This is a genomic window from Streptomyces sp. CoH27 (genome assembly GCF_020181035.1).
In the GTDB taxonomy this organism is placed as follows: domain Bacteria; phylum Actinomycetota; class Actinomycetes; order Streptomycetales; family Streptomycetaceae; genus Streptomyces; species Streptomyces camelliae.
Genome location: NZ_JAIQYY010000018.1, coordinates 145,934 through 201,471, shown reverse-complemented (window position 1 = coordinate 201,471; position 55,538 = coordinate 145,934). Strand labels below are relative to the sequence as shown.

General features: G+C 70.6%; 51 protein-coding genes, 1 pseudogene and 1 riboswitch. Of the genes and pseudogenes, 24 read left to right on the top strand and 28 right to left on the bottom strand.

Annotation, left to right across the window (positions count from 1 at the left end):
• Positions 1-50 precede the first annotated feature (50 nt).
• The 4 genes from LE548_RS29200 (at position 51) to LE548_RS29185 (ending at position 2,441) form a co-directional block, all read left to right on the top strand.
• The gene (locus LE548_RS29200) at positions 51-368 is read left to right on the top strand and encodes a cupin domain-containing protein (protein WP_225099944.1); all 318 of its coding nucleotides are present in this window, start codon (positions 51-53) and stop codon (positions 366-368) included.
• A gap of 159 nt (positions 369-527) precedes the next feature.
• Positions 528-740, top strand: coding sequence for a DUF5326 family protein (locus LE548_RS29195; RefSeq protein WP_073887226.1), 213 nt, complete (start codon positions 528-530; stop codon positions 738-740).
• Between the two features lie 438 nt (positions 741-1,178).
• Entirely contained in the window at positions 1,179-1,904 is a 726-nt protein-coding gene (locus LE548_RS29190) for an IclR family transcriptional regulator C-terminal domain-containing protein (protein ID WP_308030730.1), read from the top strand.
• Between the two features lie 99 nt (positions 1,905-2,003).
• Complete coding sequence (locus tag LE548_RS29185) at positions 2,004-2,441, top strand: SsgA family sporulation/cell division regulator (protein WP_225099943.1); 438 nt, start codon at positions 2,004-2,006, stop codon at positions 2,439-2,441.
• 152 nt (positions 2,442-2,593) lie between these two features.
• Here LE548_RS29185 and LE548_RS29180 read toward each other — a convergent pair whose 3' ends face one another.
• On the bottom strand, positions 2,594-4,066 hold the full coding sequence (locus LE548_RS29180; protein ID WP_225099976.1) for a YibE/F family protein: 1,473 nt from the start codon (positions 4,064-4,066) through the stop codon (positions 2,594-2,596).
• Between the two features lie 80 nt (positions 4,067-4,146).
• Positions 4,147-4,324, top strand: a riboswitch (TPP riboswitch).
• Here LE548_RS29180 and thiC point away from each other — a divergent pair.
• Positions 4,317-6,101 (top strand): phosphomethylpyrimidine synthase ThiC, encoded by a 1,785-nt coding sequence (thiC, locus tag LE548_RS29175; RefSeq protein ID WP_225099942.1) that lies wholly within the window; start codon positions 4,317-4,319, stop codon positions 6,099-6,101. It overlaps the preceding riboswitch by 8 nt.
• A 136-nt stretch (positions 6,102-6,237) precedes the next feature.
• Here thiC and LE548_RS29170 read toward each other — a convergent pair whose 3' ends face one another.
• Positions 6,238-7,176, bottom strand: a complete 939-nt coding sequence (locus LE548_RS29170; RefSeq protein ID WP_225099941.1) for an NADP-dependent oxidoreductase — start codon at positions 7,174-7,176, stop codon at positions 6,238-6,240.
• On the opposite strand from LE548_RS29170, the gene LE548_RS29165 reads away from it, so the two are divergent.
• From LE548_RS29165 to LE548_RS29135, 7 genes and pseudogenes are all read left to right on the top strand, one after another.
• A complete protein-coding gene (locus LE548_RS29165) occupies positions 7,163-7,705 on the top strand; it encodes a helix-turn-helix domain-containing protein (protein WP_308030722.1) in 543 nt (180 codons plus the stop codon). The two genes, LE548_RS29170 and LE548_RS29165, sit on opposite strands and share 14 nt — an antisense overlap.
• A gap of 11 nt (positions 7,706-7,716) precedes the next feature.
• Complete coding sequence (locus tag LE548_RS29160; protein WP_225099979.1) at positions 7,717-7,863, top strand: hypothetical protein; 147 nt, start codon at positions 7,717-7,719, stop codon at positions 7,861-7,863.
• Positions 7,864-7,943: 80 nt separating this feature from the next.
• Positions 7,944-8,705: a hypothetical protein gene (locus LE548_RS29155; protein WP_225099940.1), complete on the top strand. Its 762-nt coding sequence runs from the start codon at positions 7,944-7,946 to the stop codon at positions 8,703-8,705.
• A gap of 247 nt (positions 8,706-8,952) precedes the next feature.
• Positions 8,953-9,099, top strand: a pseudogene (locus LE548_RS29150) (thiamine biosynthesis protein ThiC); the annotation flags it as partial.
• A 144-nt stretch (positions 9,100-9,243) separates the two neighbouring features.
• Positions 9,244-9,903: a hypothetical protein gene (locus LE548_RS29145; RefSeq protein WP_225099938.1), complete on the top strand. Its 660-nt coding sequence runs from the start codon at positions 9,244-9,246 to the stop codon at positions 9,901-9,903.
• A gap of 89 nt (positions 9,904-9,992) precedes the next feature.
• Complete coding sequence (locus LE548_RS29140; RefSeq protein ID WP_225099937.1) at positions 9,993-11,279, top strand: DUF4241 domain-containing protein; 1,287 nt, start codon at positions 9,993-9,995, stop codon at positions 11,277-11,279.
• The gene (locus LE548_RS29135) at positions 11,279-11,929 is read left to right on the top strand and encodes a hypothetical protein (protein WP_225099936.1); all 651 of its coding nucleotides are present in this window, start codon (positions 11,279-11,281) and stop codon (positions 11,927-11,929) included. The genes LE548_RS29140 and LE548_RS29135 overlap by 1 nt, the downstream gene beginning before the upstream one ends.
• 84 nt (positions 11,930-12,013) lie before the next feature.
• Here LE548_RS29135 and LE548_RS29130 read toward each other — a convergent pair whose 3' ends face one another.
• From LE548_RS29130 to LE548_RS29120, 3 genes are all read right to left on the bottom strand, one after another.
• A complete protein-coding gene (locus LE548_RS29130; RefSeq protein ID WP_225099935.1) occupies positions 12,014-12,883 on the bottom strand; it encodes a hypothetical protein in 870 nt (289 codons plus the stop codon).
• A 180-nt stretch (positions 12,884-13,063) separates the two neighbouring features.
• Positions 13,064-14,143 carry a metallophosphoesterase gene (locus LE548_RS29125; RefSeq protein WP_225099934.1) on the bottom strand — a complete coding sequence of 360 codons (1,080 nt, stop codon included), beginning with the start codon at positions 14,141-14,143 and terminating at the stop codon, positions 13,064-13,066.
• Positions 14,144-14,418: 275 nt separating this feature from the next.
• The gene (locus LE548_RS29120; RefSeq protein ID WP_225099933.1) at positions 14,419-15,531 is read right to left on the bottom strand and encodes a LacI family DNA-binding transcriptional regulator; all 1,113 of its coding nucleotides are present in this window, start codon (positions 15,529-15,531) and stop codon (positions 14,419-14,421) included.
• Positions 15,532-15,962: 431 nt separating this feature from the next.
• Here LE548_RS29120 and hisC point away from each other — a divergent pair, with 431 nt between their 5' ends.
• Entirely contained in the window at positions 15,963-17,042 is a 1,080-nt protein-coding gene (hisC, locus tag LE548_RS29115) for a histidinol-phosphate transaminase (RefSeq protein ID WP_225099932.1), read from the top strand.
• Positions 17,043-17,055: 13 nt separating this feature from the next.
• On the opposite strand, the gene LE548_RS29110 is transcribed toward hisC, so the two are convergent.
• A complete protein-coding gene (locus LE548_RS29110; RefSeq protein ID WP_225099931.1) occupies positions 17,056-17,433 on the bottom strand; it encodes a cyclophilin-like fold protein in 378 nt (125 codons plus the stop codon).
• A gap of 208 nt (positions 17,434-17,641) precedes the next feature.
• On the opposite strand from LE548_RS29110, the gene LE548_RS29105 reads away from it, so the two are divergent.
• The 3 genes from LE548_RS29105 to cydD are packed head-to-tail and all read left to right on the top strand — an operon-like array spanning position 17,642 to position 23,772.
• A complete protein-coding gene (locus LE548_RS29105) occupies positions 17,642-19,150 on the top strand; it encodes a cytochrome ubiquinol oxidase subunit I (protein ID WP_225099930.1) in 1,509 nt (502 codons plus the stop codon).
• Between the two features lie 15 nt (positions 19,151-19,165).
• Positions 19,166-20,173 carry a cytochrome d ubiquinol oxidase subunit II gene (cydB, locus tag LE548_RS29100; protein ID WP_225099929.1) on the top strand — a complete coding sequence of 336 codons (1,008 nt, stop codon included), beginning with the start codon at positions 19,166-19,168 and terminating at the stop codon, positions 20,171-20,173.
• A gap of 59 nt (positions 20,174-20,232) precedes the next feature.
• A complete protein-coding gene (cydD, locus tag LE548_RS29095; RefSeq protein ID WP_225099928.1) occupies positions 20,233-23,772 on the top strand; it encodes a thiol reductant ABC exporter subunit CydD in 3,540 nt (1,179 codons plus the stop codon).
• A 32-nt stretch (positions 23,773-23,804) separates the two neighbouring features.
• On the opposite strand, the gene LE548_RS29090 is transcribed toward cydD, so the two are convergent.
• From LE548_RS29090 to LE548_RS29060, 7 genes are all read right to left on the bottom strand, one after another.
• Positions 23,805-24,692, bottom strand: coding sequence for a Cof-type HAD-IIB family hydrolase (locus LE548_RS29090; protein WP_225099927.1), 888 nt, complete (start codon positions 24,690-24,692; stop codon positions 23,805-23,807).
• Positions 24,693-24,767: 75 nt separating this feature from the next.
• Entirely contained in the window at positions 24,768-25,670 is a 903-nt protein-coding gene (locus LE548_RS29085) for an LLM class flavin-dependent oxidoreductase (protein ID WP_225099926.1), read from the bottom strand.
• Positions 25,671-25,712: 42 nt separating this feature from the next.
• Positions 25,713-26,183: a hypothetical protein gene (locus LE548_RS29080; protein ID WP_225099925.1), complete on the bottom strand. Its 471-nt coding sequence runs from the start codon at positions 26,181-26,183 to the stop codon at positions 25,713-25,715.
• A gap of 25 nt (positions 26,184-26,208) precedes the next feature.
• Complete coding sequence (locus LE548_RS29075) at positions 26,209-26,772, bottom strand: RNA 2'-phosphotransferase (protein ID WP_225099924.1); 564 nt, start codon at positions 26,770-26,772, stop codon at positions 26,209-26,211.
• A gap of 120 nt (positions 26,773-26,892) precedes the next feature.
• Entirely contained in the window at positions 26,893-27,840 is a 948-nt protein-coding gene (locus LE548_RS29070; RefSeq protein ID WP_225099923.1) for a MerR family transcriptional regulator, read from the bottom strand.
• Between the two features lies 1 nt (position 27,841).
• Entirely contained in the window at positions 27,842-29,596 is a 1,755-nt protein-coding gene (locus LE548_RS29065; protein ID WP_225099922.1) for an SDR family oxidoreductase, read from the bottom strand.
• On the bottom strand, positions 29,593-30,435 hold the full coding sequence (locus LE548_RS29060) for a M24 family metallopeptidase (RefSeq protein ID WP_225099921.1): 843 nt from the start codon (positions 30,433-30,435) through the stop codon (positions 29,593-29,595). Before LE548_RS29060 ends, LE548_RS29065 begins: the two co-directional genes overlap by 4 nt.
• A 247-nt stretch (positions 30,436-30,682) precedes the next feature.
• On the opposite strand from LE548_RS29060, the gene LE548_RS29055 reads away from it, so the two are divergent.
• The 5 genes from LE548_RS29055 to LE548_RS29035 all read left to right on the top strand — a co-directional run bounded on the left by LE548_RS29055 (position 30,683) and on the right by LE548_RS29035 (position 34,524).
• Positions 30,683-31,648 carry an ABC transporter ATP-binding protein gene (locus tag LE548_RS29055; RefSeq protein ID WP_308030729.1) on the top strand — a complete coding sequence of 322 codons (966 nt, stop codon included), beginning with the start codon at positions 30,683-30,685 and terminating at the stop codon, positions 31,646-31,648.
• The gene (locus LE548_RS29050; protein ID WP_225099919.1) at positions 31,638-32,546 is read left to right on the top strand and encodes an ABC transporter permease subunit; all 909 of its coding nucleotides are present in this window, start codon (positions 31,638-31,640) and stop codon (positions 32,544-32,546) included. The genes LE548_RS29055 and LE548_RS29050 overlap by 11 nt, the downstream gene beginning before the upstream one ends.
• Positions 32,543-33,454, top strand: a complete 912-nt coding sequence (locus tag LE548_RS29045; RefSeq protein ID WP_225099918.1) for an ABC transporter ATP-binding protein — start codon at positions 32,543-32,545, stop codon at positions 33,452-33,454. Before LE548_RS29050 ends, LE548_RS29045 begins: the two co-directional genes overlap by 4 nt.
• A gap of 10 nt (positions 33,455-33,464) precedes the next feature.
• On the top strand, positions 33,465-34,184 hold the full coding sequence (locus LE548_RS29040; RefSeq protein WP_225099917.1) for an ABC transporter permease: 720 nt from the start codon (positions 33,465-33,467) through the stop codon (positions 34,182-34,184).
• 79 nt (positions 34,185-34,263) lie between these two features.
• Positions 34,264-34,524, top strand: coding sequence for a hypothetical protein (locus LE548_RS29035; protein ID WP_225099916.1), 261 nt, complete (start codon positions 34,264-34,266; stop codon positions 34,522-34,524).
• 339 nt (positions 34,525-34,863) lie between these two features.
• Here the strand turns inward: LE548_RS29035 and LE548_RS29030 are convergent, their stop codons facing one another.
• The 9 genes from LE548_RS29030 to LE548_RS28990 all read right to left on the bottom strand — a co-directional run bounded on the left by LE548_RS29030 (position 34,864) and on the right by LE548_RS28990 (position 44,903).
• Positions 34,864-35,664 carry an HAD family hydrolase gene (locus LE548_RS29030; protein ID WP_225099915.1) on the bottom strand — a complete coding sequence of 267 codons (801 nt, stop codon included), beginning with the start codon at positions 35,662-35,664 and terminating at the stop codon, positions 34,864-34,866.
• Positions 35,661-36,938 (bottom strand): serine--tRNA ligase, encoded by a 1,278-nt coding sequence (gene serS / locus LE548_RS29025; RefSeq protein ID WP_225099914.1) that lies wholly within the window; start codon positions 36,936-36,938, stop codon positions 35,661-35,663. The genes LE548_RS29030 and serS overlap by 4 nt, the downstream gene beginning before the upstream one ends.
• Positions 36,939-37,500: 562 nt before the next feature.
• Positions 37,501-38,436: a prephenate dehydratase gene (gene pheA, locus LE548_RS29020; RefSeq protein WP_225099913.1), complete on the bottom strand. Its 936-nt coding sequence runs from the start codon at positions 38,434-38,436 to the stop codon at positions 37,501-37,503.
• 143 nt (positions 38,437-38,579) lie between these two features.
• Entirely contained in the window at positions 38,580-39,863 is a 1,284-nt protein-coding gene (efeB, locus tag LE548_RS29015) for an iron uptake transporter deferrochelatase/peroxidase subunit (RefSeq protein WP_225099912.1), read from the bottom strand.
• An 8-nt stretch (positions 39,864-39,871) separates the two neighbouring features.
• On the bottom strand, positions 39,872-41,833 hold the full coding sequence (locus tag LE548_RS29010) for a copper resistance protein CopC (protein WP_225099911.1): 1,962 nt from the start codon (positions 41,831-41,833) through the stop codon (positions 39,872-39,874).
• Positions 41,834-41,851: 18 nt separating this feature from the next.
• Entirely contained in the window at positions 41,852-42,325 is a 474-nt protein-coding gene (locus LE548_RS29005) for a copper chaperone PCu(A)C (RefSeq protein ID WP_374116190.1), read from the bottom strand.
• Positions 42,322-42,975, bottom strand: a complete 654-nt coding sequence (locus LE548_RS29000; protein ID WP_225099910.1) for an SCO family protein — start codon at positions 42,973-42,975, stop codon at positions 42,322-42,324. The genes LE548_RS29005 and LE548_RS29000 overlap by 4 nt, the downstream gene beginning before the upstream one ends.
• Before the next feature lie 82 nt (positions 42,976-43,057).
• A complete protein-coding gene (locus LE548_RS28995) occupies positions 43,058-43,807 on the bottom strand; it encodes a YcnI family protein (RefSeq protein WP_225099909.1) in 750 nt (249 codons plus the stop codon).
• Positions 43,808-44,003: 196 nt separating this feature from the next.
• Positions 44,004-44,903 carry a hypothetical protein gene (locus tag LE548_RS28990; protein WP_225099908.1) on the bottom strand — a complete coding sequence of 300 codons (900 nt, stop codon included), beginning with the start codon at positions 44,901-44,903 and terminating at the stop codon, positions 44,004-44,006.
• Between the two features lie 264 nt (positions 44,904-45,167).
• Here LE548_RS28990 and LE548_RS28985 point away from each other — a divergent pair, with 264 nt between their 5' ends.
• Positions 45,168-45,617 (top strand): ATP-binding protein, encoded by a 450-nt coding sequence (locus LE548_RS28985; protein WP_225099907.1) that lies wholly within the window; start codon positions 45,168-45,170, stop codon positions 45,615-45,617.
• Positions 45,618-45,625: 8 nt separating this feature from the next.
• Here LE548_RS28985 and LE548_RS28980 read toward each other — a convergent pair whose 3' ends face one another.
• From LE548_RS28980 to LE548_RS28970, 3 genes are all read right to left on the bottom strand, one after another.
• Entirely contained in the window at positions 45,626-46,999 is a 1,374-nt protein-coding gene (locus tag LE548_RS28980) for a PLP-dependent aminotransferase family protein (RefSeq protein WP_225099906.1), read from the bottom strand.
• Positions 47,000-47,065: 66 nt separating this feature from the next.
• Positions 47,066-48,526 (bottom strand): aminopeptidase P family protein, encoded by a 1,461-nt coding sequence (locus LE548_RS28975; protein ID WP_225099905.1) that lies wholly within the window; start codon positions 48,524-48,526, stop codon positions 47,066-47,068.
• A gap of 162 nt (positions 48,527-48,688) precedes the next feature.
• Positions 48,689-50,089 (bottom strand): PP2C family protein-serine/threonine phosphatase, encoded by a 1,401-nt coding sequence (locus tag LE548_RS28970; protein WP_225099904.1) that lies wholly within the window; start codon positions 50,087-50,089, stop codon positions 48,689-48,691.
• A 610-nt stretch (positions 50,090-50,699) separates the two neighbouring features.
• Between LE548_RS28970 and LE548_RS28965 the strand changes: the two genes are divergently transcribed.
• On the top strand, positions 50,700-51,386 hold the full coding sequence (locus LE548_RS28965; RefSeq protein WP_225099903.1) for a bifunctional DNA primase/polymerase: 687 nt from the start codon (positions 50,700-50,702) through the stop codon (positions 51,384-51,386).
• A 141-nt stretch (positions 51,387-51,527) separates the two neighbouring features.
• Positions 51,528-52,139, top strand: coding sequence for a hypothetical protein (locus tag LE548_RS28960; RefSeq protein WP_225099902.1), 612 nt, complete (start codon positions 51,528-51,530; stop codon positions 52,137-52,139).
• Between the two features lie 244 nt (positions 52,140-52,383).
• On the opposite strand, the gene LE548_RS28955 is transcribed toward LE548_RS28960, so the two are convergent.
• The 3 genes from LE548_RS28955 to LE548_RS28945 all read right to left on the bottom strand — a co-directional run bounded on the left by LE548_RS28955 (position 52,384) and on the right by LE548_RS28945 (position 55,153).
• The gene (locus LE548_RS28955) at positions 52,384-53,346 is read right to left on the bottom strand and encodes a DUF5926 family protein (protein WP_225099901.1); all 963 of its coding nucleotides are present in this window, start codon (positions 53,344-53,346) and stop codon (positions 52,384-52,386) included.
• Positions 53,347-53,490: 144 nt separating this feature from the next.
• Positions 53,491-54,144, bottom strand: coding sequence for an ATP-binding protein (locus LE548_RS28950; RefSeq protein WP_225099900.1), 654 nt, complete (start codon positions 54,142-54,144; stop codon positions 53,491-53,493).
• A 169-nt stretch (positions 54,145-54,313) separates the two neighbouring features.
• The gene (locus LE548_RS28945) at positions 54,314-55,153 is read right to left on the bottom strand and encodes a glycerophosphodiester phosphodiesterase (protein WP_225099899.1); all 840 of its coding nucleotides are present in this window, start codon (positions 55,151-55,153) and stop codon (positions 54,314-54,316) included.
• Positions 55,154-55,538 lie beyond the last annotated feature (385 nt).

Genomic DNA, 55,538 nt, shown 5'->3' with positions numbered 1-55,538 from the left:
TCGTGGCAGACCGGATCGGAACCGAGCAGTGAGGCGAGGGCAACAGCGCGATGAAGGCATTCCGGCTGGATGAACTGGAGGCGGAGCGCGCCGCCAACGAGGGGGCCTACCTGCAGTTCCTGCGGGAGCGGAACATGTCGGTCGGGCTGTACGCGCTGAACGCGGGCGAGCACGACCCGCAGAAGCCGCACAATCAGGACGAGGTGTACTTCGTGGTGAGCGGCCGGGCGTCGATCACCGTCGGCTCGGAGACGACCGAGGTGGCACGGGGCAGTGTCGTGTACGTGCCGGCCGGGGTCGCTCACAGGTTCCACCACATCAGCGAGGATCTGAGGGTTCTCGTCGTCTTCTCTCCGCCCGAGGCGTGAGGCCGGACCCCAGGGTTCCCTAGGGGAAGGGTCAGGGCAGGACAAGGGGCGCAAGGCCCCCGTGAGGCCCCCTCACGGCTCTAGCATCGAAGGCGGAACATCAAGGACGTACGAGAACCCGAGTCGTGCAACGACTCCGACGACGAAAAGGAAAAGGCGATGCGAGAGATCTTCGCGGGACTTCCGTGGTGGGTGAAGTGGGTCGCGGTGCCGGTCATCGCCCTGGTCGTGTTCGGCGGTCTGATAGCGACCGTCGTCGGGTTCGTCATCGGACTGCTGTTCAAGGCGCTGGTCTTCGTCGCGCTGGTCGGCGGACTGATCTACATCGTGCGCAAGTTCATGTCGAACTCCTCGTCGCGCAGCGACTGGTGACGGAACGCGGGACTGGTGAGCGAACCACGCGATCACCTGTCCCGGCCAGGGGTGACCGGTTCCCTCGGGGGAGGGAAGTTTCCCCGCGAGGCCGTCTGCGCGCGGTGGCGGGCGGTTAAAGTCCGGAACTCCCCACGGGGTCCGGCCCCGTGGGCGGCGCAGACCCCTCCGTGCTCTTCCCCGGCACGGGCTGCCCATCGCGCTTCGGAGTGACCCTTGGCCACGGTTGACACCGCACCGGCGGAATCCCACGCACCCCCCACCGCGCCGCGCTCCTGCGCGCCTCCCCCGCGGCACCCACCTTCCCCGGCCGTGGCCGTGCCCGGTCAGCCGCACTCGGCGGACGTCTCCGGCCAGCCGCACCCCCCGGCCCTGCTCGTCCAGCCGCACTCCGTGACCTCTCCCGAACCGGCGGCCGCCGCGACGCTCATCGGATCCGTGCAGCGCGCCATGCGCCTGCTGGAGACCGTCGCCGCGCATGTCTACGGCGCCCCCGCCAAGCAGCTGGCCCGCGAGACCGGCCTCGCCCTGCCGACGGCGTACCACCTGCTGCGCACCTTGGTCCACGAGGGCTATCTGCGCCGTGAGAAAGGGCTGTTCTTCCTCGGTGACGCGGCCGAGCGGCTGAGTAGCAGCGGAGCACAGCAGGAACGTCGCAGCGCGGTGGCGGACACGCTGGCGCACTGGCGCGATTCCATTGGTGTGCCGGTGTACTACGCGATGTACCGGGACGGCGAGATCGAGGTCATGTGCGTCTCCGACAGCCCGGAGGCCCCCGCGGTCGAGGAGTGGGCCGACTTCCGGGCGACCGGCCACGCGCACGCCATCGGGCAGTGCCTGCTCTCTCAGCTGGACGAGGACGCCCGCCGCGACCATCTCGCCCGCTATCCGGTGCAGCCCATCACGCCGTACACGGTCCGGGACAACGACGCCCTGCTGCGGCGGCTGGCCCGGATGCGGCGCATGGAGCCGGTGGTGGAGCGTCAGGAGTACGCGCTGGGGACGGTCTGCGCGGCGGTCCCGATCACCGTGGGCACCACCGTGGCCACGATGGCCATGTCGCTCCCGCTCCACCAGGCCGACCGGCTGCTGCCCGCGGCGCATCGGCTGCAGACGGAGATCGGGCGGCATCTGGGCACCCTCACCCTCTCTATCAGTATCTGAAAACTTACTCCTTGTGATCTCCTGTGTACGTTCAGCAAGATTTGACCACGCTTAGAGGGATCAATCCCAGCCAGTCGATGTCCTATGACGGGGTAGACGATGCGCGAGTCCGTACAGGCAGAAGTCATGATGAGCTTTCTCGTCTCGGAGGAGCTCTCCTTCCGCATTCCGGTGGAGTTGCGCTACGAGACCAGTGATCCCTATGCCGTGCGACTGACCTTTCATCTGCCCGGTGACGCCCCGGTGACCTGGGCCTTCGGGCGCGAGCTGATGATCGACGGGGTTGGCAGGCCGTGCGGGGAAGGGGATGTGCACATCGCCCCCGCCGATTCCGAGGTGCTCGGCGAAGTGCTGATCAGGCTTCAGGTGGGCACCGACCAGGCACTGTTCCGCTCGTCGGCGCCGCCGCTCGTGGCCTTCCTGGACCGTACGGACAAGCTGGTGCCGCTCGGCCAGGAAGGGGCGCTGGCCGACTTCGACGCGCATCTGGAAGAGGCGCTGGATCGCATCCTGGCCGAGGAACAGAGCGCCGGCTGAAGCGTTACGGCAGGGGGCGCAGGGTGCTCGGCGTGATGCGTGGGACTGCGCAGGAACGCTTCTGCGCAGGACGACGAGCGGAGGTCGCCGACAGCGTCCCAGCCGCACGGCTACCGGCGCCTCAGCCTCACCGCTCCCGGCGTCGCCCAGCCTCACCGCTTCCGGCGTCGCCCTCGCCCGCCCCGGCCCGGGGCGGGCGAGGTGCCGCTGCGAGCCGGGGCGTCCGGGCCGGGCCGGTCGGCCGCGACGACGAGCGCGGCGAGCGCGGTGGTGACCGGGACCGAGGCGACGAGGCCGATCGAGCCCACAAGCGTGCGCACGATCTCCTCGGCGACCAGTTCACTGTTGGCGACGGTGCTCACGCCGCTCTGCGCGATCGAGAAGAGCAGCAGCAGCGGCAGCGCGGCGCCGGCGTAGGCGAGGACGAGGGTGTTGACCACGGAGGCGATGTGGTCGCGGCCGATGCGGATGCCCGCCCGGTACAGTCCGCGCCGGCCCATCGTCGGGTTGGCCTCGTGCAGTTCCCAGACGGCCGACGTCTGGGTCACGGTCACGTCGTCCAGGACGCCGAGGGAGCCGATGATGACGCCGGCAAGCAGCAGGCCGCTCATGTCGAGCTTCGGGTAGAGGCCGTGGATCAGGCCGGTCTGGTCGTCGGTGTTGCCGGTGAGCGCGGCCCAGCCGATGAACTGTGAGCCGAGGATGCCGATCAGTGCCAGTGAGACCAGCGTGCCGAGCACGGCCACCGATGTCCGGGCGGACAGGCCGTGGCACATGTACAGGGCGATCAGCATGATGGCGCTCGATCCGACAACCGCCACCAGCAGCGGGTTGGAGCCCTGAAGGATCGCGGGCAGGATGAACTGGTTCAGCACCAGGAAGCTGACCGCCAGTGCGACGAGCGCCATGACACCGCGCAGCCGGCCCACCACCACGACGGCGAGCGCGAAGATCCCGGCCAGCAGACCCATCGGGAAGCGGCGATTGACGTCGGCGACCGAGTACTGCAGGTCCTTGGGCGCGGAGGGCTCGTAGGCGACCACGACCTTCTCGCCCTGGTGCAGTTGCCGGGGCTGGTCCGGCTGCACGATCTCGGTGAAGGTACGGCCCTTGTCCTTGCCGGTGTCGATGCGGACCGTCGCCGTGTGGCAGGTGCCGCTCGCCTCCTGCTGCGCCGAACTGCCCTCGGCGGTGGACGTGTCGCCGGTGGGGGTCTCGCCCGAGGCGTTCACCGACTTGCAGCTGACCTGAACGACCTGGGTGACCGTGGCCTGCTGGGTCTGCTGGTCGAAGCCGACGCCAGTGCGCTTGTGGGGCGGCGCCCCGCCCGGCCACAGCACCACGAGCCCCACCACGACAGCCGCCGTGAACGGGATCAGGATCGCCGCGATGACCTTACGCAGATGCCGGGAGACCGGAGCGGCAGGTCCGTGGCTGTGACTGTGCCCGTGCGAGTGACTGTGCCCGTGCGAGTGGCTGTGCCCTGGCCCGTGGCTGTGCCCCTGCCCGTGGCCGTGCCCCTGCCCGTGCCCCTGCTCGTGGATGTGGTCGTGGCTGTGCCCGACGCCTGGCGCCGAGGCGTCCTGGTGGCGCGGCTCGGGCGGCTGATACGGGTACTGCTCCATCCTGGTCACCGCCCGATCATCGCAAGAACGGACGGGGCCCACTGTTCAGCACGCCACATATGACGCTAGCGTGGAGGCACCTTTGCACACGCGGGAGCTCGGAGCACCGGGCTGAGAGGGCGCTGACCTCCGTATTCGCGATGTTTCACGTGAAACGAAGCCTGTTTCACGGGAAGCACCGACCGACGGAAACCGCTGCGTCGACCGCCGAACCTGTTACCGGGTAATGCCGGCGTAGGGAGTAGGTCTCATGACCAATAAGGACGCACGCACGCCTGTCTCCGTCCAGGGCGAGAAGTCCCAGGAGGCCGGGAAGTCCATCGGCTGGCACAAGGCGTATGTCGAGGGTTCGCGCCCCGACCTGCGTGTGCCGGTCCGCCAGGTGCACCTCACCAACGGGCAGTCGGTCACGCTGTACGACACATCGGGCCCGTACACCGATCCACTCGTCGACACCGATGTCCGCAGGGGCCTGGCCCCGCTGCGGGAGAGCTGGATCATCGCCCGCGGCGACACCGAGGAGTACGCGGGCCGTCCCGTCCGTCCCGAGGACGACGGGATCAAGCACACGTCGCCGCGCGGCGGGCTGCGCAACCTGGACGCGGTCTTCCCGGGACGCCCGCGCCTGCCGCGCCGTGGCCGCAGCGGTGAGGCGGTCACGCAGCTCGCGTACGCCCGCCGGGGCGAGATCACCCCGGAGATGGAGTACGTGGCCGTCCGGGAGAACGTTTCGCCCGAGGTGGTCCGCGAGGAGATCGCGGTGGGCCGCGCCGTGCTGCCGGCCAACGTCAACCACCCGGAGATCGAGCCGATGATCATCGGCAAGCGGTTCCTGGTGAAGGTCAACGCCAACATCGGCAACTCCGCGGTGACCTCCTCCATCGAGGAGGAGGTGGAGAAGATGACCTGGGCGACCCGCTGGGGCGCCGACACGGTCATGGACCTGTCGACCGGCCGTAACATCCACACGACCCGCGAGTGGGTGCTGCGCAACTCCCCCGTCCCCATCGGCACGGTGCCGCTCTACCAGGCCCTGGAGAAGGTCGACGGCCGGGCCGAGGAGCTGACCTGGGAGATCTACAAGGACACGGTCATCGAGCAGGCCGAGCAAGGCGTGGACTACATGACCGTCCACGCGGGCGTGCGCCTGCCGTACGTGCCGCTCACCGCCAACCGCAAGACCGGCATCGTCTCGCGCGGCGGCTCGATCATGGCCGCGTGGTGCCTGGCGCACCACAAGGAGTCGTTCCTGTACGAGAACTTCGAGGAGCTGTGCGAGATCCTCGCCGCCTACGACGTCACGTACTCGCTGGGCGACGGCCTTCGGCCGGGTTCGATCGCGGACGCCAACGACGAGGCACAGTTCGCGGAATTGCGAACTCTTGGGGAACTCAACCGGATCGCCAAGCGTTTCAATGTTCAGACCATGATCGAGGGCCCGGGACACGTCCCGATGCACAAGATCAAGGAGAACATCGACCTTCAGCAGGAGATCTGTGATGAAGCTCCGTTCTATACGCTCGGCCCGCTGACCACGGACATCGCGCCGGCGTACGACCACATCACCTCCGGCATCGGTGCCGCGATGATCGCCTGGTGGGGCACAGCGATGCTCTGCTACGTCACGCCCAAGGAGCACCTGGGTCTGCCCAACCGGGACGACGTCAAGACCGGCGTCATCACCTACAAGATCGCCGCCCACGCGGCCGATCTCGCCAAGGGGCACCCGGGCGCGCAGGAGTGGGACGACGCGCTGTCCGACGCCCGCTTCGAGTTCCGGTGGGAGGACCAGTTCAACCTCGCGCTGGACCCGGACACGGCACGGGAGTTCCACGACGAGACCCTGCCGGCCGAGCCCGCCAAGACGGCTCACTTCTGCTCCATGTGCGGGCCGAAGTTCTGCTCGATGAAGATCTCGCAGGACATCCGCCGCGAACACGGCGGCAGCCGGGCCGAGATCGAGGAGGGTATGGCCCAGAAGTCGAAGGAGTTCGCCGAGGCAGGGAACAGGGTGTATCTGCCGATCGCGGACTGAGATCCAGGTGCAAGCGGTCCGCGTTTCCGTGCCGACGTGAGGGCATCACGGAAGCGCGGACCCCGCTTGGCCACCACCATCGGGGTCGGGGATCACGAGGTGGAGCAGGGCCAGGAGCCCGAATGACTGGAGTTGGTCACGGCACGAGGACGATTTTTCCCGTGGTCCGCTTGGTCTCGATCGTGCGGTGAGCCTCGGCGGCTTCGGCCAGCGGGTAGATGTCTTGGACCATGACCCGCAGCCGACCTGCCTCGATGCGTTCGGTGACCCGCTCCAACAACTTCCCGGAGGGTTCGGCCGTGACCCACGCATAGCGCAAGCCACGGGTGGCGGCCTGCCGCTCGTCCGTCCCCGGGTCGATCGACGCCCCGATGAGCAGACCGCCCGGGCGGAGCACATCGAGGGAGCGCGGCCCATAGGAACCGCCGACCAAGTCCAGAACCACGTCCACCGGAGCCACGACGGTTCGGAAGTCGGTGGTGGTGTAGTCGATCAGTTCGTCGGCCCCCAGTCCGCGCACAAGATCATGGTTGGCCGCCCGTGCCGTACCGATGACGTGTGCCCCCAGCTCCTTGGCCAGCTGAACTGCAACATGGCCGACACCGCCTGCCGCAGCGTGGATCAGTACCCGGTCGCCGGGCCGGACCCGCGCCAGCACGGCCAGCGCCTGCCAAGCGGTGAACGCGACCAGAGGCACAGCCCCCGCGTGGACCAGGTCGAGGTTCTTGGGCACGAAGGCCAGCGCGTCGGCCGGCGCGGCAGTGAACTCGGCGTACGCCCCGCGTCGGGTGACCGCCAGCATGCCGTACACCTCGTCGCCCGGCGCGAACCGTGTCACACCCTCGCCGACCCGCTCGACGACACCGGCGACGTCGTTGCCCGGCGTCCACGGCAGGGTGACCAGCTCCGGCACGCGGCCAGACCGGAGAACCGCGTCGCCCGGGTTGACTCCGGCACCGGCGACCCGCAGCAGCACCTCCCCGGGCCCGGGTACCGGCACATCGGTCTCGGTGTAGTTCAGCACCTCAGGACCACCGAACGCGGATTGGACGATGGCATGCATGCGGGCGGACATCAGGGCTCCTCGTCAGTGGATCGCGGTGCGTTCCATGGTCGGCCCGAGCGATAACCCCGCGGAAGAAGGCACTTATCTGATATCGAGGTTCCTCATGGATACCGGCTTCGACCTGAGGAAACACGGTGGCGTGGACGTCTTCCTACGCGACTGCCCGACCCGTTCCGTGCTGGAGCTGATCGCCAGCAAGTGGACCATGCTGGTGCTGGTGGCACTTGAGGACCGTCGACCCATGCGATTCGCCGAACTGCGTCGACGGCTGGACGGCGTGACGTCGAAGGTCCTGACGCAGACCCTGCGTGCGCTGGAGCGCGACGGACTGATGACCCGCACCGTGTATCCGACCGTGCCACCCTGCGTGGAGTATCAATTGACCAAGATGGGCCAGGAGGTAGGTGGGCTGCTGCAGAGCATCACCGACTGGTCACAGGCGAACATCGCCGCTGTCCAGGCCGCACGGGAGGAATTCGACGAGCGAGCCACCCGCCAACCCCCTGGGGCTGGAACATCGTCCGCGACTCAAGGCTGATGCTGTCCTCGATGAAGATTAGCCAAAGCATCACAGAGCGGTTCGGCGGTGCGGCGGCTGAGGGGGCGTCGCCTGAGGAGGTCGCTGAGGGGATGCTCCAGAAGTCGAAGGAGTTCGCCGAGGCGGGGAACAGGGTGTATCTGCCGATCGCGGACTGAAGCATCTAGATTGGCGCTGCTCCTGGGGCCCAATGCGTCGGGAGCAGCGCCATCAGCGGTCGGTGATCAGGGGGCGGGCAATGGATCACGTGGTGTTGCAGGCGGTGTCGGCGCCGGTCCAGTCACTTGTCTGGCAGGGAGACGATCTGGTTGACCTGGTGGGAGGACGCGCCTGGAACTCCGCCGGCGTGGAGCGCCGGATCTTCATCGACCACGGCCCCGGGTTCGACAGGAGCGTTGTCTCTCCCTCCGGCCGTTACAGCGTTGTCTACGCCGAGCGCGGGACGAAGGCCCTGCTGCTGGAAGGAGCGCGTGTTGTCCGGGAACTCACGCGCAGCCCTTACCACGCCGATGACTTCGACTACCCCGTGGCGCTGGGGGCGCTGCGGAACGGCCGGGAGATCCTGGTTCACTGCCCGGAGGAGTATGCCGTCCTCCAGGTCGAGGACGTCGAATCGGGACAGCGGCTCACCGCAGGCACACGTCAAGCCAAGGATGTGTTCCATTCCCGGCTGTCGGTGAGTCGGGATGCCAGGCATCTGCTGGTGGCCGGCTGGGTGTGGCATCCGTACGGAACCGTGGAAGTGTTTGATCTGGACAGTGCGCTGGCGGACCCGGCCGTCCTGGGCGGGCCAGGGGTATTGCCCATGGAGCCGGGACTGGATGCCGAAGTGGTGTCAGCGTGCTGGCTCGACAATGATCGCCTAGCTGTGGCGACCGGTGACTACGTCCTCGATGACGAGGAGGTGCCGACTCTGGGCCCTCAGCATCTCGTGTGTGGTCCCTCTCCCAGCGCCAGTGGCTGCACCGCAACCGCGCCGATTTCGAGATCGGGACCCTGATCGCCGAGGGCAGCCGAGTCGTCTCTTTGCATGGGCACCCCAGGCTGATCGACATCGCGACCGGTTCAGTACTGGCGGAATGGCCCGAGCTGAACGTATCCAGGCGAGACGGGGCCTACGGAGTCACCCATGTCCCGACCCCGGTTGCGGCATTGCACCCTGACGGTACTCGCCTGGCAGTTGCTCAGGCCGAGAGCATCGCGCTCGTCGAACTGCTGGATCTCAACGCATGACTACGAATGACTCCGGCTCGAACTTGTCCTCGATGAAGATCTCGCAGGACATCCGCCGCGAACACGGCGGCAGCCGGGCCGAGATCGAGGAGGGTATGGCCCAGAAGTCGAAGGAGTTCGCCGAGGCGGGCAACCGGGTGTACCTGCCGATCGCGGACTGAGCCCGCGTACGGCGGTCCCTGCCACCGAACGGCCTGCGCCGGCCGTGGCATGGACGGCCCGCCCGCCGATGGGTGACGATTCCCACGCCACTTGGAGGATCGGGATCCGCTGGTCCTCCGCCTTCTGGGTCAGGAGCGATGTGCGTGGGCGGATTTCTGCGGTGCAATCTCTTCCGAGGCGTTGATCACCGGCAGGTTTACGAGGCGCTGTCCGAGTTCTGGGAGGGCGAGGGTCACCGGCTCGCGCCCGCCGATCCGAAACAGACCGACGTCTACACCCTGCACGAGGAGCACAACGGCTGGACCGTGCTCGACTGGACGCCGGGCTGGGAATGGGACCTGCGGCGCCGCGCGCAGCTCCACGTCTCCCGCGTGTACGACTGCCCTGGACTGCTGACCTTCATGTACGACGGGAACTACTGGGGGTACGAGCTCTTCCACCACGGCGGCGCGGTGGATCAATTCGTCCAGTGGACCGACGCGGAACAGCGCTTCTTTGATGACCTCCCGGTGCACGGACGTCCCGAGCTGCTGGTGGCGCAGTTTCCGGAACTGAAGCTGGACCTGGAGCATGTGCGGGGCTACCTGACCCCCTACAGCGCCGACGATCCGGCGTACGAGGACTTCTGGTGGGACGACGACGATCCCAGGAACCGTCCGGTCCGCGAGGGCGATCGCTGGGGCCGCCTGGAGGCCGAAGCGCTCTTCGACTTCTGGCGCTACCTGGGAGTGAGATCCCCGAGCGGGACCGGTCTGTATCCGCCGGACTGGCGCCGGTTCACCACCGAACCGCAGGAGAGCTGACGGCTCCCTGGGCCGCGCCCCGTTGTCAGTGGCGGGCGTTACGCTGCGTAGCGGCGGGGCAATCCATGGGGTATCGAGGGGGACTTGTGATGGCTGACGACGGACGCACCGCGCTGGTGTCGTACGCGAAGGGATGGGATCTGTCCTCGTGCAGTGCCCTGGAACCGCTCTCGCGGTCCGAGGCAGAGGCGCGGGACCGGGCGGGCGAGCCGTATGTGATGGTCCATCGGGTGCCGGGGCGCACCGTACCTGTGGAGGTGCACCTGGTGGCCTGGGGCGATCATTACGTGGGTGTGTGGGCGTACGACGAGCGGGGCCGCCGTACTCAGGAGCTGGACTGGCGGCTGCTCGAACCGGGGCGCCTGCTCCTGCGCCGCCGCGCGCAGTGGCGCTACGACTCCCTGGACCAGGCCGAGTTCGCGAAGGACGTCTGGCGCACCAGGACGGACCTCGAACCGGACGGCAGGGGGAGAACGGTATTCGAGCCGCAGGGTGCCCTGGGCCCGTCGCGGCACGGGCGCGTGGAGGTGCCGGAAGCGGACCGTCGGCGGGACCGGGCGGAGTTCGGCGCAGGCGGTGTCGGAAGCCTGCTCCTGTCCGAGCCGTCCCTGTGCGGCCGGCACGCGGACGACCCGGAGGCCACCCTGGAGGCTTCCCCTGCGGACGGCGCCGCAGCGGCTCTGTCCCCCTGGCTGCCGCCGCGCCCGGCCGCTCCGCCGCACCTGAGCGAGTTGTTCCGGCCTGGCACGCGCGTGGCGACGAAGGACCAGCCGGAGATGACCGTGCACGCCGTGCGGGAGATCGCCGTGCTGCGGGTGCCCAGCGGCAGACTCGCCGTCGCCTGCCCGCTGACGACGGACGACGGCAGGCAACGCGAGCTGCGGGAGCGCATTCCGCCGGGCGCCTACCCGCTGCAGGAGGCCATCCTCAGCTATGAGCTGGAGTACGCGGGCGAGGTGTTCCCGGTGGAGGAGGGGGCCGCCGTACGGCTCCTGATCGACGAGGAACCGGCGGCCACCTGGGAGCTGGCGCTCGCCGAGGGCGAGGACGCCAGGCTGCTGCGGGACGACGAGGCCTACGGTTTCCCCACCGATGCCGCTCTGGGCAGCTTCGCCGACTCCGCCGCGTGGTCCGTGCTCGCGGACAAGTACCGGCGCTACAGCATGGAGGGAGAGGAAGACGCCGGGGAGCCGATCGCCGACAGCAGCTATGTACGCACGTCGGACAGTGCGACCGGCGGCGACCTCATCCACTTCCCCACCGGTGGGGACGGGGTGTGGCCGGTGTGGCTGGGTCGTTCGGCCGCCGGGAAGCCGGTCGCGATCGCGGTCGCGTGCGTGTACCTCCCGGACCTCAGGATCCTCGGAGCAGTGTGATGAGCTCGCTCGGGATGTGGGTGGTCGGTGCCGTGCCCGACCGGGCCGCGGTGTCGCTGCCGGACGAGTTCGTCCATCTGGTCGCGGAGGGAGACTTCCGCAGACCGGAGGGCTTCGCGGAGACACTGGCCTGGTGGAGCGAGGGCTGTGCCGGCGAGCCCTTCTTCGCACGGGACGGGAGCGATCCGGCGGTTCTGCTGCCCACCGCTGCGGGGAGACGGTTCGCGGATTTCGTCCATGGCGCCCATCCGGAGACCGCCGCGACGGAGGCGATACGGGACGCGAGCCTGGAGCTGATGCCGGCAGAGGGATCCGCCGGGGTGTTCTGCGCGGTCGCCCGCAAGGCGAGTCCGGTTGCCGCGCTGTACTACGGTCTGGGAGCCGAGGCGGCCGGGCTTCTGCCGGGCTGGTTCGGCGACTTCCTGCTCCCCGCCGACGATGTGCGCGCCGCCCTGCCCGACGCCGAGCGGGCCCTGCGGATCGACGGTGAGCGGCGCGCGGTGGTGCTGGGCCGGATCGGCGACTGGATGACTGGGATGGGTGACGCACCCGGGTTCGCCGCGGAGGAGCTGCTGGACGGTCCGCTGGAGGTGCTGCGCCATGCGGTCGAGGCGGGTCTGGGCGTCGCGGCGTTCAGCCGGTGGTACTGAACGGCACATACCGCTGGTGAACCCGGATCCCGGGTACGGCGAACTCGCCACCCCGGGGCACCCGGGCCGCAGGCTGCCGCGCGGTCACTCCGGCTGGTGCTCAGGGCCGCCGAAGTCCGGGCTGGTGTAGTCCGGGCTGGTGAAGCTCGGGTGGCTGGAGCCGGTGCCGTCGTCGGGGCTGCTGAAGCCGGGGCGGCCGTAGCCCAGGCGGGGCATCCGGCCGGGCGGGGCGGGCGGGGTCGTGCGCAGGCGCGCGGGGGCGGGGCCGGGCTCGGCGAGCGCCTCCCGTAGAAACGGCAGGATGCCGCGCTCCAGCAGGGCGCTGCGCCAGGCCTCTCTGGACCTGTCCAGCTCCTGGTGCGCCGCGTTCAGCGCCTGGGCCTGCTCCGAGTTGCTGTTGCGCAGGGCGGTGAGAAGCAGTCCGACGGCGGCGACCAGGACCGCGGCCACGGTCACGGCGCCGAAGACCCAGCCGGCGGTGAGCATGGTCTCGGCGAAGGTCTGGCCGGGATTCAGCGTCTTCAGGATGTAGCCGATGAGCAGGAATATCGCCGCGGCCGTGCCGGACAGGACGGGAGCCAGCACGGCGACGACCGCGACGGCGCCCGCGCCGGTGTTCTCGGCCGTCGCGTCGCCGATGGTGGTGGCGAGCTCCGCCTCGGCCGGACCCGGGTCCGCGGAAGCGGAATCGCCCGGGGTCGCCGCGGGGGCCATCGCCGGGTGGCGCAGTTCCTCGCGGACCGTGACGTAGTGCTCATACTCGGCCGCGGCGGCCGCCGTGATCAGGGCGGTGGCGTTGAGCGCCATGGTGCGCAGCTGTTCGGGGTTGAGCCGCTGTCCGACAGCGGCCAGTTCCGGACGGTGTGGTGCGGAGCGCAGCGCCTCATCGAGGAGCCGCTCGAATTCCTGGCGGTCCTCGCTCTGCAGGTGCTGCGGAACGCTGTTCATGTGCATCCCCCGATGCTCCGTAGGGCTGGGGCTCGCACGCCGGCGAGCCGTCGGGCAGAAACGGAGGGGAGCCTGCTACGGATAAGCCGATGGTAGAGCCGTGACGGCGCGCGGTGACAGGGGGTTGCGGAAATTGCGTCCCGGCCTGCGCGTACGCCGACCCGAGGACGCCTTCCCGGGGAACGGTCAGTTATCCAGCGGCAGTTGCCGGACCAGCAGCTTTCCAGCCATGGTCACTCCGCCGTCCATGGCGATGGCGAGGCCGTCGGCGTAAACGTGCGGCCCCTCCACGACCGGGCCGCTGCCCTCCTCGCCGTCCTCGGAGCCGACCTCGCCGAGGAGATAGGGAATCGGGCTGTGGCCGTGAACGATCCGGGTGCCGCCGTACGTATCGAGAAGGGAACGGACGGCGTCTGCACCCCCCTCGTCGCGGAAGGAGAAGCGCTTGGTGAACTTGCGGAACAGATCCCAGCACTCGTCCGCGTCGTTGCGGGTGAGGGTCTCGCGGACGGTGTCGTTGACCGCCTCGATGGAGTCGCCGTAGTCGAGATAGGCCGTGGTGTCCGAGTGCACGAGGAGATAGCCGTCGACGAGTTCGACGGCGTCGAGGCGGGCCATCCACTGCAGATGGTGGTCCTGGAGGCGGTCCATGTCGGTCTTCTGGCCGCCGTTGAGCAGCCAGGCCGCCTGGAAGGTGGCGGTGCCCGCGCCGGAGTTGACGGGGATGTCGCCGAACCGCTTGGCGCCGAGCAGCAGCAGCTCGTGGTTGCCCATGAGCGCCTTGCAGTAGCCGCCGGCCGCGGCGGCCTCGGCGGACAGCCGCATGACCAGGTCGATGACGCCGATGCCGTCGGGCCCGCGGTCGGTGAAGTCGCCGAGGAACCACAGCCGGGCGGTGCCCGCGCACCACTGGCCCGAGGCGTCGATCAGCCCCTGCTCCCGCAGTGCGGTCACCAGTTCGTCGAGGTATCCGTGGACGTCTCCGACGACGAACAGCGGTCCGGGGCCGGTCGCGGGCTGCGGTACCGGGGGAGCGGGCGCGGGCTCGACGGGGACCTGGACCGTGTCGGCCCGGGTGATGACCGGCAGGTCGCGCTGGGTGGGCGTGTAGCCCTCGGGGTACGCCTCGTCGGCGGGCGGCACGGTGTCGCCCGGATGGGCGGTGCGGACGTACGGACCGGTCTCATGGACGTATGCAGGCACCCGGAAGTCGCGCAACGTCGCCGTCCGCTCCACCTCGGGTCCCTGACCGGCCCCCTGAGTCATCAGACCCCTCCACCATCGCGCCGCAGCTGCACCGCTTGTGACTGCCTGGTCGCAGCGGTCCGCGGTGTCGTGGGCCCATCATAGGAATGCGCGTCGCGCCGTGTGATGACCCAGGGGTGGTGAATCGGAACAACACTCCAGTTCACCGCGGCTTTCGCCCGGTTTGGGCAGGTGTCCGGCCCGCTTCGGGCCGACCGGACCGTTGCCGACCGGTCGCCGGCACGCCGGGTCCCCGCCCCCGGCCCCCACTCCCCCGCGCTGCCGTCGCTACGACGTCACGTCTCGTCCGGTGTCCGCGGCGGGCTGACCGTCGTGCGCGGAGGGCGCCGCTGGGAGGAGGTGCGCACGATCAGCTCGGTCGGTATCACCTGCTCGACCGGCTGGTCCGACTCGACGCCCTCGATGGCGTCGATGAGGAGCTGGACCACCGCGGTACCGATGCGGCGGGGCTTCAGGGAGAGCGTGGTGATGGGCGGCTCGGTGCTCGCGTACACCGTGGACTCGCTGCAGCACACCAGCAGCAGGTCGTCCGGGACGCGCAGCCCGTAGCGGCGGGCGGCGGCGAGCAGGTCGGTGCCGTTGGGGTCGAACAGGCCGTAGACCGCGTCGGGCCGGTCGGGGCGGGCGAGCAGCCGGTCGGCGGCGACGGCGCCCGCGCACGGGTCGTGCGCCGGGTAGGCCTCGTAGACCGGGTCCTGGCCGACCCGCTCGCACCAGCGCAGATAGGCCGTGGTGGACAGATGGGTGTACGTGTCCGTCGAGGTGCCCGTGAGCAGGCCGATGCGGCGGGCGCCGGCGGCGGCGAGATGGTCGAGGATGCCGAGTACGGCGGCCTCGTGGTCGTTGTCGACCCAGGCGGTGACCGGCAGCGTGCCCGCCGGGCGGCCGTCGGAGACGACCGGCAGTCCCTGTCGGACCAGCTCGCTGACCACCGGGTCCTGGTCGGAGGGGTCGATGACAACGGTGCCGTCGAGCGCGACGTTGGACCACACGTCGTGGCGTGAGGTCGCGGGCAGGATGACGAGGGCGTAGCCGCGGGCGAGCGCGGCCGAGGTGGCCGCCCGGGCCATCTCCGCGAAGTAGGCGAACTCCGTGAAGGTGAAAGGTTCATCCCCGTACGTCGTCACGGTCAGGCCGATCAGACCCGACTTGCCGGTACGGAGGGTGCGGGCGGCGGCCGAGGGGCGGTATCCGAGCCGGTCGGCGACCTCGCGGACATGGCGCCGGGTGGCATCCGGGAGCCGGCCCTTGCCGTTGAGGGCGTCGGAGACGGTCGTGATGGAGACTCCGGCGGCGGCGGCCACGTCTCTGATGCCCGCCCGGCCCGGCCGGCTGCCTCGACGTGAGGTTTCCGCGCGGCTCACCTGGTGCTTCCCTGCTGCTGTCATGGCGAGCCGATAGTAGGGCTCATGCGGTGGGGTAGTGCGGACGCATATGCACGCGTTGACAGGCACGTTTCTGCATGGTCATACGACGTCAACTACCTTAGAAATACAGGTAGTTGAACGATCCTGCGGCAGGACGTGATGTAGTGACGCGTATGGACCTGCCAAGTACCCGATGTCTCGAAGAGGTCTCAACTCACCTGCACGGGGGATGCGCGCCACGGCGTGAGCCACCGGCGCATAGATATATGTATGGCGCGCCCCCTGAAACGTACGCCTTCGTACGGGGATACCCCCGATGCCGCTGACGGGAGACGAGGTTCTCCGGTTGTCGTCCCCGCACCTGTACGCACCGGAGCCGAATCCTCATAAGGTGAGCAGTATTGGAAGCCGGCGGCGTCGACGGTCCGCCGGTGGTCGCGAGGAGGACTGCGGTGAGCGAGACGAGCCCGAAGCTGCGCGCCGAGCTGGAGGGTATCCCCACCTACAAGCCGGGCAAGCCTGCCGCGGCCGGCGGGCCGGTCGCCTACAAGCTGTCCTCCAACGAGAACCCGTACCCGCCGCTGCCCGGCGTGATGGAGAGCGTGACGGCGGCCGCCGCCGACTTCAACCGCTACCCGGACATGGCCTGCACCGGGCTGATGAACGAGCTGTCGGAGCGCTTCGGAGTCCCGCTCTCCCACCTGGCCACCGGCACCGGCTCGGTGGGCGTAGCTCAACAGCTCGTCCAGGCCACCAGCGGACCCGGCGACGAGGTGATCTACGCCTGGCGCTCCTTCGAGGCGTACCCGATCATCACGCAGATCAGCGGCGCCCGGTCGGTCCAGGTGCCGCTCACGCCCGGTGATGTGCACGACCTGGACGCCATGGCGGACGCGATCACCGACCGGACGCGGCTGATCTTCGTCTGCAACCCCAACAACCCGACCGGCACGGTGGTGCGGCGGGCCGAGCTGGAGCGGTTCCTCGACCGGGTGCCCGGCGATGTGCTGGTGGTGCTGGACGAGGCCTACCGGGAGTTCATCCGCGATCCCGAGGTGCCCGACGGCGTCGAGCTGTACCGGGACCGGCCCAACGTCTGCGTCCTGCGGACCTTCTCCAAGGCCTACGGGCTCGCCGGGCTGCGCGTCGGTTTCGCGATCGCCCATGAGCCGGTTGCGGCGGCGCTGCGCAAGACCGCGGTGCCGTTCGGAGTGAGCCAGCTGGCGCAGGAGGCGGCGATCGCCTCGCTGCGGGCGGAGGACGAGCTGCTGGGCCGGGTCGGCTCGCTGGTGTGCGAGCGCACACGCGTGGTCGACGCGCTGCGTGCCCAGGGCTGGACGGTGCCGGAGACACAGGCCAACTTCGTCTGGCTGCGGCTGGGGGAGCGTACGGTCGCGTTCGCGCAGGCCTGTGAGCAGCACGGAGTGGTGGTCCGGCCGTTCCCGGGCGAGGGTGTGCGGGTGACGGTCGGCGAGACCGAGGCGAACGACATCTTCCTGAAGGTGACGGAGGCGTTCCGCAAGGAGGTGTAGTTCCGCTCCGGCTCTACTCGTCGATCAGTTCCACTCGGATGGGGTCGCCGTCTCGTACGGTCGCCAGGATGGCGGCGTCCCCGTCCACGCTCCCGAGGACGTTGCACGGGCTCGCGAGGCGGCACTCCTCGCCTCGCGAGATCGGCGTGGGGCCGTAGGGGAGGGCGAGCGCGTCGCCGTCCGTCCAGAAGGCCACGGTGCCCGGCTCCACGACCTGCCGTGCGTCCGTTTCACGTGAAACAGAGACACCTGTGCCGAAATAGACCTCCTCGCCCCAGGTGCGGGCGCTGGAGGTGAGCGGTAGTGCCTTGGCGAGGGCCTGCGCGGTCGGTGTGTCTGCGTCGAGGGTCGCGGTGGTGTTTCCCGCGGGCCAGGAGATCCGTATCTGCATGGCGCGCAATTCAACAAGATGTTGAAGTCGCTGCCAAGGTCTTGACGTCGTGGCACTAGGGCCACCCCGCCCTGTCGGGCTGAAAATCAGTGCGTCATAATGGCTTGTGAATGTGAACGCGTTCACAAGCGCGTCCCGGTTGTCCCATGATGTGCGCGACAAAAGGGGCAAACTGCCGCTCACCACGGCGAAGTAAGGAGCTGACGACGTGGACTTGGCTTTGGCGCCGGAGACACTGGCGCGCTGGCAGTTCGGCATCACCACCGTCTACCACTTCCTGTTCGTCCCGCTGACGATCTCCCTGGCCGCCCTCACGGCCGGGCTCCAGACAGCCTGGGTACGCACGGAGAAGGAGAAGTACCTCAAGGCGACAAAGTTCTGGGGCAAGCTCTTCCTGATCAACATCGCCATGGGCGTGGTCACCGGCATCGTGCAGGAGTTCCAGTTCGGCATGAACTGGTCCGACTACTCGCGCTTCGTCGGTGACATCTTCGGGGCCCCGCTCGCCTTCGAGTCGCTGATCGCGTTCTTCTTCGAGTCCACCTTCATCGGCCTGTGGATCTTCGGCTGGGACAAGCTGCCCAAGAAGATCCACCTGGCCTGTATATGGATGGTCTCGATCGGCACGATCCTGTCGGCCTACTTCATCCTCGCGGCCAACTCCTGGATGCAGCACCCGGTCGGCTACAAGATCGACAAGGCCAGGCACCGCGCCGAGCTGACCGACTTCTGGGCCGTGCTGACCCAGAACACCGCGCTCAGTCAGGCCTTCCACACCCTGGCGGCGTCGTTCCTCACCGGTGGCGCCTTCATGGTCGGCATCGCCGCCTTCCACCTGGCCCGCAAGAAGCACATCCGAGTGATGAAGACCTCGCTGCGGCTGGGCCTGGTCACCGTGGTCATCGCCGGTCTGCTCACGGCGATCAGTGGCGACACCCTCGGCAAGGTCATGTACAAGCAGCAGCCGATGAAGATGGCCTCCGCCGAGGCGCTGTGGGACGGTCAGAAGCCGGCGCCCTTCTCGATCTTCGCCTACGGCGATGTGGAGAAGGGCCACAACAGCGTGGCGATAGAGATCCCCGGTCTGCTGTCCTTCCTGGCCGACGACAACTTCACCTCGTACGTCCCCGGCATCAACGACGTCAACAAGGCCGAGCAGCAGAAGTTCGGGCCCGGTGACTACCGGCCCAACATCCCGGTCGCCTTCTGGGGCTTCCGCTGGATGATCGGCTTCGGGATGGCCTCCTTCGCGATCGGTCTGGCCGGACTGTGGCTGACCCGCAAGAAGTTCCTGCTGCCCAAGCATCTGCGGGTCGGTGAGGACGAGGTGCCGCATCTGGTGCTGTTCAAGAACAAGGCGCTCAGCCCGAAGCTGTCGCCCTGGTACTGGCGGATCGCGACCTGGACCCTGGCCTTCCCGCTGATCGCCAACTCCTGGGGCTGGATCTTCACCGAGACGGGCCGCCAGCCCTGGGCCGTCTACGGCGTCTTCCAGACCCGCGACGCGGTCTCCCCCGGGGTCTCCCAGGCCGAGGTCCTCACCTCGATGATCGTCTTTACGTCGCTGTACGCGATCCTTGCGGTGATCGAGGTCAAGCTGCTCGCGAAGTACGTCAAGGCCGGCCCGCCCGAGCTGACCGAGGCGGACCTCAACCCGCCCACGAAGATCGGCGGCGACACCCGTGACGCCGACAAGCCGATGGCCTTCTCTTACTAGGCCGGGGGAACAGTCATGCATCTTCACGACGTCTGGTTCGTCCTCATCGCCGTCCTGTGGACCGGCTACTTCTTCCTGGAGGGCTTCGACTTCGGAGTCGGCATCCTCACCAAGCTGCTGGCCCGGGACCGGCCGGAACGGCGGGTGCTGATCAACACGATCGGGCCTGTCTGGGACGGCAACGAAGTGTGGCTGCTCACCGCGGGCGGCGCGACCTTCGCGGCCTTCCCGGAGTGGTACGCCACCCTCTTCTCCGGCTTCTATCTGCCCCTGCTGGTCATCCTGGTCTGCCTGATCGTCCGGGGCGTCGCCTTCGAGTACCGGGCGAAGCGGCCCGAGGAGAACTGGCAGCGCAACTGGGAGCATGCGATCTTCTGGACCTCGCTGATCCCGGCGTTCCTGTGGGGCGTGGCCTTCGGGAACATCGTGCGGGGAGTGAAGATCGACCAGCACTTCGAGTACGTCGGCACCGTCTGGGACCTGCTGAACCCCTACGCCCTGCTCGGCGGTCTGGTCACGCTCACGCTCTTCACCTTCCACGGGGCGGTGTTCACCGCGCTCAAGACCGTGGGGGACATCCGGGTGAGGGCACGCAAGCTGGCCCTGCGGGTCGGTCTCGTCACCGCCGTGGCGGCGCTCGCGTTCCTGCTGTGGACGCAGGCTCACACCGGCAACGGCCGGAGCCTGGCGGCCCTGATCGTGGCGGTCGCCGCGCTGGTCGCCGCGCTGGTGGCCAACCAGGCCGGGCGTGAGGGATGGTCATTCGCCCTGTCCGGCCTCACCATCGTGGCCGCCGTGGCGATGCTCTTCCTGTCGCTCTTCCCCAACGTCATGCCGTCCACCCTGAACGGGGACTGGAGCCTGACGGTCACCAACGCCTCGTCGAGCCCGTACACCCTGAAGATCATGACGTGGTGTGCGGGGATCGCCCTCCCGCTCGTCCTGCTCTACCAGGGCTGGACCTACTGGGTGTTCCGCAAACGGATCGGCACGCAGCACCTCGCCGCCGATATCGCGCACTGAGTCCGCCGAGGGTGTGTTTCACGTGAAACACACCCTCTGGACCGAAGGGCACGTTTCACGTGAAACCAATCGATCCACGTCTGCTGCGCTACGCCCGCGCCACCCGGCTCTTCCTCGTGGCGGTCGTCGGCCTGGGGGCCGTCGGTGCGGGGCTGGTCATCGCCCAGGCGATGCTCATCGCCGAGGTCGTCGTCGGTGCCTTCCAGCACGGGCAGTCCATTGCCGAGCTGCGTACTCCCCTGCTGCTGTTGGCGGCCGTCGCCGGCGGCCGGGCGATGGTCTCCTGGCTCACGGAACTGGCCGCTCACCGGGCGAGCGCGGCGGTGAAGTCCGAGCTGCGCGGACGGCTCCTGGACCGGGCGGCGGCGCTCGGTCCAGGCTGGCTGAGCGGTCAGCGGACCGGTTCGCTGGTCACCCTGGCCACGCGGGGTGTGGACGCCCTGGACGACTACTTCTCGCGCTATCTGCCGCAGTTGGGGCTTGCGGTGGTCGTGCCGGTGGCGGTGCTGGCGCGGATCGTCACCGAGGACTGGGTCTCTGCGGCGATCATTGTCGGCACCCTGCCGCTCATCCCGCTCTTCATGGTGCTGATCGGCTGGGCCACCCAGTCCCGGACGGACCGTCAGTGGCAGCTGCTGTCCCGGTTGTCCGGTCACTTCCTGGACGTGGTCGCGGGCCTGCCCACGCTGAAGGTGTTCGGCCGGGCCAAGGCGCAGGCCGAGTCCATCCGCAGGATCACCGGTGAGTACCGGCAGGCGACCATGCGGACCCTGCGGATCGCCTTCCTCTCCTCGTTCGCGCTGGAACTGCTCGCCACGCTGTCGGTGGCGCTGGTCGCGGTGACGATCGGCATGCGGCTCGTCCACGGGGACATGGATCTGTACATCGGCCTCGTGATCCTGGTGCTGGCGCCCGAGGCCTACCTTCCGTTGCGTCAGGTCGGTGCGCAGTATCACGCGGCGGCGGAGGGGCTGGCCGCCGCAGAGGAGATCTTCACGGTGCTGGAGACGCCGGTGCCGACGTCCGGTGCCGGAACGGTGCCCGCGGGTGCGGTGGCCTTCGAGTTCGAGGGGGTGACCGTCCGCTATCCCGGCCGTTCCGCCGATGCCGTGACCGATGTGTCCTTCACCGTGGAGCCCGGTGAGACGGTCGCGCTGGTGGGGCCGAGCGGGGTGGGCAAGTCGACGCTGCTGAACGTGCTGCTGGGGTTTGTGGAGCCCGCCGCGGGGCGAGTGAGGGTCGGCGGTGCGGACCTGGCAGGGCTGGACCTGGAGGAGTGGAGGTCCCGGATCGCCTGGGTGCCGCAGCGGCCGCATCTGTACGCCGGGACCATCGCGGAGAACGTACGACTGGCCCGGCCCGGCGCGGACGACGGTGCCGTACGGCGGGCGCTGCGGGACGCGGGGGCGCTGGAGTTCGTGGACGCGTTGCCCGAGGGCGTCGATACCGTGCTCGGCGAGTACGGAGCCGGGTTGTCGGCGGGGCAGCGGCAGCGGCTGGCGTTGGCGCGGGCGTTTCTTGCCGATCGGCCTGTGCTGTTGCTGGATGAGCCGACGGCTGCGCTGGACGGGGCGACCGAGGGGGAGGTCGTTGCCGCGGTACGGAGGCTTGCTGTCGGTCGTACGGTGCTGCTTGTTGTGCATCGGCCGGCGTTGCTCGACGTCGCGGATCGAGTGGTGCGCCTGAAGGACAGTCACACACCCAGGGAGCTCGGCTCCCCGGGCCCCCGCCCCCTGCACCCCCGCCCTCGCCCACCGGCCACCCAGCTTGATGGGCTGGAGAGTGGGTCGGCGGGCTCGGGCAGTGGCTCTGGAGGGCAGGCGCACGTTTCTGGGCGGAGCCGGAGTGTGCTTGCTCGGGTGCGGGCGCTTGGCGGGGCTTGGCGGGGGCGGCTCGGGGTGGCTCTGCTGCTCGGGGGGTTGGCGCTCGGCTGTGCTGTCGGGCTGATGGCGACGTCCGGGTGGCTCATCTCGCGGGCCTCGCAGCAGCCGCCCGTGCTGTATCTGATGGTGGCCGTGACCGCCACGCGGGCCTTCGGGATCGGGCGGGCCGTCTTCCGGTATGGCGAGCGGCTGGTGTCGCACGACGCGGTGCTGCGGATGCTGGCGGACACCCGGGTTGCCGTCTACCGGCGGCTGGAGCGTCTCGCGCCCGCCGGGCTGCGCAGCGCGCGCCGCGGTGATCTGCTCACCCGGCTGGTCGCGGACGTGGACGCGTTCCAGGACTACTGGCTGCGCTGGCTGCTGCCCGCATCGGTCGCCGTCGCCGTCTCCGCCGCCTCCGTCGGCTTCACGGCCTGGCTGCTGCCCGAGGCCGGAGCCGCCCTCGCCGTGGGCCTTGTGGCGGCCGGTGTTGGTGTCCCGCTCGTCACCGCGGCCGTGGCCCGGCGGGCCGAGCGGCGTCTGGCGCCGGCCCGGGGCATGCTCGCCATCCGCGTCACCGACCTCCTCACCGGCACCGCGGAGCTGACCGTCGCCGGTGCGCTGCCCGCCCGTAAGGACGCGGCCCGGCGCGCCGACGGCACGCTCACGCGGATCGCCTCGCGCGCCGCCGTGGCCACCGCGCTCGGTGACGGGCTGACCGCGCTGATCTCCGGGCTGACCGTGACGGCCGCGGCACTGTCCGGTGCTCAGGCGGTGGCCGCGGGCCGGCTCAGCGGCGTGGCGATGGCCGTGGTCGTCCTCACTCCCCTGGCGGCCTTCGAAGCCGTACTGGGCATGCCGCTCGCCGTGCGCCACCGGCAGCGGGTGCGGCGGAGCGCGGAGCGGGTGTACGAGGTGCTCGACGCCCCGGAGCCGGTACGCGAGCCGGATCGGCCGCGGCAGGCGCCCGCCTCGCCGTTCCCGCTGGTGCTCAAGGGACTCGGCGCACGGTACGAGGGGCAGCGCCGAGAGGCGCTGGCCCAGTTCGATCTCACGCTGGCGGAGGGGCGGCGGATCGCCGTGGTCGGGGCCTCCGGCGCCGGCAAGACGACCCTCGCCCAGGTGCTGCTGCGCTTCCTCGACCCGGAAGAGGGCACGTACACGCTCGCCGGTGTCGACGCGTACGCGCTGGCCGGTGACGACGTACGGCGGCTGGTCGGGCTGTGTGCGCAGGACGCGCATCTCTTCGACAGCTCGGTGCGTGAGAACCTCCTGCTGGCCAGGAAGGACGCCACCGAGGCCGAGCTGCGCCGGGCGCTGGCCCGGGCCCGGCTGCTGGACTGGGTGGACGGGCTGCCCGACGGCCTGGACACGCTCGTCGGCGAGCACGGGGCACGGCTGTCCGGTGGTCAGCGGCAGCGGCTCGCGCTGGCCCGCGCGCTGCTGGCCGACTTCCCCGTCCTGGTCCTCGACGAGCCCGCCGAGCATCTGGACCTGCCGACTGCGGACGCGCTCACGGCCGACCTGCTGGCCGCCACGGAGGGCCGTACGACGCTGCTGATCACCCACCGGCTGGCGGGGCTGGACGCGGTGGACGAGGTGATCGTCCTCGATGCGGGCCGTGTGGTGCAGCGGGGTGCGTACGCGGAACTTGTCGCGGTGGAGGGGCCGCTGCGGACGATGGCGCTGCGGGAGGAGGAGACGGAGGCGCTGGTGGGGGCGGAGGCGCCCCACTGAGCCACATAGGCCCGCTGAGCTCCAGCGGGATGCTAGAAACGTTCCGCGAGCAGTTCCTCGATGACGACCGCCACCCCGTCCTCGTTGTTGGCGACCGTACGGCCCGACGCGGCGGCGATGACGTCCGGGTGGGCGTTGCCCATCGCGTACGACCGGCCGGCCCAGGTCAGCATCTCCAGGTCGTTGGGCATGTCTCCGAAGGCGACGACCTCCTCGTGCGAGATGCCGCGTTCGGCACAGCACAGGGCGAGCGTGCTGGCCTTGGAGACCTCGGGGCCGCTCAGTTCCAGCAGGGCGCTGGGGCTGGAGCGGGTGACGTTGGCGCGGTCGGCGATCGCGACCCGGGCGAGGGCGAGGAAGGCGTCCGGGTCGAGGTCCGGGTGGTAGGCCAGGATCTTGAGCACGGGCTGGTCGGCGTCCGGTCCGTCGGGGGCGAGGAGCCGCTCGGCGGGCAGGAGGTTGTCCGGTATCTCCATGTGCAGCTTGGGATAGTCGGGTTCCTGGTGGAAGCCGTACGTCTGCTCCACTGCGAACACCGTGCCGGGTGCCGCCGTGCGCAGCCGTCGTACGGCGTCCAGGGCGCCCGCGCGGTCCAGCTCGCGCACCTTGACGAAGCGGTGGGCGCCGGGGCCGCCGTGCAGATCGACCACGGCGGCGCCGTTGCCGCAGATCGCCAGGCCATGGCCGTGGACGTGGTCGCTGACGACGTCCATCCAGCGGGCCGGGCGGCCGGTGACGAAGAAGACCTCGATGCCCGCTTCCTCGGCGGCGGCGAGCGCGGCGACGGTCCGCGGGGAGACCGATTTGTCGTCGCGCAGCAGGGTGCCGTCGAGGTCGGTGGCGATCAGCCGCGGGGGCACGGCGGCGGCAGGGGTCCCGGGCTGTCTGGTCGCTGAGGTCACCGGCCCATTCTCGCGCATATGCCCGCACGCCCGTGCGGGACTCCGCGCAGATGAGACACAGATGACGTTCTGCGGACCGGACGGTCCCCGGCGTCAGCCCAGTTGGGCGAGGCCCTCCATGGCGATCTGCTCGAAGACCTTCTCTTCCGCGGCGAAGTCGGAGTCCGGGATGGGCCAGTGGATCACGATCTCGGTGAAGCCCAGGTCCCGGTGCCGGCCGGCGAAGTCCACGAAGGCGTCCAGGGACTGAAGCGGCGTGCCGCGGTCCGGGGTGAAGCCGGTGAGCAGGATCTTGTCCAGCTCGGCCACGTCCCGCCCGACGGCCGCGCAGGCCTCGGACAGCTTGCCGAGCTGGCCGCGCAGGGCCTCGACGGACTGCTCCGGGGTGCCCGTCTCGTACAGCTTCGGGTCGCCCGTGGTGACCCACGCCTGCCCGTGCCGCGCGGCGAGCCTGAGGCCGCGCGGGCCGGTGGCCGCCACCGCGAACGGCAGCCGGGGACGCTGGACGCAGCCCGGGATGTTCCGCGCCTCGACCGCCGAGTAGAACCGGCCCTCGTACGACACCGCGTCCTCGGTGAGCAGCCGGTCGAGCAGCGGCACGAACTCGGCGAAGCGGTCGGCGCGTTCGCGCGGGCTCCACGGCTCCTGGCCGAGCGCGGTGGCGTCGAAGCCGGTGCCGCCGGCGCCGATGCCGAGGGTGATCCGGCCGCCGGAGATGTCGTCAAGGGAGATCAGCTCCTTGGCGAGGGTCACCGGGTGCCGGAAGTTCGGCGAGGTCACCAGCGTGCCGAGGCGGAGGCGCTCGGTGACGCCGGCGGCGGCGGTCAGCGTCGGGACCGCGCCGAACCACGGGCCGTCACGGAAGCTGCGCCAGGACAGGTGGTCGTAGGTGTACGCGGTGTGGAAGCCGAGCTGCTCGGCCCGGGTCCAGGCGGAACGGCCGCCTTCGCTCCAGCGGCGGTGGGGCAGGATCACGGTGCTCAGACGCAGGCTCATGCGGTCGAGGGTAAGCGGACCCACCGACAGCGGACGAAACGGTCACCGAATGTTCCGGCTCAGCCACGGACTGAGCAGGATCATCGGCACGTACTCGATGTGCGTGCGGTCGCCGGGCAGCGGGACGACCAGGCGGTAGCCGGGCGGGAAGCGGCGCGCCTTGACGCGGGCGAGGCCGTCGAAGACGGAACGGAGGAAGGCCGGCACGTCGTCGCGCGCGATGTCGGGGCACTCGACGCCCTCGACGGTGATCAGCGCGTCGTCGTCCGGGTAGAGCCGCACGCTCACCCGGGGCAGGCCGCCGAACTCGACGTATGCCTCGTGCGGCAGGGAGCCGTCCGGGTCCGTGGTCGTCCCGATGCCCGCGGCGCTGCGCCGCGAGGTCTGGTCGGCGCCGATGTCGTCGGTCACCTCGATCTCGCGCGCGTAGCGGGCGGCGAGGTCGCGCAGGGCGTTGACGGCGGCCTGGGTGGTCGGCAGATGCTCGGGCGAGTGGTCCATACCACTGATCATGGCATCGCGGTCACGGCACCACCGCTCACCGGCGTCCGGGAAACCGCAGGTAGCGCGGCGGTACGGCCTCCGTCAGCCAGACCCCGTTGGCGCTGACGCGGAACACATGGCCGTCCCGGTGCATGGCGCCCGCGTCCACGGCGAGCACCACGGGGCGGCCGCGGCGGGCGCCGACCCGGGTGGCGGTCTCGCGGTCGGCGGAGAGGTGCACGTCGTGCCGGTTCATGGGCCTGAGCCCCTGTGCGCGGATCGCGTCCAGATTGCGCGCGACGGTCCCGTGGTAGAGGTACGGCGGCGGGGTCACCGGGGGCAGTCCGAGGTCGACCTCGATGCTGTGGCCCTGGCTGGCGCGGATTCTGCCGCCCTCGATCGCGAAGCGCTGTTTGTCGTTGGCGGCCACCACGTGGTCCAGCTCCTCGCGCGTGAACGGGAAGCCGTGGGCGGCGGCCGCGGCGATCAGGGTGTCGATCTCCACCCAGCCGGCCGGGTCCGGGGCGAGCCCGATCCGCTCCGGCTGGTGACGCAGGTGCCGGGAGAGGTACTTCGACACCTTCACGGTGCGTCTGTCGTCGATGGGTCTTTCGTTCATGTGTCCAGCGTGCGCGCGAGACGCTGATCACGCAGGTTTTTTTGTTGGCAGGTTTGATCCACAACCAAGTGAGGTTATCCACAGGGGAATTGGCGAATCTGTGGACAAGTGACATACCATTTAGGGTGATTCACGAAGTTCCTTGGCTGCAAAGGAATCTGTGGACAGCCGGTCCAACGCCCGTGCTCTGACCTCTCGTTCGGCCGCCAGTGCGATGAACTCGGACACATGCCCGGGGCCAACAAGCCTTTTCACAGCGGCGATCACCCCGGCGGGCACGGACACGGAACGAGTGGCGACCGGATCATCAGCCGGCTTCTCCGCGACCAGATGCGTGCGCAAGTGCCGAGTGGCCAAAGTGCGCATGGCGCGCGCGAGTTCGGCCTCCAGCGTCTGCTGTGCCAGGGGCCGCAGCCGGCGCACGAGGGAGGCCGCCTCCGCCGCGTGCGCGTCCGTGCGGTGACCGGGATCGTCCAGGTAGCGCGCGAAGACATACTCGGTGGTGAACTCCAGGAAACGGGCGGCGATGTGCTCGACCTGGCCCCTCAACTCCCGCAGATGGCCCGAGATCGCGGACAGCGGGACTCCGGCCGCATGCAACTCGACGGCCACGGACAGCTCTTGGGGGCTCGGCACCAGGAACGTGTCCGGGTCGCCGTCGATCCGCTCCAGCACGCCCAGCTCGACCGCCTCCGCCACGGCGTCGTCGTCGGGCGTGCCGCCGAAGCGGGCGTCGAGTTCGGCACGGGTGACGCGATCGGGGCGTTCGTCCGTCCAGGGGCCGTCGACCTCGGTGACCAGGCCCAGCACCCCGCCCAGGCCCCGGCCGGTGTCCCAGGCCTCCAGCAGCTCCTTGATCGAGGCCAGGGTGTAGCCGCGGTCGAGGAGGTGGGCGATCTGGTGAAGCCGGGTGACGTGCGCCTCGGAGTAGACGTTGGCCCGCCCCCGGCGCTCGGGCCGGGGGAGCAGACCGCGGTCCTGGTAGGCGCGGATGGTCCGTACCGTCGTCGCGGTGTGGTGCGCGAGATCCTCGATGCGGTACGTCCGCGCGGGCGGCGCCCCGGTCATGTCACAGCCTCGGCTCCACGCGCGCGATGCGCCGCAACGCCCCCGGCAGGAAACGGGACATGAGGTGAGCGCCGCGGGCCTCCGGGGTCACCGGGACGACCGCCTTGTCGCGGCTCACCGCGTCCAGGATCGCCGCGGCCACCTTCTCCGGCGGGTAGTTGCGCATGCCGTACAGCCGGGCCGAGTTCCTCTGGCGGCGGCGCTCCTCCGCCTCGTCGACGCCGGCGAAGCGGGCCGTGGAGGTGATGTTCGTGTTGACGAACCCGGGGCAGATCGCGCTCACCCCGATGTCCTGACCGGCGAGTTCGGCGCGCAGGCACTCGGAAAGCATCAGCACCGCCGCCTTGGAGGTGCTGTAGGCCGACAGCGCGCGGGAGGGCTGGTAGGCCGCCGCGGAGGCGACGTTGACGATGTGGCCGCCCTGGCCGCGCTCGCTCATCCGCGTGCCGAAGAGCCGGCAGCCGTGGATCACGCCCCACAGGTTCACGTCCAGGACCTTGCGCCAGTCGTCCGTCGTCGTGGCGAAGAAGGAGCCGGACAGGCCGATGCCCGCGTTGTTGACCAGCACGTCCAGCACGCCGTACGCGCGGTGCACCTTCTCGGCGAGCTTCTCCATCGCCTGCTCGTCGGAGACGTCGGCGGTCTCCGCCCAGGCCTCGGGCGCGCCGATCAGCCGGGACAGCTCGGCGGTGCGGGCGGCGGCCTCGGCGTCGCGGTCGACGGCGACCACGCGCGCCCCGGCCTCCGCGAAGGCGAACGCCGTGGCCCGGCCGATACCGCTGCCCGCGCCGGTGACCAGCACCAACTGCCCGCCGAACCGGGCGGCGTGACGGCCGGTGGCCTCCGGCTCGGGACGGCCGCCGTCGACGGACATGATGAACTCCTCGATCCAGGAGGCGACCTGGTCGGGCCGGGTGCGCGGGACCCAGTGCCGGGCCGGGAGCGTGCGGCGGGTCAGCTGGGGCACCCACCGCTCCAGGTCGTCGTAGAGCCGCTCGGAGAGGAACGCGTCCCCCTGGGGCGTGATGAGCTGCACGGGCGCGTGTGCGTACGCGTCGGCGCGGGGCCTGGTCAGCCGGGCGCGGACGTTGTCCCGGTACAGCCAGGCGCCGTGCGCCGCGTCGGAGGGGAGGGACGCGGTCGGGTAGTCGCCGCCGGGGACCTTCTCGACCCGCTCCAGGATGCCCGGCCAGCGCTTGCCGAGCGGGCCGCGCCAGGCCAGCTCGGGCAGGGCGGGCGTGTGCAGCAGGTACACGTACCAGGACTTGGCGCCCTGGCCGAGCAGCTGGCCCACCCGGCGGGGTGTCGGACGCTTCACGCGCGCGTTGATCCAGTGCCCGAAGTGGTCCAGGGACGGGCCGGAGATCGAGGTGAAGGAGGCGATACGGCCCTCCGTGCGGCCCACCGTGACGAACTCCCACGACTGCACCGAACCCCAGTCGTGCCCGACCAGGTGCACCGGCCGGTCCGGGCTGACGGCGTCCAGCACGGCCAGGAAGTCGTCGGTGAGCTTGGCGAGGGTGAATCCGCCGCGCAGCGGTTTCGGTGCCGTCGAGCGGCCGTGGCCGCGGACGTCGTACAGCACCACGTGGAAGCGGCCGGCGAGGCGGACGGCGACCTCGGACCAGACCTCCTTGCTGTCCGGGTAGCCGTGCACCAGCACCACCGTCGGCGCTTGCGGATCGCCCAGCTCGGCCACGCACAGCTCGACCCCGCCGGTGGCTATGCGGCGCTCCCGCGCCCCTTCCAGTGTCACTTCTCCTCCGCCCAGCGCCGCACGTGCGGCAGATCGTCGTCCAGCCAGAACGCGCTCTGTTCGGGGTCCTTGGAGTCGGTGACCACGAGGATCTCCTCGAACTTCGCGCCCGTACCCCGGAAGCCGAGGTGGGGTTCGACCGCCCACAGGCCCGGCCGCGGCGGGTGGTCCGAGAAGCGGTACGGCGACCACAGGGGCGACCAGCCCTCGCGGTGGCCGTGCAGCGCGTCGGCGGCCAGACCCTTCAGGGACTGCGTGCCGAACCCGAACAGGTGCGGGGAGAAACGGCGCTGCTTGACCCGGTCCACCTTGTGGGCGATCACCCCGAACGGGTACGCGCGGTGCCGGTTGGCGTAGCCCTGGCGGACCATGAGCCGGTCCACGTCCTCGTAGATCTCGCGCAGCGGGCGCCGCTCGCGCACCTCGCGCAGGATCAGCTCGCGGTGTGCCTCCAGGTCGGCCAGCAGCCGGTCCTGCACCGGGTTCACCCCGAGGGAGCCCGAGTAGCCGATGTCCGCCGTGTATCCCTCGTAGACCGGTGCCATGTCCAGGATGAACGGCATCCCGGGCGCCAGGGCGCGGTCGGTGGGGAAGAACTGCAGGGGTATGCGGAAGTTCACGAACGCGGTGCGGTCGCCGAACCACGCGAAGGGCAGATGGAACCAGTCCCGCACCCCGCGCTCACGCAGCCACTCGCGCTGCATCCGCGCCGCCTCGCGCTCGGTCACGCCCGGCTCCAGCCGCGCCGCGACCGCCTCCGCGCACTCGTAGGCGAGGCGCTGCACCCGCCTGAACCCCCGCAGCTCCACGGAGAGTTCGCTGCTCACTGCCGTCGTCATGCCGCCCCGTCCCGTCGTGCCGCCGATTCGTCCCATCGGCTGCGGTACGCGTCCGTAACTTGACACCGGTGAATGTGACAGTTGTTAGAGGCGGCGTCAATAGGAGGGATGTCAGGCTGTGGAAAACCCTCGGTAACCCTTCGGTGGGGCATCCCCTAGGGCCCCGTAATACCTGGGTCTGACGCCAAGACGGCTCTGAGGTCTGACGACCGGCGTGTCCTGAATCACTACGGTCGAAGGCGTGACTGTGATCGCGACCGAAAGCCTGAGCAAGCGGTTCCCCCGGGTGACCGCTCTCGACCGGCTGTCCGTGGACATCGGAGCCGGTGTGACCGGACTCGTCGGAGCCAACGGCGCCGGCAAGTCCACCCTGATCAAGATCCTGCTGGGGCTGTCCCCCGCCACGGAGGGCCGTGCCGAGGTGCTCGGCCTGGACGTCGCCACCAAGGGCGGCACCATCCGCGAGCGCGTCGGGTACATGCCGGAGCACGACTGTCTGCCACCGGACGTCTCGGCCACCGAGTTCGTCGTCCACATGGCGCGCATGTCCGGCCTGCCGCCCACCGCCGCCCGCGAACGCACCGCGGACACCCTGCGCCACGTCGGCCTGTACGAGGAGCGCTACCGCCCCATCGGCGGCTACTCGACCGGCATGAAGCAGCGGGTGAAGCTCGCCCAGGCGCTGGTGCACGACCCGCAGCTGGTCTTCCTGGACGAGCCGACCAACGGCCTCGACCCGGTCGGCCGGGACGACATGCTCGGCCTGATCCGCCGCATCCACACCGACTTCGGCATCTCGGTCCTGGTCACCTCCCACCTGCTGGGCGAGCTGGAGCGCACCTGCGACCACGTCGTCGTCATCGACGGCGGCAAGCTCCTGCGCTCCAGCTCCACCACCGACTTCACCCAGACCACGACGACCCTCGCGATCGAGGTCACCGACAGCGAGACCCACCCCGACGGCACCCGCGCGGTCCGCGAGGCGCTCCACGCGCGCGGGGTCGACAGCCACGGCGAAGGCGCGGGGCTCCCCGGCGCGGGACACATCCTGCTGCTGACCGCCGAGGGCGAGGAGATCTACGACCTCGTCCGGGACGTCGTCGCCGACCTCGGCCTCGGCCTGGTGCGCATGGAGCAGCGCCGGCACCACATCTCGGAGGTCTTCCGGGACAGCGACGAGCAGCGCAAGGAGGAGGCCGTCCATGGCGGTTGAGCACCCCCTGGCCGCCCCCGCCGGCGACCAGACCCGCATCCACGACATCGGCTACCGCGGCTACGACGGCCCCCGCCTCGGCCGCGCCTACGCCCGCCGCTCGCTGTTCGCGCAGTCCCTGCGCGGCGCCTACGGACTCGGCCGCTCGGCCAAGTCCAAGGTGCTGCCGATGCTGCTGTTCGCAGTGATGTGCGTGCCCGCCGCCATCATGGTGGCCGTCGCGGTCTTCACCAAGGCGCACGAACTGCCGGTCGCCTACACCCGCTACGCGATCCTGCTGCAGGCCGTGATCAGCCTGTACGTCGCCTCCCAGGCACCCCAGTCCGTCTCCCGCGACCTGCGCTTCAAGACCGTACCGCTGTACTTCTCGCGGCCCATCGAGACCGCCGACTACGTCCGCGCCAAGTTCGCGGCACTCGCCTCGGCGATCTTCATCCTCACCGGCGCCCCCCTGCTCGTGATGTACGTGGGCGCGCTGCTGGCCAAGCTGGGCTTCGCCCACCAGACGAAGGAATTCGCCGAGGGACTGGTCTCCGTGGCGCTGCTCTCCCTGCTGTTCGCCGGCATCGGCCTCGTCATCGCCGCCGTCACTCCGCGCCGGGGCTTCGGCATCGCCGCCGTGATCGCCGTGATGATCATCTCCTACGGCGCCGTCTCCACGCTCCAGGCCATCTCCGACGTGCACAACCACGCGAGCGCCATCCCGTGGATCGGCCTGTTCTCACCGGTCACCCTCATCGACGGCGTCCAGTCGGCCTTCCTGGGCGCGACCCCCCGTAATCCCGGAGGCGTCAGCCCGTCGGCCGGACAGGGCGTGGTCTACGTCCTGGTCGTGCTCGCCCTGATCGCCGGCAGCTACGGCCTGCTGATGCGCCGCTACAAGAAGGTGGGACTGTGACCACGCTCGTCATCGACCACGTCTCCCGCTGGTTCGGCAACGTGGTCGCCGTCAACGACATCACCATGACCATCGGACCCGGCGTCACCGGCCTGCTCGGCCCCAACGGCGCCGGAAAGTCCACCCTGATCAACATGATGGGCGGCTTCCTCGCCCCCTCCACCGGCACCGTCACCCTCGACGGACAGCAGGTGTGGCGCAACGAGCAGATCTACCGGCACATCGGCATCGTCCCCGAGCGCGAGGCGATGTACGACTTCCTCACCGGCCGCGAGTTCGTCGTCGCCAACGCCGAGCTGCACGGCCTGGGCGACAAGGCGGCCCAACGGGCGCTCGCCACGGTCGAGATGGAGTACGCGCAGGACCGCAAGATCGCCACGTACTCCAAGGGCATGCGCCAGCGCGTGAAGATGGCGAGCGCCCTCGTCCACGAGCCCTCGCTGCTCCTGCTGGACGAGCCGTTCAACGGCATGGACCCGCGTCAGCGCATGCAACTGATGGATCTGCTGCGGAAGATGGGCGACGAGGGCCGCACGGTGCTGTTCTCCTCGCACATCCTCGAAGAGGTCGAGCAGCTCGCCCGGCACATCGAGGTCGTCGTCGCCGGCAGGCACGCGGCCAGCGGCGACTTCCGTAAGATCCGCCGTCTGATGACCGACCGCCCGCACCGCTACCTGGTGCGTTCCAGTGACGACCGCGCCCTCGCGGCCGCGCTGATCGCCGACCCCTCGACGGCCGGCATCGAGGTCGACCACAGCGAGGGCGCGCTGCGCGTCCAGGCCGTCGACTTCGGCCGCTTCACCGCCCTGCTGCCGAAGGTCGCCCGGGACCACGGCATCCGGCTCCTCACGGTCTCGCCGTCCGACGAGTCCCTGGAGTCCGTCTTTTCGTACCTGGTCGCGGCGTAGGAGGCCGAAGATGTACGACCCCACCGTCGCCCGGCTCACCTACCGGGCCCTGCTCGGCCGTCGCCGGGCCCTCATCCTCGGCGCGCTGCCGCTGCTCCTGATCGTGCTCTCCGTGGCCGTGCGGGCCCTGACCGGAGCCGACGACCAGACCGCGTCCGACGTCCTCGGCGGCTTCGCCATCGCGACGATGGTGCCGATCATCGGCGTCATCGCGGGCACGGGCGCGATCGGCCCCGAGATCGACGACGGCTCCGTCGTCTACCTGCTGTCCAAACCGCTGAAGCGGCCCGCGATCATCTTCACCAAGCTGATCGTCGCCATCGCCGTGACCATGGTCTTCTCGGCGGTGCCGACCCTGATCGCGGGCCTGATCCTCAACGGCAACGGCCAGCAGATCGCCGTCGCCTACACGGTCGCCGCGCTGGTCTCCTCCATCGCCTACTCGGCGCTGTTCCTGCTGCTGGGCACGGTCTCCCGGCACGCGGTGGTCTTCGGACTGGTCTACGCGCTGGTCTGGGAGGCGCTGTTCGGCTCCCTGGTGCCCGGCGCGCGCACGCTCAGCGTCCAGCAGTGGTCGCTGGCCGTCGCCCACAAGGTGGCCGGCGGGGACCTCGTGACGTCCTACGTGGGCCTGCCGACGGCCACCGTGCTGCTGGTGGTCGTCACGGTGCTGGCGACCTGGTACGCCGGCCAGAAGCTGCGGGCACTGAAGCTCACGGGCGAGGAGTAGGCCTCCGGCCGCTTGACGGGGGCTTCACACCGGGCCGGGCACACTGGACAAAGCAGGACGTAGGGCTAGGAGGTCGTCGATGGCAGAGGAGATACCCGCACACGACGGGCACGGGCGCCTTGAGGGCGACGTCCGGGACGGGCTGGACGGGCTGGACGGGCTCGTCCTGGACGAGGAGTTCATCCGGGGCGCCGAGACCTCCGAGCCGTCGGCGCGGGCCCGTATGCTCGCCGCCCGCTGGCGCGCCGAGGAGCCCGAGCCGCAGCCGTGGCGCTCCGACGAGCCGCCGGCGGGCTGGTTCTTCAGCAAGGCCCGGCGGCGCAGATGGCGCCGCCGGTAATTCGGTGGCGTCCAACTCGGCGGCGGGGCAGAGTGGTTGCAGCCCATCCGCCGGGAATGTCCCGGCGCCGCGATCCGGGAGTGGAGGTGGGCGATGTCCATGCACGGCAGTACGCCCAGCTCCCGACAGGGCGGTCCGGGGTCGGCTCCGGTGTAGTTACCCCGCCGTGGAGCCACAGGAACCGCCCGGGGCGGCCGCGAGGCGCTGCCGCTGTGGTACGGCCGGTCTTCAGCCGGGGTTGGTCATGTCGGCGCCCCGCGTTGCAGGCTGTGCCCACCCGTTCCGCCCTGCGGAACGATTGCCCACAGCGGTCGGCCCGCGCGGCCGCCTTCCCAGCCTTCAGCCCAGCAACCGCTCCAGCACCACCGCGATGCCGTCCTCCTCGTTGGAGGCGGTCACTTCGTCGGCCACCCCGCGGAGCGCCTCGTGGGCGTTGGCCATCGCCACACCCCGGGAGGACCAGGCGAACATCGGGATGTCGTTGGGCATGTCGCCGAAGGCGATCGTGTCGGCCGCCTTCAGGCCCAGACGGCGGGCCGCCAGAGACAGCCCTGTCGCCTTGGACAGGCCGAGCGGGAGCAGTTCCACGATGCCCTCGCCCGCCATGGCCACGGTGACGAAGCCGCCGGCCGCGCGCTGGGCCGCCTGCGCCAACTCGTCGTCGGACAGCGTCGGATGCTGTATGTAGATCTTGTTCAGCGGCGCCGTCCACAGGTCGGACGCGTCCGTGAAGGGGGTGGCGGGGAGCCTGCCCGTGACCGCGTACCCCGGACCCACCAGCACCTCGCCGTCCAGGCCGTCCCGGCTGGCCGCGAGATACAGCGGGCCCACCTCGGCCTCGATCTTGGCCAGGGCCACGCCCGCCAGCTGACGGTCCAGGGTGACCGAGGTCAGCAGGCGGTGCGCGCCGGCGTCGTAGACCTGTGCGCCCTGGCCGCAGACGGCGAGGCCGTCGTAGCCGAGGTCGTCCAGGATGTGCCGGGTCCACGGGACCGCGCGGCCGGTGACGACGATGTGCGCGGCGCCCGCCGCGGTGGCCGCGGCGAGCGCGTCACGCGTGCGCTGCGAGACCGACTCGTCGGAGCGCAGGAGCGTTCCGTCGAGGTCGGTGGCGATCAGTCGGTACGGGAAACCGGTCACTTGGCGACCGGCTCCAGGACCTCCCGGCCGCCCAGGTACGGGCGCAGCACCTCGGGGACCCGGACGGAGCCGTCGGCCAGCTGGTGGTTTTCCAGGATCGCCACGATCGTCCGCGGTACGGCGCACAGCGTGCCGTTGAGCGTGGCGAGCGGCCTGACCTGCTTGCCGTCACGCATCCGGATCGACAGGCGGCGGGACTGGAACTCGGTGCAGTCCGAGGTCGAGGTCAGCTCGCGGTACTTGCCCTGGGTCGGGATCCACGCCTCGCAGTCGAACTTGCGGGCGGCCGAGGAGCCGAGGTCGGCGGTGGCGACGTCGATCACGCGGAACGGCAGCTCCAGCGAGGTCAGCCACTGCTTCTCCCACTCCAGCAGACGCCGGTGCTCGTTCTGGGAGTCCTCGGGGTCGACGTACGAGAACATCTCGACCTTGTCGAACTGGTGCACCCGGAAGATGCCCCGGGTGTCCTTGCCGTGCGAGCCGGCCTCGCGGCGGAAGCACGGGGAGAAGCCCGCGTAGCGCAGCGGCAGCCGGTCGGCGTCGATGATCTCGTCCATGTGATAGGACGCGAGGGCGACCTCGGAGGTGCCGACCAGGTACAGGTCGTCCTTGTCGAGGTGGTAGACGTCCTGGGCCGCCTGGCCGAGGAAGCCGGTGCCCGCCATGGACTGCGGGCGCACCAGCGCCGGGGTGAGCATCGGCGTGAAGCCGGCCGCGGTGGCCTGGGCCATCGCCGCGTTCACCAGGGCCAGCTCCAGCAGGGCGCCGACGCCGGTGAGGAAGTAGAAGCGGGAGCCGGAAACCTTGGCGCCGCGCTCGACGTCGATCGCGCCGAGCAGCTGGCCGAGCTCCAGGTGGTCCTTGGGCGCGAAGCCCTCGGCACCGAAGTCCCGGATCGTGCCGTGCGTCTCCAGCGTGACGAAGTCCTCCTCGCCGCCGACGGGCACGTCGGGGTGGACGAGGTTGCCGAGCCGGAGCAGCAGCTCCTGCGTCTCGGCGTCGGCCGCGTCGCGCTCGGCGTCGGCGGCCTTGACGTCGGCCTTAAGCTGCTCGGCACGCTTCAGCAGCTCGGCCTTCTCGTCGCCGGTGGCCTTGGGGATCTGCTTGCCGAGCTGCTTCTGCTCGGCGCGCAGCTCGTCGAAGCGGACGCCGGAGGACCTGCGCCGCTCGTCGGCAGACAGGAGGGAGTCGACGAGCGCGACATCCTCTCCACGGGCGCGCTGGGACGCGCGCACACGGTCGGGGTCCTCACGAAGCAGGCGAAGGTCAATCACGAGGTCAAGGCTACCGGTGCGGGCTCGCCGCTCACGAATCACTATTCGGTGGAGTTCCGATCAGCCACTATTTCGATGCTTACGTTCCGTTATGCGTAAATTGCGGAACGTGTAAGTACACGCCAGAAGCGCGTCAAGCGAAAATGTCTCATTCCCTGGGACGGAGCAGGCCCCTGATGCCCGGTTGACCGGATTTCCTTGTGGAGAACGGGACTTCGCGGCCTCACTGTCCACAGGAATCCACACCCTCTCAAGAGTTATCCACAGGCTGTGTGGAAGATCTGTGGACTTCGGAATTGATCACTCCGGAAGTGTGCGGCGAACTGAAGAATTCCCAGGGCAAACCTGGGTGACACCCACTTTCGGGTGGAAAGCGGTCGCCCCAAAAGATGAATCAAAGGAAACGAGTGGACGAAGGGTGAGGTGCGGCCCGGTGGCGGCATCGGGGCCCTGAGGGACGATTTGTCGACCGACTCGCGCACGCTTGTCGACTTGTCCCCAGGTCGAGAAGCGGACCTGTGGATAACTCCTGTGGATAACGATGATATGCAGGTAGGACTGGCTAGAACCGGCCGTCCTGGCAGCGCGCCACCCAGTCCGCCGCCGCCACGAACTCCTCGTCCGACGTCCCCTGCCGGGTCGCCGGGGCCTCGGCCGGCGTGATGTCCGCGCGCGGGTAGGAGCCGAGGAAGCGCACCTGGAGACAGATCCGCTTCAGCCCTGTCAGCGCCTCCGCCATCCGCCGGTCGGAGATATGGCCCTCGGCGTCGATGCAGAAGCAGTAGTTGCCGATCCCGGCGCCGGTTGGACGGGACTGCAGCAGCATGAGGTTGATGCCGCGCGAGGCGAACTCGCCGAGCAGGTCGCGCAGGCCGCCGGGGTGGTCGTCGCGCTGCCACAGCACCACGGAGGTCTTGTCGGCGCCGGTCGGCGCGGCGGGCCGGGCGGGGCGGCCGACCAGCACGAACCGGGTCTGCGCGGTCTCCGGGAAGTCGTGGATCCCGGTCTCCAGGGCCTCAAGGCCGTACCGGGAGGCGGCGAACTCGCCGGCGAAAGCGGCGTCGTAGCGGCCCTCCTGGACCAGACGGGCGGCGTCCGCGTTGGAGGCGGCCGACTCCCAGGCGGCGTCGGGGAGGTTGTTCCGCAGCCAGTTCCGCACCTGTGACTGGGCGGCCGGGTGGGCGGAGACCGTCTTGATGTCCGTGAGCTTCGTGCCGGGCCGGACCAGCAGCGCGAAGGTGATCGACAGCAGCACCTCGCGATAGATGGTCAGCGGCTCGCCCGCGACCAGCTCGTCCAGCGTGGTGGTGATCCCGCCCTCGACGGAGTTCTCGATCGGCACGAACGCGGCCTCGGCCTCGCCCACCCGCACCGCGTCCAGCGCGGACTGCACCGACACGTACGGGATCAGCTCCCGGGTGGCCGATTCCGGGAGCGTCCGCAGGGCCACTTCGGTGAAGGTGCCCTCGGGGCCGAGATACGCATAGCTCGCTGGCATGTCCCTCACCCTAATGGCCGCAGGCTGCCTCGGCGCGGGTGTCTCACAAGAGCCACACGACCGGGTGGTTTGAACCAGGAAAAGCAGCAGAAAGGCCGTATTTTCCTTCGGCTTCGATGCGCCCTTCCAGGGGCCGCGTCGGATCAGCCCTCCAGCAGCCGCTGCCCCACGTACTCGCCCTTCGCCGCCCCGCCCGGCACCGCGAACAGTGCGCTCGCCTCGTGCCGGATGAACTGCGACAGCGCGTCGCCCCGGTCGAGCTTGCGCTGCACCGGTACGAAGCCGCGCAGCGGGTCCGCCTGCCAGCAGACGAAGAGGAGACCGGCGTCGGGCGTGCCGTCCGCCTCGAAGCCGTCGTGGTAGGAGAACGGGCGCCGCAGCATCGCGGCACCGCCGTTCTTGTCGGGCCGGGTGATCCGGGCGTGCGCGTTGAGCGGGACGACGTACTGGCCCTTGGCGTCGGCCTTCTCCAGGTCCATCGGCGTCGTCTCGTCGCCCCCGGACAGCGGCGCCCCGTCGGACTTCCGCCGCCCGATGACCGCCTCCTGGGCCGCCACCGACAACTTCTCCCAGTCGTCCAGGAGCATGCGGATGCGGCGTACGACGGCGTAGGAGCCGTTCGCCATCCAGGCGGGCTCGCCCGAGGCGGGTACGAAGATGCGCTGGTCGAAGTCGGAGTCGGTGGGCTTCGGATTGCGCGTGCCGTCGAGCTGGCCCATGAGGTTGCGGGCCGTCATGGGGTGCGCGGTGGCGCCCGGGGTGCGGTTGAAGCCGTTCATCTGCCAGCGCAGCCGGGCCGCGCCGCCCGCGTCCTTCTGGATCGCGCGCAGGGCGTGGAAGGCGACCAGGGCGTCGTTCGCGCCGATCTGCACCCACAGGTCGCCGTCGCTGCGTGCCTTGTCCAGCTGGTCGGAGGAGAAGTCCGGCAGCGGGTCCAGCGCGCTCGGCCGCTGCTTCTCCAGGCCCGTCCTGCCGAAGAAGCCGTGCCCGAAGCCGAAGGTGATCGTCAGCGCGGAGGGGCCCGCGTCACGGGCCACGTCGGTGTCGTCGTGCGGCGCGGCCTCGCCGGCCATCAGCCGTTCGGCCGTCGTCGACCAGCGGCGCAGCAGGGCCGCGGCCTCCTTGCGCCCGGCGCCCGCCGCCAGGTCGAAGGCGACGAGATGGCCGCGCGCTTGGAGGCCCTCGGTGATGCCGGGCTGATGTTTCCCGTGAAACGTCGCCCGGTCGGAGCCCACCGAGGACAGCGGGGTGGCCGGGGCGGGCGCGGCGGCGTAGCCCACGGCACCGCCTGCCGCGCCGAGCACGAGCCCGGTGGCGCCCGCGGTGCCGAGCAGCGCGCGCCGGGAGACGCCCCGGCCCCCGGCGGACGTCGGCTCCTCCGCCGCCTCGGGGGAGGTTCGGGTCTGGGGGATGGACTGGTCGGGCATGGTGTCGTTCAGCCGATCTGCGCGTTCTTGGAGACGGTCACCTGGTCGATGTCGGAGGTCCGCACGGTGACGGCGATCTTCCAGTCGCCGGCCATGGGAATCTGCACTCCGCTCGCCGACCAGTGGCCGGTCGTGATGTGGTCGGGAGTCACGGGAAGCGGGCCGATCTTCTTCGCCTCCGAGGTGAAGGCGACCTTCACCTCGGGTATGTCGTAGGGCTTCCCGCCGGGCGTCTGGACGTAGACGTGCATCTCGTTGGCGCCCACGCCCGCAGGGTCGAGGTCGACGCTGACGACCCCCTTGCCGTTGGTGCCGCCGGTGTCGAAGGGCATGTCCAGGGTCAGCGCGCCGTTCGTGGGCGCCGTGGCCGAACCGGAGGACGAGGAGGCGGCCTTGGCTTCCAGCTCGGTGCGGCCCGGCTCGGTCTGGGTGAGCGCGGTGGTGACGGCGAGGAGGACGACCGCGACGCCGGCCTCGGCGAGCACCGAGCGGCGCAGCCCGAGGCGGTGGGGGTCGCCGTCGCGCATCCGCTTGCGCCGGGCGGTGTCCATCGCGGCCCGCTGCCGGGCGAGCTGCGCGGCCCGCCGGGAGTCGCCGGTGCCGGGCGCGGTTTCTGCCGCTGCGTCGGACGCACCCTCCGGTAGGGCACCGGATACGGTCTCCGACGCGGCAGGCGACGTGACCTTTTCGCGTTCCTCCACCGTGGCCGGGACCGTGTCGGCGCCGTCGGCGAGCCGTCGGGTCCACCGCCGTGACATCGATGCGATGGCGACCAGCACGGCCACCAGCCCGATCTTGACCAGCAGCAGCTGTCCGTACCGGGTGTCGGTGAAGGCCGACCAGGAGCCGAGCTGGCGCCAGGACTGGTAGGTGCCGGTTCCGGCGAGCACGACGACGGACCCGAAGGCCAGCCGGGAGAAGCGGCGCACGGCGGCGGCTTCCACCGGTGTCTCGGCGGGCGCCCGGTACAGGGCCACCAGGAGGGCGGTGAGCCCGCCCAGCCAGGTGGCGACGGCGAGCAGATGGACGATGTCGACGGGCATGGCGATGCCCGGCTGGAGCCCGACCGAGGCGTGCTCGGCCATGGCCCAGCTGGTCGCGAGCCCGGCCGCGACGACCCCTCCGCCGATCGCCAGCCCGAAGGTCAGATCACGCTTCTCCTGGCCCTCCTCGCGCTTGGTGTAGGCGCCGAAGAGGACGGTGACGAACAGTGCGGCGGCGGCGAGCAGCAGCAGCCGGGAGACCAGGGTCGCGCCCGTCTTGGTCTGCAGCACCTGCCCGAGCAGCCCGAGGTCGAAGACGTCGCCGAACGTCCCCGAGGTGGTGTACGAGCCGCGCAGGAGCAGCAGCCACAGGGTGGCCGCGGCGAGCGTGAGCCAGCCGCCGACGATCAGTCGCTGGACGGCCTGTACGCCCGCGCCGCGCTGCCAGCAGGCGAGTACGAAGGCCGCGCCGCCCGCGAGCACGATGAAGCCGGCGTACGACGCGTACCGCCCGAGTGCGTAGAGCATGCCCACGGTGCCGCCGCCCGCGGTCGGCCCGGTGCCGGAGACGACCGTCGGCGAGGGCGTCCCGATGGAGAAGGTGTAGGCACCGGAGACGGGGTGGCTGTCGGCCGAGACGACCTGGTAGGTGACCGTGTAGGTGCCCTTGCCCAGGCCGCTCTTGAGCTGGATGCCGTAGGTCGTCCCGCTCAGGTTGGCGGGTTTGCCGGTCTGGACCGGCTTGCCGCGGGGGTCGAGGACGCGCAGGGAGTCGTCGTTCATCGCCACCTTCTCGGAGAAGGTGAGCGCCACCTGGCTGGGTGCCTGCTTGACCACCACCCCCTGCGCGGGATCGCTGCCGGTCAGCGCGGCGTGCGCGGAGGCCGGAGCGGCGCCCGCGAGCAGCGCGCCGGCGACGGCGAGGAGCAGCAGCACCAGGGTGCGCAGGCTGCCCCTGCGTCGCCTGGGGGCGATGGTTCGCGTCACGGTGGTGGGTCCCCTCCCTCAGTGGCCGGTCGACGGGTTGTACGTCGCGGACTTCACCGGCATCTCGACGGTGAGGGGCCCGGACGCGGCGAACGTGAGCTTCACGGTGACCGTCTGGCCCTGCTTCGGCTGTCGCTTCAGCTTCTCGAACATCAGATGGTTGCCGCCGCTTTTGAACACGAGTTGACCGTGGGCGGGTACGGCGAAGGAGGCCTGCTCCCGCATGGCGCCGCCGGTGGTGCTGTGCATGGTGATCTGGCCGGCGTCATCGCTGGTCACCGAGGTCAGCTCGTCCTTCGCGCCGCCCTTGTTGGTGATCGTCAGGAAGCCGGCGGCCATGTCGGCGGAGACCGGCTGGGGTATGTACGCCCCGCTCACCGACAGTTCGGCCCCGGCGCTTGCGGACCCGGAGTCCGAGCAGCCGGCGAGGGCCAGGGTGCCGGTGAGGGCGGCGGCGGTCAGGACGGCCCGGCGCCTCACGGGGTGCCTCACGGGTTGGCCCCCTTGACGATCTTGGGCAGGCCCTTGGTGTAGTCGTCGACCGTGGCGTCCTCGCCGTAGAGGACGTAACCGCCGTTCGTCTTCGGCGAGAAGGCGATGACCTGGGTGCCGTGGACGGAGACGAGCTTGCCGTTCTTGTCCTTCGACGTCGGCTCCACGGAGATGCCGAGTGAGCGGGCGCCGGCCTGGATCGTGGCGAAGTCCCCGGTCAGGCCGATGAACTGCGGGTCGATGCCCTTGAGCCACTTGCCCAGCTCGGTGGGGGTGTCGCGGCCGGGGTCGGTGGTGACGAACACGACCCGCAGGTCGTCCTGCTCGGCCTGGGGCAGCGCCTTCTTGGCGACGGCGATGTTGCTCATCGTCGTCGGGCAGATGTCGGGGCAGTGCGTGTAGCCGAAGTAGACGAGGGTCGGATGGCCCTGGGTCTCCTTGCGGAGGTCGTACTTCTTGCCGTGCGTGTCGGTGAGGACCAGGTCCGGCTTGGCGAAGGGCTGGTCGAGCACGGTGGCGGCCTTGCCCGAGTCGGACTCCTGGGAGACCACGGTGACCGGCGACTTGCTGTCGTCGCCGCTGCCGCAGGCGGAGAGGGTCAGGGTGGCGGCGGCGAGCAGCGAGGCCGCGGCGAACGTCTTCTTGCGCATAGAAAAATGTCCCAGATGTGAGAACTCCGGTGCGCACCGGGGCTGTGCGGGCGACCCCGGTGCGCGCTCCGGAAGGAGGGGGCTAGGCGGTCCGGCGGCGGCCCGCGAAGACGCCGTAGGCGACGCCCGCGACGCCGGCGACGATGCCGATGATGCCGAGGACGCGCGCGGTGGTGTCGGTGTCGTGCCCGTCGGAGCCGGCGGCGGAGGCCGCGGTCTCGGTCGTGCCGGCGGTCTTGTCGGCGCTGTCCTTGGCGTCCGCCGCGCCGCCGTGTGCGTCGGCCGCGGCGGACAACTGCAGCACGGGCGCCGGGTTCTCCGGCTCGTCCTGGCCCGCCTGCGGCACCTCGATCCAGCGCACGACCTCCTTGTCGGAGTACGTCTGGAGCGCCTTGAACACCAGCTGGTCGGCGTTCTCGGGCAGAGCGCCGATGGAGAGCGGGAACTTCTGGAAGTAGCCGGGCTGGATGCCCTTGCCGTCGGCCGCGGTCCAGGTGACCTTGGTGACGGCCTCGTCGATCTTCTGGCCGTGCACGGTCAGCGGCTTGTCCAGCTTGGACTTGGTGACCTGCACGTTCCAGCCGGCCATGGGCTCGGGCATGACCGAGGCGAGCGGGTGGTCGCCCGGGAAGGTCACCTCGACCTTGGTGGTCGAGGCGTTGTCGCGCTCGTTGGGGACCTTGAAGTCGACGACCGCGTAGCCGCCCTTGGCCGCGGTGCCCTCCGGCTGCACGGAGACGTGCGCGAAGGCGGGGACGGACAGCGCCAGGACGGTGGTGCCGGCGACGGCAGCGGCGGCGGTGACCCGAGAGGCGATACGAGAAGCCTGCATGGCAGGAGCACTCCACTGATGAGAGTTCCGGTGATGTCGAGAGGTACGCGTGCGCGTGCCGGTGCCGCTCGGGGCGGATCGGTGGGGGTCCCCCGGTCGAACGAAGCCGAGAGTGGGGGAGGGTGCGCACGCGCGCGTGCCGCGCGACGGCGGCCTCTCCACCAGGTCTTGACCGGGAGGGAGTGCTCGCGTCGCGTCAGGCGGCGAGGAGGAAGGCGGCGGCGGGCGGACCGCGCCGGATCACCGTGTGCTGGAGTGCGGTGGTGCGCGGGGCGGGTGCGTCGTCCGGGGCGCCGCACCGGGCGCGCGGGCCGGGCTCGGCGGCGGGCAGCAGCCCGGCGCACAGGGCGTACGTCAGCGCGAGAGCAGCGCGCAGGGAGCGTACGAGGGCTCCTTCTGCGACGCCCTCCGCGACTCCGTGCGCCGACAGTTCGATCAGCCGCAGCAGAGCCAGGTCGCCGCGGCGCAGCAGCCAGCCGGCGGCGACGGCCGCGAGGACGTGGCCGAGCAGCATCGGCAGCGAGGGCAGCAGCCCCGCGGAGGGGCCGGTGGCGTCGGCCGCGTGGGACAGAACGCCCCGGCCGGCGGCGGGCCGGCCCGCGCGGTCGATGAGATGCGCGTCGAGCAGCAGATGGAAGGCGTGCCCGGGGGTGAGCCCGGTGGCGCTCGTCCCGCACAGCAGCCGCGCGGCCTGCTCGACGAGCGCGGTGTCGCTGAGCGACGAACCCGTGAGCGGCGAACCCGTGGCGCCCGTGGCACCCGTGGTGCCGATGGCGTTCATCGACCCCATCGCCATGCCGCCGGAGGCCATCGCGGCCCCGTGCCCGCCCAGCGCGAACAGCGCGTGCAGGGCGGTCTGGCCGAGCGCGAGCAGCGCGGCGATGCCGGGCAGCGAGCGAGCCCGCCCGGCGAGCGGCACCACGACCAGCAGACAACCGAGGAACCCGGCGCCGAGCGTCCACAGCGGCACGCCCACGCAGGACGCCAGGGTGTGCCCGCACGCGGCCAGCACGACACAGACCGCGGCGAACACCGCGGCCCGCAGAATCCGCAGCCCGGCTCCGGGCCGCGCCGTGCGCGCGTGGGGGGCAGTCATGGCGGCCTCATCATCGCACTGCGCTTACCGGCGCCCTACGGCAGGGCGCGGAAAGCGGGACCGCGGGGGGGCGGAAGCGGGGCGGAGGATTGCTACGGCCGGGCTCGGGAGCGGGTCTTGGGAGGGGTGGAGGTGTCCCTCATACACCGATTCCTCCCGTGGCGCATCGGCTGTATGGGCGGCGTCACGTCAAGAGTGTGCTTACGGCCATGTATGGGCGGCAATACGTAACGGTATGTCGAGCCGCGGCCAGGAGGCTGGAGCATGAGCATCTGGTGGTCACTCCATCTGCGCCGCGAGGCAGCGAGCGTGCCGCTCGCCCGCCGGCTGCTGATCGGCACGATGGAGACGGCGGGCGTCGACCCCGAGATCTCCTACGACCTGTCCGTCGCCCTGACCGAGGCCTGCGCGAACGCGGTCGAGCACGGCGGGAACCCCGCCCGCGAAGGCGCCGTGGAGGCGTACCGGGTGACGGCCTACCTCGACGGCGAGAAGTGCCGTATCGAAGTGGCCGATTCGGGGCCCGGATTCACCCGCGTCCAGGACATCCGCGCCGCGCGCGTGGACGCCGAGAACGGCCGCGGCCTCTGTCTGATCCGGGAACTGGCCGATCACGTCCACATCGGTGCCAAGCCCGGCCGGGGCGGCGGGACGGTGGTCAGCTTCGACAAGATCCTCAAGTGGACGAAGGACCCCTCGCTGCTCACCGCCTGACGGCGCCTTCAGACCTCCAGCACCTTCGCCAGCGCCTCCAGAGCCTCCGGATAGGCCCGCTCCCGAGGCGTGCCGTAGCCCACGACCAGCCCCTGGGGGCGGCCGGCCGGGACGCCCGGGGTGTGCCAGTGGTCGCTCAGGGCGCCCAGGGCGAGACCCTCCGCCTGCGCGCGGGCCAGCACCTCCGCCTCGTCGGGCACGTCGATCAGCGCGTGCAGCCCGGCTGCGATCCCGTGCACGCTTTGGCCCGCCCCCAGCCGGTCCAGCAACTGGTCCCGGCGGCGCCGGTAACGCAGCCGGCACGCGCGTACGTGGCGGTCGTAGGCGTGGCTGTCGATCAGCTCGGCGAGCGCGAGCTGGCCGATGGTCTCGGTGTGATGGTCGCTGTGCAGCTTGGCGTCGGCGACCGGGTCGACCAGGTGCGGCGGCAGCACCATCCAGCCGAGCCGCAGCCCCGGGCCGAGTGTCTTGGAGGCGGTGCCCAGGTAGATCACCTGGCCCGGTGCCATGCCTTGCAGCGCGCCGACCGGCTGGCGGTCGTAGCGGAACTCGCCGTCGTAGTCGTCCTCGACGATCAGTCCGCCACGCGCGCGTGCCCAGTCGCCGAGCGCCCGGCGCCGTTCGGGATGCAGAGTCACCCCGGTCGGGTACTGGTGTGCCGGGGTGACCACCACCGCGGCCGCGTCGCCGAGTTCCCCGGGGAGCACCCCGCGCGCGTCGACCGGCACCGGGCGCACCGTGCCGCCGTTGTGCCGGACCACCTCCCGGTGGAACGGCAGACCGGGGTCCTCCATGGCGATGACGGCGCCGTCGAGCACGCGCGTGAGGAGCGCGAGGCCCTGGACGTACCCGGAGGTGACGACGATCCGCTCCGGGGGCGCGATGACTCCGCGGGCCCGGCCCAGATAACCCGAAAGGGCCGTGCGCAGTTCGATGCGGCCGCGCGGGTCGCCGTAGTCGTACGCCAGGGAGGGCGCCGTCGCTATGGCGCGGCGCAGCGCGCGCAGCCAGGCCGCCGCCGGGAATGCGCCGACGTCCGGACTGCCGGGGCGCAGATCGAAACGCGGCGCACGCGCGTGTGCGGCGGTCCGCGGGCCCGCTGTGTTCAGGGCGGGCGGCAGCGCGGCGACCCGCGTGCCCGAGCCCTGCCGGGCCGTCAGATAGCCCTCCGCGACCAGTTGGTCGTACGCCGCCTTCGCCGTGCCCCGGGAGACGCCGAGGTCGGCTGCGAGCCGCCGGGTGGCGGGCAGCCGGGTCCCGGGCGCGAGCCGCCCGTCCCGGACGGCGGCCCTGAGTGCTCGCTCCAGCCCGATCCGCCGGCCGTCCCCCGTGTCGGTCTCCAGATGCAGGTCCACCCCCGCACCGGACCAGAAGTCGTCCATGAAAGCCCTCCCCCTAGGCATGCCAATGGCCGGGCACTCCCCGGTACCCGGCCATTGAAACGCAGATCAGCCCTTCAGCGCGGCCATCCACGCCTCGACCTCGTCGGACCGGCGAGGCAGCCCGGCCGAAAGGTTCCTGTTGCCGTCCTCCGTCACGAGGATGTCGTCCTCGATCCGGACGCCGATGCCCCGGTACTCCTCCGGCACCGTCAGGTCGTCGGCCTGGAAGTACAGCCCCGGCTCGACGGTGAGGACCATGCCCGGCTCCAGGGTGCCGTCGACGTACGTCTCGGTCCGCGCGGCGGCGCAGTCGTGGACGTCCATGCCGAGCATGTGGCCGGTGCCGTGCAGGGTCCAGCGGCGCTGCAGGCCCAGCTCCAGGACGCGCTCGACCGGGCCCTCGACCAGGCCCCACTCGACCAGCCTCTCGGCGAGCACGCGCTGGGCGGCGTCGTGGAAGTCGCGGTACTTGGCGCCCGGCTTGACGGCCGCGATACCGGCCTCCTGGGCCTCGTACACGGCGTCGTAGATCTTCTTCTGGATCTCGCTGTACGTGCCGTTGACCGGCAGCGTGCGCGTGACGTCGGCGGTGTAGAGGGTGTGGGTCTCCACGCCCGCGTCCAGCAGGAGCAGGTCGCCGGAGCGGACCGGGCCGTCGTTGCGGACCCAGTGCAGGGTGCAGGCGTGCGGGCCGGCGGCGCAGATGGAGCCGTAGCCGACGTCGTTGCCCTCCACGCGCGCGCGGAGGAAGAACGTGCCCTCGATGTAGCGCTCGGAGGTCGCCTCGGCCTTGTCGAGGACCTTCACGACGTCCTCGAAGCCGCGGACCGTCGAGTCGACGGCCTTCTGCAGCTCGCCGATCTCGAACTCGTCCTTGACGAGGCGGGCCTCGGACAGGAAGACGCGCAGTTCCTCGTCGCGCTCGGCGGTGACCTTGTCGGTCAGCGCGGCCTCGATGCCGGCGTCGTAGCCGCGCACCACGCGCACCGGGCCGGTGGCCTCGCGGAGCTTGTCGGCCAGCTCGCGCACGTCGGCGGCCGGGATGCCGTACAGCGCCTCGGACTCGGTGAGGGAGTGGCGGCGGCCGACCCACAGCTCGCCCTGGCCGGAGAGCCAGAACTCGCCGTTCTCGCGGTTGGAGCGGGGCAGGAGGTAGATCGTCTCCTCGTGGCCGCCGTCCTTCGGCTCCAGGACCAGGACGCCGTCCTCGGTCTGGTTGCCGGTGAGGTACGCGTACTCCACGGAGGAGCGGAAGGAGTACTCCGTGTCGTTCGAGCGGGTCTTCAGGTTGCCCGCCGGGATCACCAGGCGCTCGCCCGGGAAGCGGGCGGAGAGCGCGGCGCGGCGGCGCGCGGTCTCGGCGGCCTGCGCGATCGGCTTCAGGTCACGCAGCTCGGTGTCGGCCCAGCCGGACTGCATGTTCTCGGCCAGCTCGTCGGAGACGCCCGGGTACAGGCCGTTCTTCCGCTGCTTGATGGGCTCCTCGGACTCAGTTTCCGGGGTCTCCGGGTTGAGCTCGTCGGCCACGTGTTCCTCCTCGGTACGGCGTGTGATCTCCCCCGGCGGCCCGCGCTGCTCGCGATCGTGTCCGAGCGGGGGGCCTCCATCATCGTACGGTCGTACCAGGAGCGGACCAGGGTCGCATGACCTGTTATGCCCGGTCATGCATTCCGGATGCGCACCGCATGCTCAGTCGAAGCGGGCCGCCAGCAGCACCACGTCCTCCTCGCTGTCAGCCGTCTCCGGGCCGTCCGGCAGCACGGTGCGCAGGACGTGGTCGGCGATGGCGTCGGGGTCCTGGCGCAGCGCGCGCGGGATGCTCGCGGCGGCCGCGTGGAGTCGGGCGAAGGCGCGGTCCATGGGGTCGCCGGTACGGTGCAGCAGCCCGTCGGTGTAGAGCAGGACCGTCTCCCCGGCCTCGGCCTGGATCTCCACGCTGGGCGCCTCCCAGCAGGCGAGCATGCCGAGCGGGGCGGAGACGGAGGTCTCGGCGAACTCGGTGCGCCGCTCACCGATCAGCAGCGGCGGGCTGTGGCCGGCGCCGGCCAGGGTGATCTTGCGCAGGGCGGGCTCGCAGTAGGCGAACAGGGCGGTGGCCGAGCGGGCGGGCTCGGTGAGCCGCAGCAGCAGCTCCAGGTCGGACAGGACGGCGACCGGGTCCTCGCCCTCCATCACGGCGTACGCGCGCAGAGAGGCGCGCAGCCGGCCCATGGCGGCCACGGCGCTCGGGCCGGAGCCGGTGACCGAGCCGACGGACAGGCCGAGGGCGGCGTCGGGCAGCGGCAGCGCGTCGTACCAGTCGCCGCCGCCGCGCGGGCCGGTGCGGTGCCGGGCGGCGAGCTGCACGCCGGCCACACGGGGCAGCCGGGAGGGCAGCAGCTCCTCGGTGATGGTCGCCACGCGCGCGCGTGCGCGTTCCACCTCCACCAGCCGGGCGAGGTGCTCCGTGGCGTGGCGTACGTAGAGGCCGGCGAGATGACGCCGGCGCTCGTCGGGCTCGGCCGGTTCGTCGTAGAGCCAGACGGCGGCGCCGAGGCGGCCGGCCGAGTCGCCGGCGAGGGGGAGGGCGTAGCTGGCGGCGTAGCCGAGGCGGGCGGCCACCTCGCGGTGCCGGGGGTCGAGGCCGTCCTCGGCGAACAGGTCGGGGTGGGCGATCTCGGTGCCCGCGCCGGTGTCGTACGGCAGGGCGCCGCGCGGGACGGTCTCGATGTGGCCGAGGTCGGCGCGGCCGAGGCCGAGGCCGAGGGTGGTGCGCGGGCCGAGTCCGTCGGCAGGCTCCAGGACGACGAGGCCGCGGCGGGCGCCGACGAGGGCGGCTCCGGCGCACAGCAGCTCATGCAGCGCGGGGTCGAGCGCGTTCGTGCGGGACAGGCGCTCGGTGAGTTCGTGGAGGGTCGTGAGGTCCGAGACCCAGCCGGCCAGCCGGTCCTGGAGGAGGGTGCCGGGGGCGGGCCCGGTCGGCGCGGGGACGGAAGCGGCGTCCGGGGAGGCCGTGGCGCCCGGGGCGGGGGGAGTGGGCGCGACAGTGTGTGCGGGCGTCGGAACCGGTGGATCGATTCCGGCCACTTTCGGAGGGTGCGGGGCGTTCATGGTGTCCGGCCTTCAGACCGGTGCGTATTGCCGGAAAGCATCGCAAACCCCCATGTCATTCTGCGCCGCTAGCAGTGTCTCCACATGTACACGCACTCGTGAGGAGATGTCCAGCATTGTCCTGCCGGGATTCCTGGTGTCCATGGGCCGGACGAGGTTTTTCCCGAACCCCTTGCCTTACTGCCAAGTTGGCTGAAAACTGCCTCAGGTATCGGTTCATTGCGGTCGACTGGCCTTGCTCCACGGAGCGTCACAGCGGTCGTGATGGGTACGTACTCGGTGAAGGCCAGGGGTGGTTGGGGGCCACCCGGAACCTGGCGACGGACCCGGGCGTCATAGCCACCGACGGCCGAGCCCCATCCTCCCTGGCGGAGGCGGAGAGAAATACGCGCGACGGCAAAACGCCATACTTCGCCACCCCGCACCGCACCCGTGCTTCTGACCGACGCGCTACGGACGCGGACGCGGCCCATGCTCGACCCCTTGGGGATCCCCCTGCCGTGCGCGGGGGTGTGATGCGCCAACAGGTACGCACAGTGAAGTGATCGACACATGGTGTGATGTGGACCCACGGTGTTGCCAGCGGTGCAACGGAAAGGAACGAGCGCTCATGCGCGAGATCCTCGGAAGGCGACGCGGGCTCCTGTCCAGGCGGAACGGCGGGAAGCCCAGGCGGAACGACGAGAGGCCTGAGCTGATCGGCGCGGCCCTGACCTTCGCGACCGAGTGGCAGTGGCCCGTACTCCCGGGCGTGGCCCCGGACTCGCAGGGGCGGGCCCGCTGCGCCTGCCCCGACCCCGAGTGCACGGTGCCCGGAGCGCACCCCTTCGACCCCGGCCTGCTCGCGGCCACCACCGACGCGCGCATGGTGCGCTGGTGGTGGACCAACCGGCCGAGCGCGCCCATCGTCCTCGCCACCGGCGGCAAGGCTCCCTGCGCCGTCAGCCTGCCGGCGCTCGCCGCCTCCCGCGCCCTGGCCCTGCTCGACCGGCGCGGCATGCGCCTCGGCCCGGTGATCGCCGCGCCGCACCGCTGGGCGCTGCTGGTGAAGCCGTACTCCATGGAGCAGTTGGGCGAACTGCTCTACGCCAAGGACTTCGTCCCCGGCTCCCTGCGCTTCCACGGCGAGGGCGGCTATCTCGCCCTGCCCCCGTCCGAGACCGGCCAGGGCGCCGTCCGCTGGGAGCGGGCCCCGCTGCCGGGTTCGGCCGCGCCCTGGGTGCCCGATGTGGAGGCCGTGGTGGACGCCGTGGTCGACGCCCTCACTCGTACGGGTGTGAGCGCGCCCGAGTTGTAGGGGTGTCCGGCGCGGGCGGGGCGGGCGGGCCCGCCCGCTCGTTATCTTCCGCTCATGCTGCCAATCTCCGGTGGACATGGCCGTCGGCTCCCCGGGCGACGACGGCGTCCCGGACACCGTTCGCCCCGGTTGCTCGCCCTCATGGGCGTCGTGACGGCCGTGGCCGTGCTGCCGCTGGCCGTGGCGTCCGCCCGGCAGGGGGGCGAGGCGGCCCGGCACACGGTGTCCGAAAAGCCGCGGGCCGTCGTACGGGCCCCGGGGCAGGCCTTCGGGCACGCCCCGGGGCAGGCCTTCGGGCACGAGGGCGCCGTACGGCTCTCAAGGGACGGTGACGCAAAGATGCCGTCGCCCGGTGCCTCTCCCCGGGTGCTCGGGCTCGGCCTGGCCGCCGCCGCCCGCTGCGGCCCCGCGCTCACCTCTCCCGACGGCATCGAGGCGCAGACCTGTGTGCTGACCCAGGGCGCGGACACCTGGGCGCGCACCTACTACCGCAACACCTCCGGCGAGCCGCTGGACGCCGCGCTGAGCCTGATGGGTCCGGGCGGCCGCACGACGCAGCTGGGCTGTGTCACGGGCACCGACGACGAGCCCGCCACCTGCGAGACGCCACGTGAGCCCAGCCGGGGCGGACCGGACGCCTACACGGCCGTCAGCGAGTTCGCGAAGCACGGGTCCGACGGCGCCCTGCTGCTGCGCTCGGGCAGCGATCCGGCGGACGCCTCGGGCAACTCCGGGGATCCACAAGGCAGTTGACCGTCGCTTCCGGAACGGCCGGGCGTATGCGGACATGGAAAGACCCGGTTGCTGGCGACGGGGGATGCACCAGCAACCGGGATACAGGAACCGTAACAAGAGATCGGCGGTTCGCAAATTCCGGCTCGGGCATTCGGCCACCGATTTTCCTGTGACAACGGGGAGTTGTGACAGGAGTCACCTGCTGTGGGGGTCCGCGTCACGGCTGACCGACCGATCAGCCGTGACGCGCGCGCGGAGCGCGTCAGCTGAGCGTGACCTGCCGGTTGGTCAGCCCGCCGCGGGCCCGGCGCTCGTCCGCCGTGAGCGGTTCGGTCGCGGCGAGGGCGGTCGCGAGCCGCTCGGCGAACTCGGCGGCCGGCTTCTCCACGTCCTCGGCCGACATGCCGCTCGGCAGGTCCCAGACCGGCACCGTAAGCCCGTGAGCACGGAAGGAGCCCACGAGCCGGGTCCCCTCGGCCAGGCTGGAGCGGCCCGCCGCGTGCAGCCGCGCGAGAGCGTCCAGAAGCTGCTCCTCCGGGTGCGGCATCACCCAGCGCAGGTGGTTCTTCTCCGGGGTCTGGCACCAGTACGCCGCGTCCACACCGGTCAGCCGCGCCGTCGGGATGGCGGCGGCGTTGGCCCGCTCCAGGGAGGCGGTCACCTCCGGGGTGGCGTTCTCCGCGTCCGGCACCCAGAACTCGAAGCCGCTGTGCACCACCGGCTCGAACGGCGCCTCGGGGTCGAGCAGGTCCTGCAGCCGGGGCCCGCCGGCCGGGGCTCGGCGGCCCTGCACCGGAGTGCCGGGCTCGGCCTCCAGCGCGCGCTGGAGGGTGTCGGCGAGATCGCGGCTGATGTCACCGGACGCCGTGTCGTTCTGCAGGCCGATCAGGACCGAGCCGTCGTCGCGGCGCAGCGCCGGCCAGGCCATCGGCAGCACCGTGGCGAGCGTGACCGACGGAACGCCCTCGGGCAGGCCGTCCTTGAGGGTCAGCTCCACCGTCGCGGCCGGCACCAGCTCGCGCAGCGCCACCCAGTCGCCCTCGCCCGTCAGTCCCTCGAACGGGCGGTGCACCAGCTCGGTCACCGCGTGCGCGGCGGCCCGGCCGTGACACGCCTTGTAGCGCCGGCCGCTGCCGCACGGGCAGGGCTCGCGAGCGCCGACAACCGGGATCTCTCCGTCCGTGATCGGTGGCTTGGCCTTCGTCTGGGGTCGCTTCTTGGCCATCGTGGGTGTCTCCCGGTTACGGCGCTTCTCGTACGGGCGCGAGCCTAGCCGTTCCGGCCATCACCGACGGGAACCTGTGGACAACGCACGCGCGCTCGACGCCAGCCGTGTGAACCTGTGGACGACCCGGGGGCGTCCCGGCGTTCAGTCCAGGTCCTCGAAGGCGTTCGCGAAATCCAGGTCGGCCATGTCGGCCATCTCCACGTCGGCGAGCGCGGGGGGTGTGACGCGCGTAGCGAAAGCGTCGCAGCGGCCCCCGGCATCGGGATCGTGGACGTCCTCGTGGACCACCACCCAGACCGTCACCTCGCCCCGGGCGTCGTCCCGGACGCCCCAGTCGTCGGCGAGGGCCGTGATGATGTTCAGCCCGCGGCCGCCGTGCGCGGTCACCGACGGGGTGGCCGGAGCCGGGCGGGTCGGACCCCCGCCGTCCGTCACCTCCACGACGAGCCGCCCGCGCGGATCGACCCGCCACGCGGCGCGTACGTCACCGTCCCCGGCCAGCGCATCACCCAGGGGCCGCCCGTGTTTGCAGGCGTTGCTCAACAGTTCGGAAAGGATCAGTACGGCATCGTCGATGACCGTTTCCGGCACGCCACCGCTGCGCAGGTGCGCGCGCATCCGGTGCCTCGCCTTCCCCACGCCCGCAGGGCCATGGGGTACGGCCATGCTCGACGACGTGGGCACCTCCTGTGCCACCACCAACGCCACCCCCGAGACCTCCTTTGCCCCACGCCACGGTGTGGATGCCCCCTGGACCTGTACCGGAAACCGGCCAATCCCCTTCCGGTGACGCATTCGCAACATCCCTCTACGGAGCGAACGCGCCGGAGCACTCCCTGTGACGAAGGCTTCCTTGTTCGGTCGTCGTGTGGCTGAATTCCGTCGTTGCGGTCGGGATCGGAGGATTCAGCAGACGCACAGCCCGGTCAAGGGATCGGTCCGGCTCTTTACCGGCCTCTTGAGGTCACATGCGGCTCAGCTGTTCCAGAACCGCGCGCGGGCGGTTGGTGATGATCGCGTCGATGCCCAGTTCCGCACAGAGTTCGACGTCCTCGGGCTCGTTCACCGTCCAGACGTGCACCTGATGGCCGTTCCGTTTCAGCCGCTCCACGTACCCGGGCTGGTTGCGCACGATGCGGATCGAGGGGCCCGCGATCCGCACGCCCGCGGGCAGCCGTCCGTCGCGCAGCCGCGGCGTGAGGAACTGCACCAGATAGACCGTCGGCAGCGTCGGCGCGGCGGCACGCACGCGATGCAGCGACCGCGCCGAGAAACTCATGATCCGCACCGGGGACTCGGCGGCCGAGGCCGGCGCGTCCAGCCCGAACCGCTTCAGCAGCGTCAGCAGCCGCTCCTCGACCTGGCCGGCCCAGCGTGTCGGATGCTTGGTCTCGATGGCCAGCTCCACCCGCCGCCCGGCGTCCGAGACCAGCTCCAGCAGCCGCTCCAGGGTGAGCACGGAGGTCTCCTCGCGGTCCTCCGGGCGGTGCTCCCAGTCGGGCTCCTCGTTGTCGGAGGCTCGCCCGCGCCAGGCCTCGCGCGTCTTCCAGGAGCCGAAGTCGAGGGCGGCGAGATCGGACAGTTCCAGGGCCGAGACGGCGCCGCGGCCGTTGGAGGTGCGGTTCACCCGGCGGTCGTGGACGCAGACCAGATGGCCGTCGGCGGTGAGCCGTACGTCGCACTCAAGGGCGTCGGCGCCGTCCTCGATCGCCTTCCGGTAGGCGGCCAGCGTGTGCTCGGGGGCGTCTTCGGAGGCACCTCGGTGAGCGACGACCTGGATGGAGCGCAGTGGTGCGTGGGTCACCGCGTCATGGTGCCACCGTCCGGAGGCGCACGGGGCGCCATGCGCATACTCAATGCCCCGTTATGTAACTTTTGCCGAAAAAACCCCTTGTAAAGAATGGCCATGGACCCACAGCGACCGCTTATGGTGCTCTGACGGCTTGTGGGAAAAGCTGACTCCATACAAGCGGTACAGCGAAGAAAGACTGACCACAGCACCACGCAGAGCTGCCGAGCGTGAATGAGTGCGACCGACGACAACAGCCGTGGATCGAGGAGAAGAGCTGTGAGCACCGAGAACGAGGGCAACGAGGTACCCCAGGCCCCGTCCGCACCTCCCGTGCCGGTGGCCTCTCCCGACGCTTCCCCGCAGGGCCCCGTCCCCGACGGGAACGCGCCGACCACAC

Excerpts from the sequence above, each read along its gene's own strand:
- LE548_RS28980 (WP_225099906.1), bottom strand. The coding sequence starts at position 46,999 with ATGGACGACTTCTGGTCCGGTGCGGGGGTGGACCTGCATCTGGAGACC.
- LE548_RS29060 (WP_225099921.1), bottom strand. The coding sequence starts at position 30,435 with ATGACGACGGCAGTGAGCAGCGAACTCTCCGTGGAGCTGCGGGGGTTC.
- LE548_RS28950 (WP_225099900.1), bottom strand. The coding sequence starts at position 54,144 with ATGCGTCACCGGAAGGGGATTGGCCGGTTTCCGGTACAGGTCCAGGGG.
- LE548_RS29050 (WP_225099919.1), top strand. The coding sequence starts at position 31,638 with ATGGCGGTTGAGCACCCCCTGGCCGCCCCCGCCGGCGACCAGACCCGC.
- LE548_RS28995 (WP_225099909.1), bottom strand. The coding sequence starts at position 43,807 with ATGCAGGCTTCTCGTATCGCCTCTCGGGTCACCGCCGCCGCTGCCGTC.
- LE548_RS29200 (WP_225099944.1), top strand. The coding sequence starts at position 51 with ATGAAGGCATTCCGGCTGGATGAACTGGAGGCGGAGCGCGCCGCCAAC.
- LE548_RS29180 (WP_225099976.1), bottom strand. The coding sequence starts at position 4,066 with ATGGAGCAGTACCCGTATCAGCCGCCCGAGCCGCGCCACCAGGACGCC.
- LE548_RS29125 (WP_225099934.1), bottom strand. The coding sequence starts at position 14,143 with ATGACTCAGGGGGCCGGTCAGGGACCCGAGGTGGAGCGGACGGCGACG.
- LE548_RS29085 (WP_225099926.1), bottom strand. The coding sequence starts at position 25,670 with ATGAGCCTGCGTCTGAGCACCGTGATCCTGCCCCACCGCCGCTGGAGC.
- LE548_RS28955 (WP_225099901.1), bottom strand. The coding sequence starts at position 53,346 with ATGGCCAAGAAGCGACCCCAGACGAAGGCCAAGCCACCGATCACGGAC.
- thiC (WP_225099942.1), top strand. The coding sequence starts at position 4,317 with ATGACCAATAAGGACGCACGCACGCCTGTCTCCGTCCAGGGCGAGAAG.
- LE548_RS29135 (WP_225099936.1), top strand. The coding sequence starts at position 11,279 with ATGAGCTCGCTCGGGATGTGGGTGGTCGGTGCCGTGCCCGACCGGGCC.
- LE548_RS29075 (WP_225099924.1), bottom strand. The coding sequence starts at position 26,772 with ATGAACGAAAGACCCATCGACGACAGACGCACCGTGAAGGTGTCGAAG.
- LE548_RS29040 (WP_225099917.1), top strand. The coding sequence starts at position 33,465 with ATGTACGACCCCACCGTCGCCCGGCTCACCTACCGGGCCCTGCTCGGC.
- pheA (WP_225099913.1), bottom strand. The coding sequence starts at position 38,436 with ATGCCAGCGAGCTATGCGTATCTCGGCCCCGAGGGCACCTTCACCGAA.
- LE548_RS28990 (WP_225099908.1), bottom strand. The coding sequence starts at position 44,903 with ATGACTGCCCCCCACGCGCGCACGGCGCGGCCCGGAGCCGGGCTGCGG.
- LE548_RS29120 (WP_225099933.1), bottom strand. The coding sequence starts at position 15,531 with ATGACAGCAGCAGGGAAGCACCAGGTGAGCCGCGCGGAAACCTCACGT.
- LE548_RS28960 (WP_225099902.1), top strand. The coding sequence starts at position 51,528 with ATGGGCGTCGTGACGGCCGTGGCCGTGCTGCCGCTGGCCGTGGCGTCC.
- LE548_RS29155 (WP_225099940.1), top strand. The coding sequence starts at position 7,944 with ATGGATCACGTGGTGTTGCAGGCGGTGTCGGCGCCGGTCCAGTCACTT.
- LE548_RS29130 (WP_225099935.1), bottom strand. The coding sequence starts at position 12,883 with ATGCACATGAACAGCGTTCCGCAGCACCTGCAGAGCGAGGACCGCCAG.
- LE548_RS28970 (WP_225099904.1), bottom strand. The coding sequence starts at position 50,089 with ATGAACGCCCCGCACCCTCCGAAAGTGGCCGGAATCGATCCACCGGTT.
- LE548_RS29000 (WP_225099910.1), bottom strand. The coding sequence starts at position 42,975 with ATGCGCAAGAAGACGTTCGCCGCGGCCTCGCTGCTCGCCGCCGCCACC.
- efeB (WP_225099912.1), bottom strand. The coding sequence starts at position 39,863 with ATGCCCGACCAGTCCATCCCCCAGACCCGAACCTCCCCCGAGGCGGCG.
- LE548_RS29170 (WP_225099941.1), bottom strand. The coding sequence starts at position 7,176 with ATGTCCGCCCGCATGCATGCCATCGTCCAATCCGCGTTCGGTGGTCCT.
- LE548_RS29160 (WP_225099979.1), top strand. The coding sequence starts at position 7,717 with ATGAAGATTAGCCAAAGCATCACAGAGCGGTTCGGCGGTGCGGCGGCT.
- LE548_RS29140 (WP_225099937.1), top strand. The coding sequence starts at position 9,993 with ATGGCTGACGACGGACGCACCGCGCTGGTGTCGTACGCGAAGGGATGG.
- LE548_RS28965 (WP_225099903.1), top strand. The coding sequence starts at position 50,700 with ATGCGCGAGATCCTCGGAAGGCGACGCGGGCTCCTGTCCAGGCGGAAC.
- cydB (WP_225099929.1), top strand. The coding sequence starts at position 19,166 with ATGCATCTTCACGACGTCTGGTTCGTCCTCATCGCCGTCCTGTGGACC.
- LE548_RS29080 (WP_225099925.1), bottom strand. The coding sequence starts at position 26,183 with ATGATCAGTGGTATGGACCACTCGCCCGAGCATCTGCCGACCACCCAG.
- LE548_RS29090 (WP_225099927.1), bottom strand. The coding sequence starts at position 24,692 with ATGCGCGAGAATGGGCCGGTGACCTCAGCGACCAGACAGCCCGGGACC.
- LE548_RS29070 (WP_225099923.1), bottom strand. The coding sequence starts at position 27,840 with ATGACCGGGGCGCCGCCCGCGCGGACGTACCGCATCGAGGATCTCGCG.
- LE548_RS29165 (WP_308030722.1), top strand. The coding sequence starts at position 7,163 with ATGCGGGCGGACATCAGGGCTCCTCGTCAGTGGATCGCGGTGCGTTCC.
- LE548_RS29185 (WP_225099943.1), top strand. The coding sequence starts at position 2,004 with ATGCGCGAGTCCGTACAGGCAGAAGTCATGATGAGCTTTCTCGTCTCG.
- LE548_RS29110 (WP_225099931.1), bottom strand. The coding sequence starts at position 17,433 with ATGCAGATACGGATCTCCTGGCCCGCGGGAAACACCACCGCGACCCTC.
- LE548_RS29195 (WP_073887226.1), top strand. The coding sequence starts at position 528 with ATGCGAGAGATCTTCGCGGGACTTCCGTGGTGGGTGAAGTGGGTCGCG.
- LE548_RS28985 (WP_225099907.1), top strand. The coding sequence starts at position 45,168 with ATGAGCATCTGGTGGTCACTCCATCTGCGCCGCGAGGCAGCGAGCGTG.
- LE548_RS29035 (WP_225099916.1), top strand. The coding sequence starts at position 34,264 with ATGGCAGAGGAGATACCCGCACACGACGGGCACGGGCGCCTTGAGGGC.